Below are 57671 nucleotides of genomic sequence, written 5' to 3'. Positions count from 1 at the left end.
CCTGCGTACCCTTCGGGCGCGGGAAAGCATCTACTACAGCGCCCCCTTCCAGGCCCGGCACGAGGCGGACGCCCGCGCCAATATCGACCATCTCATTCATCTTCTGGAACTGCGCCAACGGCGCTTAAGCGCCAGCGCCAACGGCTAGGCGAGCCTACTTACGCCGTCAGGCCAGATTCAGCGAGTAGACTTCGGTCGGGGTTATACGACCCTTGACCGTTACCTGTCCCCGCGGTTCGAAATGAAAGCGTTCAGGAGCGCAGGCATCCCGGGTGGCCCGGGAGACCAGCAGCCGGGTGCCCAGCTCCTTGTTGATCTGTTCGAGCCGGGCTGCGACATTCACCACGTCGCCATGTACGGTGTAGATAAGCCGGTGCTGTGAACCCATGTAGCCTCCCACCACAACCCCCGTGTTGATGCCGATACGGTTGCTCAGGCGGACGCCGCGGGCGAACGTGTGCTGTTGGAGCAGCTGCTGAATCTCCAGGGCCGCCTGCACGGCGCAGGTCGAGGGGCTGTCCTCGCCCTGGGGGTTATTGAAGCTGGCCAGAATGGCATCGCCCTGGAACTGGTTGATGGTGCCGCCGTACTTTTCCAGAATCTCTTCGTTAAGCGTGAAATATTCGTTGAGGGTGGCCACGGCCTGTTCGGGCTTGAGATGCTCGCTGACCGCGGTGAAGTCGGCGATATCGATAAACATGACCGCCGCATTGTAGGTCTTGGCCTTGCCGGCCTGGGGTTCATCCTCTGACAGGGCAAGGCTCGCGACGACCTCTTCGGGGACGAAGTGGGCCAGATCCTCCGCCACGTGGGTTTCCACCGCGGACTCCAGTAACAGCTTCCTCGCCCGGTAAACGGCGGCCGCGAGCACGGCTCCCACCAGCAGAATGGAGATGATTTTGTCGAATTCTCCTCCCAGCAACACGCTGTTTGAGGTCAGGTAGTGCACGTAGTCCTTGGTGATCACCGTGCCGGTGGGATCGGCACGCACCGCGTAGAGCACCATCAATAGCCATCCCAGGGCGGCCGTGGCGCTGGCGAAGAGAATAAATTTCACTTCAAAGCGCAGCGCGCGCATCGCGATGAAAATGAACACGTACAGCAGGGTCGGGGCTTTCAGGTAGAAGCTGGGGGGCTGCATGTACTGCAGGTGAAAGCTCCAGATCAGCAAGTAAACCAGGGCCATGTCCACCACAATGGACAGATAGGTGAAGCTGTCCGAGGGCAACCGTTGGTAGCTGATATAGAGGTGCAGCATCGCGAACAGGTAATAGATGCTGAGCACCCAGGGTACCGGTGCAAAAGGGGCTTCTGCGGGGAAGGTTTTGGGAGACAGGGCGTAGAGCATGGCAAATGTGAACACCACGGCCAGCTGCACCCAGGCCACCAGTCGTTCGCTCTGCTCCTGATGGCGGTTGATCGCCGCTCGCACACGTGCCGGCAGCAAGGCGCTGCGCTCGGTCGTGTGGGCCATTTCGTTGAGCAGGGTAGCGACGGTGCGTTTCATCAGTTCTCCTGGGCCGGCTGGTCCGTCAGCCGGGGGCCATGTTCCCCTTCAGAGTAGGAAAGGGGGGGGCGTGTTACAAAAGATTGCTCGTCTTCGGTGGCTTTGGGGGGCTCCAAGTGCTCAATTGTAAACCCTGAGGTGATAATCTAAGATGCGGTTTAACGCTCAGGAGGGATCCCGAATGATGGCTGACGGCGCGCCCGGCAAGCTCGAGAATGCTCGCGTGCTGATTTACAGTCACGATACCTTTGGTCTTGGGCACCTGCGTCGCTGCCGCACCATCGCTCACGCCCTGGTGGATCGCTTCAAGGGGCTTTCGGTACTGATCCTCACCGGTTCCCCTATTATCGGTCGCTTCGACTTCAAAGCCCGGGTTGATTTTGTCCGTATTCCGGGCGTCATCAAGCTGCATAACGGCGATTACACGTCCCTGGGGCTGCATATCAATCTGGATCACACGCTGGCCCTGCGCGAGTCCATCATCCTTCATACCGCCGACGTCTTCGAACCGGACCTTTTTATCGTGGACAAGGAGCCCCTGGGGCTCAAAGGGGAGGTGGCTTCAACCCTGGCGATGCTGAACGCCCGTGGCGTGCCCACGGTGCTCGGGCTGCGGGATGTGCTTGATGCGCCGCATCTGCTCAAGCCGGAGTGGGAAAACAAGGGCGTGCTACCCGCCCTGGGCGACCATTACGACGAGATCTGGGTTTACGGCGATCCGGCCATGGGAAGCCCGCTTGCCGGACTTGCGTTGCCCCCGGCGCTGGAGGAGAAAATTGTCTATACCGGCTATCTGCCGCGTGCCTTGCCGGAAAAACTCCACTCCAGACACCTGACGGATGTGCCGACTCCTTTTCTGTTGATAACCCCCGGCGGTGGCGGTGACGGTGTGGAGATGGTCGATTGGGTATTGCGGGCCTACGAGGCGAGCGCCGAGCTGCCCTGGCACGGCCTGTTTGTTCTTGGCCCCTTTATGAGCCTGGCGGAGCGCGAGCAGTTTCATGCCCGCGTCGAGCGCCTTCCTCATGCCAGTCTGATTACCTTTGACGATCAGCTGGAGTGCCTGATGGATGAGGCGGTCGGGGTGGTGGCCATGGGGGGCTACAACACCTTCTGTGAGTTGCTCTCGTTTAACAAACCCTCGTTGATCATCCCCCGCACACGACCCCGGCAGGAGCAGCTGATTCGTGCGCAAAAGGCCGCTGAACTGGGCTTGGTTTGTATGCTTGACCCCCGTGCCGGCACCAGCACCGGGCGCATGGTGGAGGCCCTTCATGCGTTAAACCGCTGTCCTTGTCCGCAAGCGCGTATGCCTGCCAACTTCCTCAGCGGGCTGGATTCCATCAGTGACCGCGTGTGCCGCTGGGTGGACGCAGGCTCCAAGGGCGGACACTAGGTGGCGTCTTCCCCGCGCGTGCTGTTTTACGTCCAGCACCTGCTGGGTGTCGGTCACCTAAAGCGCGCTTCGCTGCTGGTTCGGGCCTGGGCCAAAGCCGGTCTGGAGGTACAGGTGGTGAGCGGCGGTGAGCCCGTTCCCGGTTTCGCTTTTGAGGGGGCGGAGGTTGTGCAGCTGCCTCCGATCAAGGCTGCGGATGCGACCTTCTCCTCACTGGTTCGTGCCAATGGTGACCCCCTGGACGAGGCATTTCGCGCTCGTCGCAGCGCTCAATTGCTGGAAACCCTCGCTCAGTTCGAACCGCACCTGTTGGTCATCGAGAATTTTCCCTTTGGGCGGCGCCAGTTGCGCTGGGAGCTGCTGCCATTGCTGGAGGCGGCGGTCAGAGGGCCCTGCCGGCCCCGCATTCTGAGTTCGGTGCGGGATATTTTGCAGGCTCGAAAGCCTGAGCGCATCCGCGAGACCCTGGCGTTGCTGGGGCGCTACTTTGACGGGGTGCTGGTCCACGGTGACCCGGCCTTTTTACCCCTGGAGGCCAGCTTTCCCGCCGCCGGAGAGATTGCCGAAAAACTTCACTACACCGGCTATGTCATTGACGACCGGGCGCCCTCCCGGGGCTCCCCGCGGAACGAGGTGCTGGTATCGGCGGGCGGAGGCGCGGTGGGAGAGGCCCTGATGTGGGCGGCACTGGCGGCACGCCCCCACACCTCCCTGGCCCGGACTCCCTGGCGGTTTCTGGTCGGCCCCAACCTGCCCGCCTCGGTCGAGGCCGCGTTACGCCGGCAGGCGCCCGAAGGGGTCATGGTCGAGCCCGCCCGGAGCGATTTTTCCGAACGCCTGGCCCGTTGCCGGCTTTCCATCTCCCAGGCCGGCTACAACACCGTCATGGACCTGCTGCGGGCCGGCTGTCCCGCGCTGCTGGTGCCCTTCGAGGGTAATGGTGAAACCGAGCAGCGGATGCGCAGCGAGCGGCTGCAATTGGCGGCGGGGTATCCGCTGCTGGCCGAAGCGGAGCTTGATGGAGCGAGTTTGGCGCGCGCCGTGGAGCAGGCGCTTTCTCATGGGCCGGGAGAGGTCGCCATCGACACGGACGGTGCGGCCCAGAGCGCCCGGATCCTGAAGCGGCTGGCGGCGGAGTGAGCGATGGTGAGTAGCTGGGAGGCACTGCGCGATGAGCTGAGTCGTTGGCGGGATGATGGTCGAGAGGTGACCCTCTGGTGGCGGGATGATGATGCGGAGCGGGCGAGCCCGGCGCTGGCCCGGCTCAACCGCCTGAGTCTCGAGCACCGGGTGCCCCTGGCGTTGGCGGTTATTCCCGATGGGGCTGATCCATCCCTTGCACCGCTGTTTGCCGACAACCCCCGGCTGTGGGCGTTGCAGCACGGCTTCAGCCACTGCAGTCACGCGCGGCCAGGTGAGCGTAAGTGTGAGCTGGGGGATGCGCGTCCAGTGGGGGTTGTGCTCGACGAGCTGCAACGGGGGCGCCGCGCCCTGGCCGGGTTGCTGGGAAAGCGTTTTCTGCCGGTGATGGTGCCGCCCTGGAACCGGCTCAGCGATGGGGTTGCCGAAGGGCTTACAGGTGCAGGTTTTTCCGGCCTTTCCACTCTCGGGGCACGCAACAGCGCCGAGACCTTCGGGCTCAAGCGGGTCAATGTTCACGTTGACCTGATCGACTGGCGCGGCGGGCGCTGCTTTGCCGGGGAGGAGACGGTGCTGGCCCAGTTGCTGGATCATCTGCGGGCGCGGCGTCTGGGAAGTGCGGATGCCGCTGAACCAACGGGTATCATGACCCACCACCTGGCTCATGACGCGGGCTGTTGGAGGTTTATGGAAACCTTGCTGTCGGTCCTCGACGGGTCCGCCGCACGCTGGCTGGGTGCCGACGAGGTTTTTCCTAGGAACGCTCCTCGCCAACCAGAGGGATGTTGTAGTCCCTGAGCCGCCAGTTGCCGCCGCGCCGCTGTAGCCAGATACCCTGTTGCCAGTCCGGTTTTACCGGGCAGTCCCGGCGCATATCCCATTGCAGTGCGACGCTGAGCAGCGCCCGGATCACCCCCTTGTGGGTGACGGCACCGAGCTGTCCCGACTGCTTTTCCAGCCATGCCAGTACGCGTGCCTGCACCGCGCGCGGCGATTCGCCGCCGGGCGGCTGCAGGTCGAGGCCGCGGGCTTCGGCCCGGGCCATCGCCGCTCCCAGGCGCTGGCGCAATTCGGGCAGGCGCTCTCCCTCCCATTCTCCCCAGTCCATCTCACCCAGCGCAGGCGCCAGCCGGGGGGCCTCGATCCCCAGCAGGGCGGCGGTCTGACGGGCCCGTTGCAAGGGGCTGGTAAACCAGCGCCAGGTATTGAACGGTTCAGGAATCGCTCGACCGGCGAGGCTTTCGCGCCCTTGCGGGCTCAGCGGAATGTCCCGGCGCCCCTGCAACCGTTTCTCCCGGTTCCACTCCGTGGCGGCATGGCGGAGCAGCAGCAGGTCAAGGTCGTTACTCACAGTCGCGGTCACAGTAGCGGCGTCAACAGGGCTTGCAGGCGCCCGGCGGTGGCGGGCAGCCCATGGTGGGTTTCGACGTACGCCTGCGCTTTCTTGCCAAGGCGCGCCAGCTCCTCGGGGCTCGCCAACAGCCGGGCGAGGGCGGCGGCAAAGGCGACCGGGTCGCGGGGCGGGGTGAGCCAGCCCTGGCACTCAGGGGCGAGAACGGTTTTTACACCACCTTCGTCACCGGCGAGTACCGCTGTGCCTTGGGCCTGGGCCTCGAGCAGCGCCATCCCGAAGGCCTCGTTAACCGCCGGCCAGACGCAGAGGTCGGCGGCGGCCAGCAGCGGCTGCAGCGCCTCGGGAGGCTGAAGGCCGAGAAAGCGCACGCGATCTTCCAGCGCTGCGAAATCGGCCCGAACCTGGGCGGCGGCGCGGCCGTCCCCGGCTATCAGCAGCTGCCAGGGTAGATCACCGGGAAGTAACTTGAGGGCTTCGGCCAGCAATCGGTACGAGTGGGCCTTGTCCCCGGGGCGCATCATGGCGACGGCGATCAGCCAGGGCGGCCGGGGATCGATGCCCCAGCGTTCGGCCAGTTGGGCTCTGGACGGGTGAGGAGATGGCGGTGGCGCAAGGTCGAGAAAGGGGGGCAGGGCGTGAAGCCGCCGTGGCGGCAGCCGCTCGGCGAGGCAGGCGCGGTCCACAGGGTTGAAACACAACACCGCATCGGCCTGGTGCAGGGCCCCCAGGCTGGCTTCTAGCCCAAGCCGCCAGGGGCCTGTCTGTTGTTTGGGGGCGTAGGAGGCCTCCACCACCACGTAGGGAATCCCCAAGGTTCGGCAGACGGTCGGGCCCAGCCAGTCCGGCGCCTTGTGGTAGAGGTGGTAGGTGAGCCACAGGCGTGGCCGGTGCTCGGCGGGCAGGGCGTCTAAGCGGCGGATCAGACGCTGAGCCAGCCGTTCACCGAGCCGCCGCAGGCGCTGTTGGCGGTGGGGGTTGCCGCTGCCGTCACGGCTGCGAAAGCGTGAGGCCAGCATCACCTCGAAACCGGCCAGCGCCAGGGCCTGCATCAGCAGCTGCGCCAGTGTCCGGTCTCCCGAGGGATTGGGGTGGGTGGGTGGCTTGAGGGGGGCGTAGAAGGCCAGCGGGATCGGGCTCATGGCGAAGCTGCCGGGAACTTTTCCATCAGTATATCAATGCCCCGGTCGGCGTCGAACTGCTCGGTCACCCGGTGATAGCCTGCTTCCCCAAGTCGGTGGCGGAGAGCGGGATCGGCGATCAGTCGGGTCAGCGCAGCGGCGAGGGCGTCCTCGTCCCGCTCCTCCACCAGCAGCCCGGTTTCGCCATCGTGGATCAGCTCCGGAATGCCTGAAATGCGGGTCGAGATACAGCACAGACGCTGGCTCTGGGCTTCCATCAGTACATTGGGGAGGCCGTCACGGTCGCCGTCATCCACCACCGTGCTGGCGAGGACAAAAATATCCGCCTGCCGGTAATAGTCCAGGACCTCCTCCTGGGGTAGCGCCCCCAGCCAGCGCACGCGCTCATCGACGCCAAGTGCCTGGGCTTGTCGTTGCAGGCGGGGAAGCTCGGTGCCGCCGCCAATATGGGTGAGTCGCCAGTGCAGGTGTCCGGGTAATTGCGCCAGGGCGTTGAGCAGGTGCCGGTAACCTTTCTTGGGAACCGCGCGGCCCACGGAGATCAGCTCCACCGGGGCCTTCAAGCCGTTCCGATGTGAATGCTCGTCCCTGAGGGCCGGGCTGAAACGCTGAAAGTCGAGGCCATGATAGACCAGGGAAACCCGGCCGGGGACGGGGCTTAACCGTTGCAGGTAATCACAGTTGGCCTGGGTGCAGGTGACGAGCCACTGCAGTTCTGCGAGCTTTTCGCGCAGCTCCCAGGCGGGCAGGGTCCAGATATCCTTGGCGTGGGCCGAGGCGCTCCAGGGAAGCCCCGTGAGTCGGGCGCAGTAGCGGGTCACCGAGCCGGGCGTATGGATAAAGTGGGCGTACAGCCAGTCGGTTCCGGGGGGCAGTTCAGCGGCGAGCACCAGGGCCTGACCGAAGCGGCGCAGGCGGTTGCGGCTGGGGTCGCGCACCAGGTCCCGCAGCCAGGGGGCCAGTGCCCGAAGCAATGCCGAGGGGCGGCGCAAGCTCGCCAGCAAGCCGGCCAGCACCCGCAATGGCTCCTGGTGAAGGTATTCGGGCAGGTAGAGCACGGGGGCTTCGATTTCCCGGTGGATCGGGTGCACCGCCTTGTCCGTGGGGTGGCGCAGGGAAACGAGGGTCAGCTGCAGGCCGCGCTGCTCAAGTTTGCGGATCTCCTGGGCGATAAAGGTCTCGGACAGACGAGGATAGCCTTTGAGAATCAGGGCAACACGCAGCGCCACGCGGGGCTCCTTTTTAAAAAGGGCAAAGAGACCATCATATCATAGTGTTAGGCAGGGCTCGGCGGGCGGCTTTGGACTATGCTTGCTGCGATGGTCGGCCGTATTACTGCGCATGTGTGTGACAGCGGTCGTTCCAGGAGCGGATTGAAACCGTCGCGGCTGTTAGCTGGCGGCGGCCTCGCCGGGCAGCTGAATTCAGGATCGCAGGGTATGGATTCTTCCATTTTTAAGTACATTCTGCGGCATACCCTGAAAGACCAGGTGCTGCTCCTGCTGCTGACCGTCCTTTCCCTGCCTTTTCTTTACGCCACCCTGGAAGTCCCCAAGCTGATCATCAACGACGCCATCGGCGGCGCTAACGTGCCCGATGAGCTGTTCGGCTATCCCATGGATCAGATCCGCTACCTGTTTGTGCTCAGTCTCCTGTTTTTGGCGCTGGTGCTGATCAATGGCGGCCTCAAGTACGTGTTGAACGTCTACCGTGGGGTGGTGGGCGAGCGCATGTTGCGGCGGTTTCGTTTTGAGCTTTTTACCCGGATTCTGCGTTTTCCGCTGCCCCACTTTAAGAAGGTCTCCCAGGGGGAGATGATCCCCATTATTACCGCCGAGACCGAACCCCTGGGCGGGTTTATCGGCGAGGCCTTTGCGCTCCCGGCCTTTCAGGGCGGGGTTCTGTTCACCTACCTGTTTTTTATCTTCAACCAGGACCCGATGCTGGGGCTGGTCGCGACCGCGCTCTACCCGTTTCAGATGTACATTATTCCCAAGCTGCAGCGGCGGGTGAACCAGCTGGGTAAGCAGCGGGTGATCGCCGCACGTCGCTTGGGGGACCGGATCGGTGACACCATCGCCGGCATTCGCGAGGTTCATGCCCACGACACCTCCCACTTCGAGCGCTCGGTGGTCAGCGAGCGTTTGGGGTCGATCTTCGAGCTCCGCTACGAGATCTATAAAAAGAAGTTCTTCATCAAGTTTCTCAATAATTTTCTGGCCCAGGTCACCCCTTTCTTTTTCTACTTTTTCGGTGGTTACTACGTCATCCAGGGGGAGCTCTCGCTGGGGGCGCTGGTGGCGGTGCTGGCTGCCTACAAGGACCTGAGCGCCCCCTGGAAGGAGCTGCTGAAGTACTACCAGACCAAGGAGGACGTGCGGATCAAGTACGAGCAGATCGTGGACCAGTTCCAGCCGGCGACCCTCATGGATGTGCCTTTGCAGGACGCGCCTCCCACCCCGTTGGATACGGCCAAGGCCTGCTGGGAGGCGAATAAAGTGGCCTACGCCGAGCACGAGGGTATCAACCTGATTGACCAGCTCAGTTTCAGGATCGCCCTGCGCGAGCATACCGCCATTGTCGGCATGGGGGGCAGCGGCAAGGAGGAGCTGGGCTTGTTGCTGGCGCGTCTGCTGGTTCCAACCGGGGGGCGACTTTACCTCGCCGGAACCGACATCACCGCCCTGTCAGAGGCCACCCTGGGGCGGCACCTGGCTCACGTGGGCGCCAATGCCCACCTGTTTGGGGGCAGTCTCCGCGACAACCTGCTCTACGGCTTGCGCCACCGCCCCCAGGATGAGCCGGAAGAGGAAGCGGCCGCATACCGCGCGCAGCAGTTGGCGGCGCGCCAGTCTGGCAACAGCGAGGCGCGCCCGGACGGTCGCTGGTACGACCTCGAGGAGTTGGGGCTTGAGAGCGAAGCGGCGTTGCACGAGCGGATTCACCGGGTGTTGGCGCTGGTTGATCTCAACGATGACGTTTTCGCCATGGGGCTGCTGGGGTATCTGGAGCCACACCATCCGCAAACCCTGGAAGGCCAGCTGCTCGAAGCCCGAAGGCGGATTCACAACCGCTTGCAGCAGGCTGAGTACAAAGGCCTGGTGGAGCTGTTCGACTGGCCGCATTACAACACCAACCTGAGTGTTCTGGGCAACATCCTCTTCGGCGCCAGCGACAACAAGAGCCTCAACATCGAGCGAGCGGCGGGCAACCCCCAGGTGCAGCGGTTTCTCGAGGAGCAGGGGCTGCTGGAAGACCTGTTGCTGATCGGATACCGTCTGACGGAGATCATGGTGGACCTGTTTTCCGACGTGGAGGAGGACAGTGATCTATTCGAGCGCTTCAGCTTTATCCGTGCAGAAGACCTGCCCGACTACCGGGCACTGTTGGGGCGCACCGGCAAAGAGCACCTGGCCCGGGCGCCGGCCGAGGTGCGCCAGAAACTGCTGGCGTTGACCTTTCAGCTCAGCCCCGCCCGTCACCGCCTGGGGCTGATCGACGAGGCCATGCAGCAGCGCATCCTGCAGGCGCGGTTCAGTTTTGCAGAGAAGCTCGAGGCGCGGCAGTTTGATTTCGCCATCGAGTTTTTCGACCAGGAGCGTTTCAGTGCCAGCCTCAACCTGCAGGACAACATGCTGTTCGGCCGGCTGGTGTACGGCCAGGCCAAGGCCCAGGCCCGGATTACCGCGTTGATTCATGACGTGGTGAACGAGGTGGGGCTGGAGGAGGCGATTATCGACGTTGGGATGGACTTCCAGGTGGGCTCGGCGGGCGGGCGGCTCTCCCTGGCACAACGGCAGAAGCTGGCGATCGCCCGGGGGCTGCTCAAGGACCCCGACGCGCTGATTCTCAATGAGGCCACCTCGGGCATGGACCCGGGCGCCGAGACGCGGGTGCTGGGCAACCTGCGCGAGGCGCTTCAAGGTTGCGGTCTGGTCTTTATCACCAGCCGCGTCGAGCTCGCCCGGGGCTTTGACCGCCAACTGCTGCTGGAGCGCGGTAAGCTGGTGGAAGAAGGGGACGGTGAGACGATCAGGCAGGAGGTGGTGGCCGAGTCGCCGGGGGACCCCGGCGATGCGTCAGGGGGACAGTGAGTGGGAAGCGGGAAACGGGAAGCAGGAAACGGGAAGCGGGAAACGGGAAGCGGGAAACGGGAAACAATAAAACGGAAAAAGGCCTTTGCAGGGTTTTCTCAACTCAGATTCCCCAACACCGATTCCCCAACACCGATTCCCCAACACCGATTCCCCAACGCTGATTCCCCAACTAGGCCCCTCTAAATCTGATTAAGCACTCCGCCTTTCACCATGCCCGGTTAATGCTTGTAGGGGTCGGCGGCGTCGCGCAGGCCGTCGCCGAAGAAGTTGAAGGCCAGAATGATAATAATGACCGGGACCACCGGCAGCATCAGCCAGGGGTAGACGGCCACCACGTTGATGTTCTGTGCTTCGTTGAGCAGCACGCCCCAGCTGGTGATCGGGGGGCGTAGCCCCAGGCCCAGGAAGCTCAGGGCGGTTTCGCCCAGAATCATCGCCGGGATCGACAGGGTCGCCGAGGCGATCAGGTGGCTGAAAAAGCCCGGCAGCAGGTGGCGGCCAATGATCCGCCCGGGGCGCGCACCCATCAGTTGGGCCGCGGTGCAGTAGTCTTCCTCGCGCAGGGCCAGCAGTTTTGAGCGCACCGCCCGCGCCAGCCCCGTCCAGTCCAGCAGGGCCAGGATCAGGGTGATACCGAAGAAGATCCAGATCGGGCTCCAGGTCACCGGCAGAATCGCGGAGAGTGCCATCCACAGCGGCAGTTCGGGGAAGGAGCGGATTACCTCCGTCAGGCGCTGCACCGAGGCGTCCACCCAGCCGCCGTAATAGCCGGCCAGCCCCCCCAGCAGTATGCCCAGCACGAAGCTGAGGCTGATGCCCACCAGGCCGATGGTAATGGAGATACGTGCCCCGTAGATAATCCGTGAGAACATGTCCCGGCCCAGCCGGTCGGTGCCGAACAAAAACACTTTGGCCCCCTCGGGCGCGCAGAACAGGTGCAGATCGGCCTCCCACAGCCCCCAGAACCGGTAGGGATCGCCTGCGCAGAAAAATTGCAGGGGATAGACCCGGCTGGTGTCCTCGCTGTATTCGCGCAGCAGTTTGTCCATGTTCAGGGTGTGGTCCCAGCCGTAGACGAAGGGGCCGACGAAGCGTCCCTCGTGCATGAAATGCACCGGCTGCGGGGGCGAATAGATGTAATCGGTGTGCCGCGTGCTCAGGGCGTAGGGGGCCAGGAATTCGCAGATCAGGATGGAGGCGTACATGAACAGCAGCAGCACGCCGCAGAACAACGCCAGGCGGTGCTGCTTGAAACGCCACCACATCAACCGCCACTGGGAGGCCATGTAGTACTTTTCCTGCTCGGGGCTCATCCGCTCGATGCGGTGCGGATCGAAAGGGGCGGGATTGACGTAATGCTCGCTCATCGGCTGGCCCCCCCCTGCAGGCGGATGCGCGGGTCCAGCAGCGCCAGGGCGATATCCGATACCAGCACCCCGACCACCGTCAGAATGGCCAGAAACATCAGGAAAGAGCCGGCCAGGTACATATCCTGGCTCTGCAGGGCGGCGATTAGAATCGGGCCGGTGGTGGGCAGCGAGAGCACCACGGCGACGATCTCCGCGCCGGAGATGATGCTGGGCAGCATATTGCCGATATCGGCGATAAAGAAGTTGAGGGCCACCCGCAGCGGGTACTTGCAGAGCAGTTTGAACGGCGGTACGCCCTTGGCCCGGGCGGTGACCACGTAGGGCTTGTGCAGCTCATCGAGCAGGTTGGCGCGCAGGCGGCGGATCATGGCGGCGGTGCCCGAGGTGCCGATCACCACCACCGGAATCCACAGGTGCTCCAGCACCGACTTGAACTTCGCCCAGCTCCAGTCGGCCTCCAGGTACTGCGGATCCATCAGGCCGCCGATGGAGGTGCCGAAGGTGACGTTGGCGAAGTAGAGCATCACCAGGGCCAGCAGGAAATTGGGTGTCGCCAGACCCAGGAAGCCGATTAAGGTGAGGCCGTAGTCGCCCCAGCTGTACTGGTGGGTGGCGGAGTACATGCCGATGGGAAAGGCCACCATCCAGGTAAAGAGGATGGTGCAGATGGAGATCAGGGTGGTGAGAAAGACCCGGTCCCCCACCACTTCGGTGACCGGCAGGCCGTACTCGAAGGAGTAACCGAAGTCTCCGTGCAGCATGCCGGTGGCCCAGGTCCAGTACTGCTGAAGGAAGGGCTCGTCCAGGCCGTACTGCTCGCGCAGCATGCGTATCTGCTGGGGATCGACCCACTCTCCCTGGCTCTCCAGCTCGGCGATGTAGGTTTCCAGGTAGTCGCCGGGGGGCAGTTGAATGATCACGAAGATGATGAAACTGATCACCACCAGGGTGGGAATCATGATCAGCAGGCGGCGGAGGATATAGGGGCCCATCAGCGCACCTCCCCGGACTTGCGCTCATCGGCGTCGGGGCTCAGCCACAACCGGTCCATGCGGTAAACGCCGAAGTAGGCATTGGGCTCCCAGTTCCAGAGCCCCTCCTCGGGTACGTTGTTAAGGTCGCGATCCACCACCACCGGCTGCAGCACCTTGGCCACGGTGCCGATGGTGTAGACCTGCTGGGACCAGATCTCCAGCATCCCGTGCCAGGCCGCCAGCCGGGTTTCGCGGTCGGTGGCGCTGCGCCACTGCAGGTAAAGCGCCAGCAGCTGCTGGGCCTCGGGCAGGTCCGGCGGCTGCTCCTGCCCGGTTTCGTAATGTTTGCCCCACTTGGGCCACTGCAGCTGGTCCTGCTGGGTGGGCGCCAGCTGGCGGGGGTCCATGTCGGCGGAGGCGATGGCGTTGGGCAGGCCGGTCCAGACCGCCATCAGGGTTTCGCCGGCGTAGATGCGGTTGCGGAACACCTCGCGCTCGGAGGGCTTGGTGTGGAGTTTGATGCCGATGTCGGCCCAGGTATCGCGGATCAGCTCCAGTACATCCGTCTCCTCGGTGCTCTCACCGGCGGTCTGGACGATGATCTCCATGGGACGCCCGTCGGGCAGCAGGCGCAGCCCCCGGTGGTCGCGCTCAGTCAGTCCCAGCTCGTCGAGCAGGGCGTTGGCCCGCTGCGGGTCGTACTCGGCCCAGCGCTCGCGCAGCTCGGGCTTGTAGAGAGGGGACTCGGGGATCAGGTTGTCGGCGCCTTCCAGGGCCAGCCCGAAGTAGATCACCTCGTTGATCTCGTGGCGGTTAACCGCCAGCGAGAGGGCGCGACGAAAGCGTACGTCCCGCACCAGCTTGCGCCAGGTCTCATCGAGCACGTTCAGGTTGGGGTAGAGGGCCACTCGCGATCCCCGGGAGGTGCGCCAGAGCAGGGTGCGAAAGTCGTTGCGCTTCTCCCCCTCACGCAGGAAAGTGTAGTTGTCCAGACGCAGGTATCGGCCCTGCAGGTCGGACTCGCCGGCCCCGGTCTTGGCCGGCACCAGCTTGCTGCTGGCGACGTCCATGATGACCTGATCGATATAGGGCAGCTGCACGCCGTTGGCATCCACCCGGTGATAGTAGGGATTGCGCTTGAAGACAAAACGCTCGGCGGGGTACTCGGTGACGGCCATCCACGGCTGCAGGGTGGGCATCTCCGGGTTGTCGTTCTTGTACTGGTGATCCTTGCGCATGTGCAGTGCCGCCCAGCTGCGCCCGCGGGTTTTGGCGTTGCGCACCAGTTCCTCAAGCGTGTCCGGATCCTGGTAAGCGACGTGAAACTGCTTCAGGAAGTGGGCGGGACGGTAGATATAAAGCGGGCTGGGGCCGGCCAGGGCGAGCAGGAACACCGGGTTGGGGGCCTTCCATGTGTAGCGCACGGTGTACTTGTCCAGCACCTCAAACCGGGGCGGCTCGCCATCCACCGTCATTCGGGTTGGCGGGCCGAAGGCGGAGAGCTCCTTGTTGTTGGCCACGTCCTCCCAGTAATAGCGAAAGTCCTCGGCGGTGAAGGGGTGACCGTCGGACCAGCGGTGGCCGGGGCGCAGGTGCAGGGTGAAGATGCGTCCTTCCTCCACCTCGTAGGCGGCGAGGATGTCCGGCTGCAGTTCCAGGCGCTGGTTGAAGCCCACCAGGCGCGCATAGCCGTAGACCACCATCTGCCGCACATCCCGGGCCTTGCCCATCAACAGGTGGATGCTTCCCCCCGGCTGACCCGGGGTAAAGCCGGACATGGCGTCGACATAGGGGGTCTCGGGTAACCGTTCCGCGACCGGCGGTAGCTCGCCTGCATCAACCGCCGCCTGTAATGCCGGCGATTCCTTCACCCTCAGCGATTCCTTCAACCCCGGCGTTGCTTGCGACACCGACGACTCGCGCGGCATCGACGGTTCCGGCAACGGCTGCGCGGCAACCCTGTCGCCGGCGACGGCCAGCAGCAGGGGCAGGGCGAGGGCCTGCAGGCGCGGCCAGCGCGTCATGAGGTCAGGCTCCGGAGGGGATCGCCCTGCGGGGTGATGCGGACCAGGTGCCGGGGCTCGATCTCCATGAACTCGCTGGGTTGGTCCGGGTGGCGGCGAAAGGGCGGCTCCCAGCGGCTGGGTTCGTTGTGACGCCCCTCTTCCAGCAGCGCGAAGTCCAGGGGGCGGTCGAGGTCCGGGTAGGGGACAGCCGCCAGCAGCGCCCGGGTATAGGGGTGACGGGGGTTGCGAAAGATCTGCTCACGCTGCCCCACCTCCACCAGCTCTCCCCGGCACATGACGCCAATACGTTCGGCGACGTAATCGACCACCGCCAAATTGTGGGAGATGAACAGGTAGGTCAGCCCCAGCTCTTTTTGCAGGTCTTTCAGAAGGTTGAGAATCTGCGCCTGGACCGAGACATCTAGGGCCGATACCGGCTCGTCAAAGATCACCAGCTCCGGCTCCAGGGCCAGGGCGCGGGCGATACTGATGCGCTGGCGCTGGCCGCCGGAGAAACTGTGGGGGTAACGGTTGAGAAAACGGGGATCGAGGCCCACCAGGGCCATCAGCTCCTTGGCCCGCTCCTGCTGTTCGGCCTGGCTTCCCAGGCCATGGATGGCCAGGGGCTCGCAGAGGATGTTCAGCACGGTCATGCGGGGGTTGAGGGCGCTGTAGGGGTCCTGGAACACCACCTGCATCTTGGGTCGAAAAGCCCTTAGCTGCTCGGGGTTGAGGCCGAGCAGATCCACCATGCGCCCGTGGTCGTTGTAGGTGATCGTCCCGTTGTCGGGGGTGACCGCCCGCATCAGCATCTTGCTGAGGGTGGTCTTACCGCAGCCGCTTTCGCCCACCAGGCCGAAACATTCCCCACAGGCGATGTCCAGATCCACGTTCTCCACTGCAGGATTGGCCGCCTGCGGGCGGGTGCCGAACCAGCTGCCATCCCGCTGGGTGAAGCGCTTGCTCAGGCCGCGGATGCGCAGGTGCGGGCCGGCGGCCTTTTGCTCCTCGGTCCAGGGGGCGCGCAGGCGGCTGAAATGCTCGAAGTCGTGGCTGATCTCCCGGATCGGGCGCAGCCGCTCGCCTGCCTGCATATCGAAGTGGGGGACCGCACTGAAAAGGGCCTTGAGGTAGGGGTGCTGGGGGGCGCGGAACAGCGCTGTTGCCGAACCCCGTTCGGTGACCTCCCCGTGATACATCACCACCACGGAGTCGGCCATGTTGGCGACCACCCCCAGGTCGTGGGTGATCAGCAGCACCGCCATGCCCAGCTCCTTCTGCAGGGATTTGATCAGCTGCAGAATTTGGGCCTGCACGGTAACGTCGAGCGCGGTGGTGGGCTCATCGGCGATCAGCAGTGAAGGGTGACAGATCAGGGCCATGGCGATCATCGCCCGCTGTCGCAACCCCCCCGACAACTCAAAGGGGTAGGCGTTGATCGCCTCCCCCGGATTGGGAAAACCTACCAGGCGCAGCATTTCGATGGTGGCGCGGGTCGCCTCTCTGCGGTCGACATCCCGGTGCAGGAGCATGGCTTCGCGGATCTGGTTGCCGATGCTGTGCATGGGCGAGAGCGATACCATTGGCTCCTGGAAAATCAGGGATATGCGGTTGCCACGAATATGGAACATCTCGTCGCTGTCGGGGTCCAGCTGAGCGATATCCACCGTCTTGCCCCCCTCGGGGGTAAACAGTATTTCGCCGGCGGAGATCTGTGCGGCCTTGGGAAGGATGCCCATGATGGCCTGGGAGCTGACGGTTTTTCCAGAGCCAGACTCGCCCACCAGCGCCAGGGTCTCTCCTGGCATCAGGCGAAAGGAGAGATCCCGGATCGCAGGTACCCGGGTGCCGTGGACATGAAAATCCACCGCCAGGCGGTTGACCTCCAGTAAGGGTTTGATCGCCTCACCTCCTGCGGCAACAGATGGCACGGCAGGCCCCTGAATTCAAGCCCGCCTATAAACCATAATTCAAGGTCACCATTATGCAAGGATGGATAGGTGGAACATTTTGAAAATATTGGGCTTTCTGTTGCCTTGCAGCATTCTGTGAGGGCCACCTACAATAAGAGTTAAACGCTGGAGGGGTAGGCATGATCTATCGCCCGTTGCTGCTGGCCGTGTTGCTGATCCCGATGCTGGTGCGAGCGGACGAGCTTCCCGTGGCGGCATTTTTTGGTGACTACATCGGCCATCTCACCATGGAGGACGGCATCGAGCGGGACCTGAGCGTCTCCATCGCGCCCGCGGACGGGGATGACCGCTTTTCGGTGAAGTGGACGACGGTCACCCACAAGGCTGATGGCAGGCTGAAGCGCGCGGTTTACCGAATAAAGTTCGTGCCCACCGACCGCGAGCACATCTACGCCTCGGCGATGAAAACCAACGTTTTTGGTCGCCAGGTGCCGCTTGATCCCATGCAGGGAGACCCCTTCGTTTGGGCCCGCATTAAGGGGGCGACCCTGACGGTACACGCCTTGCTGATCACCGATGACGGTGGCTACGAAATGCAGACCTACCACCGTACCCTCAATGACAAAGGGTTGGTGCTGGAGTTTATCCGCAAGGACAGCCACGAGGACATTCGTCACCTTCAAGCCCAGTTGACCCGCATCGCCGGTTAGCCCGCGTCGATGACGTCCAGAAAAATCGCCTTTAGCCGACTTTTGATGGCCGGGTTTGGTCTGACCCTGTTGCTTGGCCTGGGAATCTCGCTCTATTTGGGTGTTTCCGGTGCGGAAAAGAACACCCGCAGCCTGCTGTCGAGGCTGGTCCAGAACACCATGGACACTCTGGTGGGCGAACTCCGGGGCCAGTTGGAGCCGGTTGAAGGGCAGCTGCGCTACCTGGCCGACTACCTGGCAGAGCAGCCGCATATTCAGCACGATACCAAGGCGCTGAAGTACCTGCTGGCGGGGGCCCTGGCGCCGACACCGCAGGTGCTGGGTATTGGCTTTTTCGACCTGGACCGGCGTATGACGTACGTTGAACGGGGCGGGGAGGTGGGGTTTGCGGCGCTGTGGCAAGAGCGACCGGGACGTCGCCTCGACCCCTACCTCAAGTCGCTGCCCACGGGGCTGATTTGGCTGCAGCCGACCTGGAGTGCGCGGCTGGGGCATCAGGTCGTGCCAGTGTTGATGCCGGTCGGGGGGGAGGCACGGCCAGCGGGTTTGCTGGTGGCGGCGATCACGATTGAGGCGTTATCAGCGTTTCTTCAGCAGCTGGCGACCCGGGAGGGACTCGAGCTGTTTCTCCTGTACGGCAGGGACGCAGTGCTTTCACAGACCGGGCCGGTGGATGATGGCGCGCGAACGGCCAGCTTCGGCGACGCCCTTCCGCAATTGACGGAGGTGGGCAACCCGGCGCTGAGTCACCTCTGGAGCGCCCAGAGCCGCCCCGTCGACTGGTTGTCGTTGCAGGATGTGAAGGGCCACCGGCTCCGTATCGAGGGCATCACCCACTTCTATTTTTACCGGGAACTGGCGGGTTACGCAGATGTGCCCTGGTTGCTTGGAGGCTACCTGAAGCAGGTTGCGATGCCCGATGAGATCCGACGTCTGCTGATGATGGCCGGGGCGGGCCTTGTGCTGATCCTGGCGGGCCTGGGGGGCGTGGCCTGGCTTAGCCGCCGGATCGGCGCCAGCGTCACGCGCATACAGGCCGGCTTCGAGGCTATCGGCAACGGGAAGCTGGCACAGGCCAGACCGTTGGCTGCAAGCCGAATACGAGAGCTGGACAGGCTGGCCCGGGCGTTCAACCAGATGTTGAAGGGGTTGCGGGAAAACGAGCGGGTGAGGCGACTCCTGGGGCAATATGTTCCGGCTCAAGTGGCGCGAGAGCTGATGCAGCACGAAGGGACGCTGGCGGCGAAGCAGACCCGGGCCACCATCCTCTTCTGTGATCTGGAGGGCTTTACGGCGTTGTCCGAGCAGCTGGAACCGGCCGCCATTGTCACCCTGCTGAATGGGTATTTCTCCGCGGCGGTGGCGGCGATTGAGGCCGAGGGCGGTTTAGTGACGCAGTTTCAGGGGGACGCCATCCTGGCGATTTTCAATGTCCCGCAGCCGCTGCCGGACCATGCTCAACGCGCTCTGGCGGCAGCGTTGGCGATTCAGCGGCTCACGGACGAGCGGCTCTTTGAAGGCCACCGGTTGCGCTGCCGGGTCGGCATCAATACCGGCGAGGTGGTGGCCGGAAGTGTTGGCGCCGAGGATCGTCTCAGCTATACGGTGCACGGCGATGCCGTCAACCTGGCGGCCCGCCTGGAGGCGCTGAACAAGGAGTGGAGAACGCGGATCCTGCTTTCCGAGGCCAGTGCGCAGGCCATCGGTGGCAGCGTGTTGCGGGTTGTCGGCGAAGTGGCTGTGCGGGGGCGCCGTCAACGGGAGCGGCTCTATACCCCGGTTGCGTTGCAACCGGGGTAAGGGGCGGTGGGGCGCTTAGAGCTGCTGCAGCAGGCTCTCGAGCCGGCGTTGGTCGGCGGTGAAGTTGCGTATGCCCTCGGCCAGCTTCTCGGTGGCCATGGCGTCCTCGTTCATTGCCCAGCGGAAGGCGGTTTCGTCGAGGCTCAGGCGTTCCTGGGCGGGGCCGGTATCGGCTGCGGACAGCTTGCGCACCAGCAGCCCCTCGGTGGCGGCCAGTTCGTCCAGCAGGGCGGGGCTGATGGTCAGGCGGTCGCAGCCGGCCAGCTCCAGGATCTCTCCGCTGTTACGGAAGCTCGCGCCCATGACCACGGTGTCGTAGCCGTGCTGCTTGTAGTAGTTGTAGATGCGGGTGACGGAGAGAACGCCCGGATCCTCCGGGGCACGGAACCCTTCCTTACCGGTCTTCTGCTTGTGCCAGTCCAGGATGCGGCCGACAAAGGGCGAGATCAGAAACACCCCGGCTTCGGCGCAGGCCACCGCCTGGGCAAAGCCGAACAGGAGGGTCAGGTTGCAGCGGATGCCTTCCTGCTCAAGAACGCGGGCGGCCTGAATGCCCTCCCAGGTGGAGGCGATCTTGATCAGCACCCGCTCGCTGCCGATTCCGGCCTCTTTGTACAGGCTGATCAGGCGTCGCGCGCGGTGGATGGTGCCCTGGGTGTCAAAAGAGAGGCGCGCGTCCACCTCGGTGGAGATCTTGCCGGGGATTACCTTGAGAATCTCCTTGCCGAAGTTGACCGCCAACCGATCGGCCATGAGGCCAAGGCGCTCCGCCTCGTCGACCTGCTGGGCACCGGCCCACTCCCGTGCATCCTGGATCAGGTGCGCGTACTCGGGCAATTGGGCCGCCTTGAGCAGCAGGGACGGGTTGGTGGTGGCGTCCTCCGGGGCGAACTGGCGAATGGACTCGAACTCGCCGGTGTCGGCGACCACGGTGGTCATCTCTTTCAATTGTTGCAGCAGGTTGGCCATAAACGGGTGCTCTCGGTCAGGCGGCGTCGGTGACGCGGGGGTTAATCAGGGCGGCGGCTTCTTTCAGCACGTTGAGACCGGCCCCATCCTTGAAGGCGTTTTCACTGATATGCCGGCGGAAACGACGGGCGCCGGGCTGGCCCTGAAACAGACAGAGAATGTGGCGGGCGATCCAGCTCAGGCGGGCTCCCTCGGCCAGCTGGGCCTCAATGTAGGGGTACAGATCTTCCAGCACCTGCTGGCGGCTCGGGGGCTCGTGGGTAGCGCCGTAAATATCGCGATCTACCTCAGCCAGCAGGTAGGGGTTCTGGTAGGCTTCGCGCCCGATCATTACGCCGTCCACCTGTTCCAGATGGACACGGGCCTCATTCAGGGTCTTGATCCCGCCGTTGATCACGATCTCCAGCTCGGGGAAGTCCTCCTTGAGCCGGTAGACGGTGTCATAGCGCAAGGGGGGAACGTCGCGGTTCTCCTTCGGACTCAGACCCTGCAGAAAGGCCTTGCGAGCGTGGACGATAAAGGTGGTGCAGCCACTGTTGGCAACGGTAGCGACGAAGCGGTGCAGCAGTTCGTAACTGTCCAGGTTGTCGATGCCGATACGGTGCTTGACGGTCACCGGAATCGTGGTCGCTTCCTTCATGGCGGCGACACAATCAGCGACCAGCTGGGGTTCGGCCATCAGGCAGGCGCCGAAGCGGCCGTTCTGTACCCGGTCGCTGGGACAGCCGACGTTGAGGTTGACTTCACTGTAGCCCCAGCGCTCGGCCATGGTGGCGCACTGAGCTAGTGCGGCGGGATCGCTGCCCCCCAGCTGCAGGGCTACCGGCTGCTCGAACGGGTCAAAGCGCAGAAAACGGTCCGGCTCGGCGTGCAGGAGGGCGCCGGTGGTCACCATCTCGGTGTAGAGCACGGCGCGGCGGCTCAGCAGGCGGTGGAAGTAACGGCAGTGGCGGTCTGTCCAGTCCAGCATCGGTGCCACGCACAGGCGGCGGTCGAGGTCGTATGGCTGAGGGTGGTTCGTGTCCGGGGTCATAAAGTCGACAGCGGGCTCCAAGGCGGCGCGGGTGAAAGTATCGAGCGGCTAGTTTAGCCCAGATGGACTGCGATTATACACTAACGCCTGCCCGCCGGCGTGGGCGCATCGCATGGGGTGTGGCCAGCGGTATGTTAGAGTGGTGCTCTTGCACCGGTCGTTGCGGAGGTTATGCATGTCAAAGCGCGTGTTCTTCACGGTATGGGTTTTATCTGCGGCGTTAGCTCAGGCCGCGCCGCCGCCCGGCCATCCCTCCACCGATCAGGCCGCCAAGGCCCTGGGGGTGCCCACCGATCAACCGTTGTTGTTTGAAGGCCGGGTGCTCGAGGCCATCGACAGCAACAGCTACACCTATATCCAGGTTCAGGTGAGTGCGGACGAGCAGCTGTGGCTGGCGGCGCCGAGGCTCGCGCTGGCCCCGGGGGCTGTGATCCGCTTCGGCCGGGGCACCCTGATGCAGAACTTTTACAGCAAAAAGCTCAAGCGCCAATTTTCGCAGGTCCTCTTTGTTGACCGGGTGGCAATCAAAAGGCCGGGGCCCTGAGGCGCCGACCTTTTGGGTGGGCATTTAGCTGCCCAGGTAGGCTTCAAGCTCGTCGGCGCCGCCAATGTGCTTGCCGTCGAAGTAGATCTGCGGCACGGTCTGGCGGCCGGTCACCGCTTTCAGCCCGCGATGATTGACGTCGCGACCCAGCTGGATCTCCTCGTAGGTGATTCCGTGCGCCTCCAGCAGATTCTTGGCCCGGGCGCAGTGACCGCAGCCGGGACGGGCGAACAGGGTTACCGGCGCGGTCTCCTTGGCCTCGGGGTTAAGGTATTTCAGCATGGTGTCGGCATCGGAGACCTGGAAGGGGTCGCCGGACTGCTCGTTCTCGATGAACATTTTCTCCACCACGCCATCGCGCACCAGCATCGAGTAGCGCCGGGAGCGCATGCCGAACCCCAGTTCACGCTTGTCCATCAGCATCCCCATGCCCTCGCTGAACTCACCGTTACCGTCGGCCAGGAAGGTGATGTGGTCCACCTTCTGATCGGCTTTCCAGGCATTCATTACGAAGGCATCGTTAACCGACAGGCAGTAAATCTCGTCTACACCGTTCTGTTTAAACTGCTCAGCCAGTTCGCTATAGCGGGGCAGGTGGCTGGAGGAACAGGTGGGTGTGAAAGCGCCGGGCAGGGCGAAAAGCACCACGGTTTTACCTTTGAAAAGCGCGTCGCTGCTGCGGTCAACCCACTGGTCGGCTTCGCGGAAGCGGAAGGTGACCTGGGGGACAGGCTGCTGCTCTTTGGTCTGGGTCATGGTTGTCTCCGGTTAGTGAGTTGGCGTTAAGCGTTGGTAACAGTGTAAGTAGCGAATCGCGCGTGTGGAAATTAATAGTTGCAAAGCTATCGATACATTTTAACTATCAACTACCAAGGGCTTCATTGATTCCACCTCTCGCGGTCCCTATAGTGACCCGGCGCAAGCTGGCATATGCTTGCCGGGAGCACGATCGAAAAAGGCGAGGTAGAAATGGCTGATCCGCGGGACTTGAAGGCATTGCGCCGGGAATACATTGCCGAGGGGCTGACCTGGGAGCACCTGGACCCTGACCCTTTTATCCAGTTCCAGCGCTGGATGGAGGAAGCGCTGACCGTTGATCCCGGTGACGCTTCCTCCATGGTGCTGGCCACGTCGACCAAAGACGGCTGCCCCTCGGCCCGGGTGGTATTGCTCAAGCACTACGATGAAAAGGGGTTTTGCTGGTACACCGATTATCGCAGCCAGAAGGGGCAAGAGCTGAGCGAAAACCCCCAGGCCGAGCTGCTGTTCTACTGGCGGGCGCTGGAGAGGCAGGTGCGTATCTGGGGGCGGGTCGAGCGGCTGGAGCGGGAGGCCGCCGAGGCCTATTTTGCCAGCCGCCCCCTGGGCAGCCAACTCAGCGCCGCGGCCTCCCAGCAGAGCGCGGTGGTCCAGAGCCGTGAGGCGCTGGAAGCGCAGGTGGCCCGGCTGGCCGAGGCCTGCGACGGCCAAGCGGTTCCCTGTCCTGCCCAGTGGGGCGGCTACCGGCTGGTTCCCGAGCGCTTTGAGTTCTGGCAGGGGCGGAAAAACCGCCTCCACGACCGCATGGTCTACGGCCTGGAGTTTGACGGCTGGCGCATTGTACGGCTGGCCCCCTGAGGAGAACGGCATGTTGGATAAGGTGGAGCTCAACCCGGAAAACAAGGCCGAGTGGGCGGTGGTGTGGCTGCACGGTCTGGGAGCGGACGGAAATGATTTCGTCCCTGCGGTACCGGAGCTGCGGTTGCCGGCGGATGCGTCGGTAAAATTTGTTTTCCCCCATGCGCCGGTGCGTCCGGTGACCGTCAATGGCGGCATGCCCATGCGGGCCTGGTACGACATCCTGGCGATGGGGGAGATCCGCGAGGTGAATGAAGCCCACCTGGGTGAGGCCCGCACGCAGCTTTTTGACCTGCTGGACGGCTTGAACGAAGAAGGCATACCCGACCCGCGCATCGTGCTGATCGGATTCTCCCAAGGTGGCGCTTTGGGCTACCACGGCGTGATTGACGGCCAGCGCGCGGTAGCCGGGCTCGCCTGTCTCTCCACGTATCGTATCGGCGACACTGCATCCGCCACCGCCGACACCAACCTGCCCATTTTTGTCGCCCACGGTGACTGGGATCCGGTGGTGCCGCAGGCTCTGGGACGGGCTGGATTTGAGTCACTCTGCCGGGAAGGCTATCGGCCCTCGTGGCACAGTTACCCCATGGAGCATCAGGTCTGCATCGAGGAGTTACGGGATCTGGGGCAGTGGCTCAAGAGCCGGGTGGGTATCGGGGAGGAAGACCAGGCGTTCGGGAAATAGAGGTAGTTAGAGAGCGGGCTGCGGCGGCTGCCGCAGCCCGTGGGTCCGCTCAGACAGCGGAAACGTCTTCGGCCTGAAGCCCCTTGGGCGTCTGGATCACGCCGTATTCGACTTGTTGGCCCTCGACCAGGCTGCGGTGTCCCTCGCCGCGGATCTGGCGGTAGTGAACGAACACGTCCTCCCCTCCCGTCCGCTTGATGAACCCAAACCCTTTGGCGTCATTGAACCATTTGACCGTGCCGGTTTCCCTTTCAGACATCGCTTTACACCTTTTTGTTATTAGAAAAAGCCATCAAATAATAGAGGGAATTTTCAACCATTCCCAGCTTTTTTCTTCCTGTCAACTGAAAAATACGCTTATAAGTTGTTGATAATAATCAACGCGTGCAATTTCACAGGCGGGTGAGTGCGAGCTTGAAGCCAAAAAATACCAGGGTGGCGCCGGTGATCCCTTCGAAGCTGCGGCGAATTTTTTCGCGCTGGAACCAGTGTCCAAGCCGGCCCAACATCACTGCCAGCAGCCCCAGCCACAGGAAACTCATCCCGAAGTGAACGCCGGCCAGGTAGAAGCTCTGGGAGAGCGGCGGGCGGGCAGGATCGACAAACTGGGGCAGAAACGCCAGGTAAAAAACGGCTGTTTTGGGGTTCAGCAAATTGGACAGGAGTCCTTCGATCAGGGCGCGACCGGCGCCGGTGCTTGCGGGGGAGGGGGATCGTTCCGACGCGGGGTCCCGGTGGCGGGCGCTGCGCAGGCTGGAGACGCCCAGCCAGACCAGGTAGCAGGCACCGAGCAGTTTCAGGGTGGTGAAGGCCCAGGCTGATTGCAGCAGCAGGCTGATGCCCAAGGCCGAGAGGGTAGCGTGGCCGAACAGGCCCGAGCAGATGCCCAGGCTGGTCAACAGGCCATCCCGCCAGCCCCCCCGTTGCGTGTTGCGGATCACCAGCAGGGTGTCGACCCCGGGACTCAGCGTCAGCAGGATGAGGGGGACCAGAAAGGCCCAGGGGACGGCCGTTTCCACCGCCGGTTCAGCTGAGCAGGTAGCCGAGAATTTCCACCACCTGCTCCGGGGTTCGCGCCGTGGCCTGGGCGGCGGCGTCGACTTCCTTGAGCGCGTGGTCATGCTCGCTATCGTGCAGGGTGATCAGGGGCTTGCCCAGGGCTGCGGCGTAACCGGCGTCAAAGGCCGCGTTCCACTGCTTGTACTTGGGGCCAAAGCGAACCACCACCAGGTCGGCATCGCGGATCAGCTTGCCGGTGCGAATGGCGTTGATGCCGGCGCCCTTGCGGTCGCGCCAGTAAGGATCGCTTTCCTCACCGAGAATTCTGACGCCGCAGAGATCGCTGCTTTCATGATCGGTGACCGGTGCGGTGAAGCGGACCTGCAAGCCCAGGTTACGGGCGCCTTCGACAATACGTTGGCGCCAGTCACTGTGAATTTCTCCGCTCAGGTAGAGGGTCCAGGTCGTTGTGCTCATGGGCGGCTCCGTCGAAATTGTCAGGGGCGACTAGGATAGGTCGGGATTCAGGCGAATGCCATCGGATTCCAGACTGATCCGGCGTTGCCGGTACAGGACACCGAGCGCGGACTTGAACTGTTTCTTGCTGGTGTCGAAGCGCTGGCGGATTTCGGCGGGATCGCTGCGGTCGTTGCAGGGCAGGTAACCGCCGGCCTCCTCCAGGGCCTCGATAATGGTCTCGGTAAGCTGCTTCACCTCGGCGAACCCGGGTTGTCGCAGAACCAGATCCAGCTTGCCGTCCGGTCGCTGCCGCTTGATGTAACCGCTTAAAGACTGCCCCGTGTGCAGGGGGCGCTGCACGTCGGAATGGTGGATCAGCCCCCAGTGGCGGTGATTGACGATGGCTTTGTAACCCAGTTCCGTGCGCTGGGCGATGATCAGGTCAACCGGCTGGTGGGCGTGGTAACGGGGCGGGGTTTGATCGAGATAACGGTTCCAGCGCATCGATGCCGCGAGGCGGTTGCTGTTGTCCAGGTAGATGCGCACCAGGCAGTGCCCGCCCGCCTCGACGCGGCCTTTCTGTTCGGCGAAGGGCAGCAGCAGGTCCTTGGACAGGCCCCAGCCGAGAAAAGCCCCCACCGGTCCTTTGGAAACCACCGGCAGGTAGGCGAACTCGCCCACCTGGGCCGCCGGCCGTTCGGTGGTGGCGATGGGACAGTCCTCGGAGTCCAGGTAGATGAACACCTCGAGCTGGTCGCCGACCTGGGTGCCGGCCGGTACGTAGCGCTGGGGCAGCAGTACTTCGCCAAGTGGGCCTGCATCCAGGTAGAGGCCGAAAGCCCGCTCCTTGACCACGGGCAGGGTGTTGAAAGTGCCGATGGACGTCATGGCCGGGAATCTCCGTCGCGTGAAGGAAAAGCGGCGAGTTTAGCGGTTGCTGGCGTTGAGGGATAGGGCTGAGTGTATCCGCTTCAGCCGTTGCGAGCGAACTCGGCGATTTTCATGTCCTCTTCCAGGATGTGGTGCTTGATCCAGCCAAAGAGAAACTGGCGAAAGCCTGCGTAATCGACCCGGCCGTCGACGTAGTCCCGAAAGAAGTCGTGAAAGCGCTCTCCGAGCTGCGTATGGCGGCTCAGGTGTTCGCGGTAGTCGGGGTAGCCGAGGGTACGCATCCAGTGCTCTTCGGCCTCAAAATGCGCGAAGCAGTACTCGAGCAGGTGCTCAATAAGGTCGTGAAACTCGGGCGCGTCGATGGAGGGAAGGTGGTTGATGCGCTTGATCAACTCCTGGTGCTGCTGGTCGATCTCGCGGTTGCCCACCGATAATGCCGGGGACCAAGCAAATACTGACATCTTTATACTCGTCCGTGGGTAAGATAAGGCCTTGATTATGCTGGTGCAGCAATTTCAGTCTAGGTAAAAGCCGGGGCCTAATCCACTTTTTAGTGGGCTTTTGGCCCCGGACTAGGTGCCGTAGTCGCTCTGGCACAGCTCCAGCCAGCGCAGAATACCCTCGCTGCGGTACTTTTTGCGGTGAAGAATCAGGTAAAGCTGGCGAGTGAAGTCCCGGTGCGGCACCGCCAGGGCGACCAGCTCGCCGCGCGCCAACTCGTCGGCGACGCAGATCCGCGACAGGCAGGAAAGGCCAAAGCCCGACTCCACCGCGTGCTTGATTGCTTCGGTGTGTTGCAGCTCCATCCGCACTTCGAGCTTTGGCAGCAACCCTTGCATGGCGCGCTCGAACGCCTGGCGGGTGCCGGAGCCGGGCTCGCGCAACAGCCACCGGCACGTGGTCAGTTGCTCGTCGGTGACCTTTTGGCAGGCGGCGAGGGGGTGCCCGGGTGGGGCCACCACCACCAGCTCGTCGGCCCGCCAGGGCAACACTTCCAGTTGTGGGTGGGTCACCTCGCCCTCGATCAGCCCCACATCCAGTTCAAAGCCGACGACGCCGGCAACGATATCCCGGGTATTGGCCACCGCGAGGTCCACCTCGGCGTCGGGGTTCTCCTCCATAAAGCGGGCCATGATATCCACCGCCAGGTAGTTGCCGATGCTCAGGGTGGCGCCGAGGTTGAGGTGCCCGATGTCAGCGTGGCGACGCAACGCCCGTTCCAGCTCCTGCGCCTGCGCCAGCAGGGCTTCGGCCCGGGGGCGAATCAGGCGGCCGAGCTCGTTGAGCTGCAAGCGCTTGCCGACACGGTCGAACAGCTGGACCTCGAACTGGCTCTCCAGCTCCCGCAGGGCTCCGCTGGCCGCCGACTGGGACATGGCCAGCTTCTCGGCAGCGCGGGTGATGTTCTCCTGCTGGGCGGCTTCCACAAAAACCTCCAGCTGGCGCAGGCTGTACTTCATAATCGGTAAAACCGTTAACGATAATTAAAATTACCTGTTTTGCTCGTAGTTTAAGTGGGAGCTAAAGTTGTCACAAGGCATAAGGCTGATGCGCGCTATAGCGCACAGGCATAAGCTCAGAAAATTCAGTTCGTCACACCACCGTAATTCGAGGGCCGTCATGACCGCATTGATCAAAGAGCAGGTATTAAGGGTTCACCACTGGACGGACGACCTGTTCAGCTTCTCCACCACCCGCTCTCCCTCCTTTCGCTTTAAGAACGGCCACTTCACCATGATCGGCCTCGAGTCGGATGGGCGTCCGCTGCTGCGCGCCTACAGCATCGCCAGCGCCAATTACGAGGATGAACTGGAGTTTTTCAGCATCAAGGTGGCCGACGGCCCCCTGACCTCGAAGCTGCAGAACATCAAACCCGGTGACCAGATTCTGGTCAGCCGCAAGCCTACCGGAACGCTGGTGCAGGACCACCTGCTGCCCGGTCGCAACCTTTACCTGATCAGCACCGGCACGGGGCTGGCGCCTTTTATCAGCATTATCAAGGACCCCGAGGTGTACGAGCAGTTCGACCGGGTGATCCTGACCCACGGTTGCCGCTATGTTTCTGAGTTGGCTTACCAAGACCTGATCACGCGGGAACTGCCGGAGAATGAGTTTTTTGGCGATCTCGTGCGCGACAAACTGCTCTACTACCCCACCGTCACTCGCGAACCCTACATCAACCAGGGGCGGCTCACCGACCTGATGCGCAGCGGCAAGCTGGCGGCGGATCTCGGCCTGCCCCCGCTGAACACCGAACACGATCGTTTTATGATCTGCGGCAGCCCCAGCATGCTCAAGGAGAGTTGTGACATCCTCGACGGGATGGGGTTTGAGGAGGCCCGCCACAGCGACCTCGGGCACTACGTGATCGAGCGGGCGTTCGTCGAGCGCTAGCGGGGCAGAAGGTGTCGCAAGCAGCCGGTGCCCGACACCTTCTGGGCAATCATTACCCGGGCGTGATGTTCTGATTGACCCGGAAAAAGTTATCGGGATCGTAGGTGGCCTTGACCCGGGAGAGGCGATCGTAATTGACCCCGTAGGCGCCCGCTACCCGGTCTTCCCCTTCACTGATGAAATTCACGTAGACCCCCCCGGTGGCGAAGGGCTGGGTCGCGGCGAAAAACTCACGGGCCCAGCTGACGCAGCCGTCGTCATCGGTGGCATCCTCCCAGCGTGTATGCACGTTCATCACAAACTCCACGTCCCGGTGTGGATACGCCGTTGCATCCGTCGCGACACGGTTGATCGCGCCGCCCACCTGAGCCACGAATATTTCCGACTGAGGGCTGGGGAGGCGGGCACCATAATCGACCAGGCAATCGATCAGTTCATCGCTGAGCTGGGTAAAGTTGTGCGACTTCCAGTAATTGCGGGCACCGGGGGTTAGGAGTGGATCAAAGGCCTGTTGAAAGCCGACAAAGGGGTGGGGTGCAAAGCCGTCTGCAATGGGCTGACCCAGGTTGCGTAACTCCGCCAGCGCTTTTTTTCCGGCCGCCATGTCGCCGTTGTAGAGGGCGACCAAAATCAGCACCCGCTGGCCGTGCACCTCTTCGGCGAGAAAAGGCAGGGGCGGCGCGTCGCGAATAACCGCCCACACCGTCAGCTCGTCCGGGCAGCCGGCGCAGAATGCGCGGTAGGCGCCGAGAATGTGTTTGGCCTGATCAAAGGGGAAGACGATGGGGCCTGACATCACCTCGGGGCCAACGGGGTGCAGCTGGTACTCAAAGGCGGTGACGATGCCAAAGTTGCCGCCGCCGCCGCGGATTGCCCAGAACAGGTCGTCATGATGGCTGGCATCACACTTGATGCGCTCACCGGCGGCGGTAACGACCTCCGCGCCGACCAGGTTATCAATGGTCAGGCCACAGCTGCGGCTGAGCCAGCCGAACCCGCCGCCCAGGGTCAGACCACCGATACCGGTGGTTGAGTTGATCCCCACCGGCACCGCCAGGCCGTACGCCTGGGTTTCATGATCGACATCTCCCAGCGTTGCCCCGGGACCCGCCACCGCGGTGCGCCCTTCGGGATCGACCCGAACCGAAGTCATCGCGCTCAAATCGATCAGTATCGCCCCGTCTTGCAGCGACATACCACCGATATTGTGACCGGCTCCGCGGACGGAGGCGAGCAACCGATGCTGGCGGGCAAACTTGACCGCTCCCATGACATCCGCGGTCCCGCTGCAACGCACGATGATCGAGGGCTTGCGGCTGATCATCGCGTTCCAGATCTGGCGGGTGTCGTCGTAGTTTGGATCACCGGGAAAAATGAGTTCGCCTCGGACCCTGCCGCGTAAATCGTCGAGTGCCGCTTCATCCAGTTGTCGGGTTTCGCCGTCAAGCGTCAGCGCTTTAACGTCAGACATGATCTGTCCCTCAGGTGGGGCGCACGCCCTTGGCCGGTACTAAGCTTGCCGGTGATAGATCGACCCAGAAAAGGCGACGGATAGGGATGCTGCAAACACGTGCTTCAGGGCGATATATCGAAATGGCTCATTGAATCTGGCATCTAAGCAATGCGCGGGTGGGTGATATTTGGCATTTTTCTGCGTTGTCAGTGGGCCTGAGTATAGACCAGCCGGGAACAAGACCCGGCCCGATGTGTTTTGAGGCCTGAGGTGCAGCGGTGCCCGGTTCAGCCGCTCCAAGCGGCGTATCAATGAAGCAAAGCCCAGCATAGTAAGACTGGTTAGGACGATAAGGGAAACGGTGGATCTGCCTCACGCGCTCCCTTCGAAGCTGGCGCAGACGTCGGCTCCGGTGAGCGGCGATATTGGCCACTGACTCTGCGGGTTGACGGGAGTCATGCGGCTGACTATCCGTGGTGGGTTCATTGCGCCTGGTTTAGAAGGGGGGGCTAATTGAGAAAACCGGCTTTTCATCGGCTGCTCACCGTGGTGGGCACAGCGATTCTGCTGGGTGCGTGGATTCTGGAGCATTACTGGGTCGCCCACTGGATGAGCTTGCAAGACAAGTTCGAGCGTGCCCGGGAAACGGTGCTTCAAATCGAGATACACGAAGGTGTCGCTGCCGCGATGCATCAGTATACCGCCAACCTCGAGCCCTTTAATCAGCTGATTCTGACCACGCGGGAGCTGTCTTATTTCGTTGAGTCGTTTGACCAGCTTGCGGCCGGGCTGGAGGCAAGCCGGGATATGATGGGCGTGGAAGTGGCGCTCCCGAGGGCCGAGGATGTCAAGCAGGTGATTGGGCTTACCTTGGTCGAGGCGTTTCCCGGGCAAGCCGACGCGATTCTGGACGGAACCAGCGATATTGATTTGACGGCATCGCAAATTCGGGTCGCGGGAGAGCTCGTCAATCTCGTCAACAATTGGTCAAAAGCACAGCAAATGTACCAGGCGGTAGCTTCCCTTTTTGAAACAACCCTCAGCCGACTGCGGCGAAATGTCTCCAATGCAGAGGAGGTCCCCGGCGGCGAGCCTTTCGCGGAGCGATTCAAGCAGCTGAGTGAAGAGGTGGCCGCCAGTCGGGAGCGATTCTTCCAAACCGGGGTTCTTCTGGAATCAGGCGCTCGTTTTACCGAGGAAGCGAACAGGCTGCGGCTGGAGTACGCCACCTTTTTGCGGTCGAGAAGTAAGGAGCTTGTGGCCAGGAAAACCCGATATAAAAGCTGGCACCGCATGCTGTACCTGCTGGGCTCAGTCTTACTGCTTGCCGGAATGGTACTGCCAAAGGAAAGCAGGGGCCCTTAACGGTAACGGCCTGATCTGATTGTTTAATATTTTTGCTGCTTGCGGGTGGTAGGGCCAGGAACAAGCGTTGCTGTGCTTTGAGTGTTGATGGGCTGCGCTCACCCGCCAGGGTCCGACTCTTTCCTGCTACGGCGAGCGGGCAAAAAAAAGCCCGCCAGGCGGCGGGCAAAAAGATGATGAGGATAAAACAACGTCCCGAAGGGAACTTCGCTGTCACCGAGCGGCGGGCTGGTCGGCGCTCAAAGAGTTTTGCTTACCAACCCGCTGTGTAACAGGAGTGAGGCAATATTAGACGTTGGTCGTATGTCCTGCAAACGACCCTTTTTCAGCATAATGATGAAAAAAACTCACCAAAATTGGCCTTGGGTTATTGAGGCGGCTGGCCGGTCAGGGCCGGGCTTTCCACCGGAATAGGCAGCTGGACGGCCGGCTCGCTGGCGGGCGAGGTCGCCTGGGGTGGCTCCCAGGGGCTTAGCTTTACCATCAGCCCAAACATCGGATGATCAAGATAATGCAACTGACCGCTGCGCATGCGGCGTTCCTGCTTTAGGTTGACGCTTAGCAGGCGTGGCGCGGGATCCACGGTGGCAAGCCCCAGGGTTGAGACTTCCGGTGCCGGTGTGCTCGGACTGGGGGTGGCCGCGGAGGCTGGCGGCATCAAGGGTGATTGCCAGTCGGCGGGCACGGCCTGGGTAAAATAAAGGTCGGTGCGCAAATGCAGGTAGCGGGCGATGTCCAAGCGGATTTCGCCTTCGAGCTCATAAAGTCCCTCGGCCAGTGCCTGCCCCCCCCGGATTCGAATGGGACGGCTCTCTTCACGCGGGAGCAGGGGCTGGCGCCAGCTGCCGCGGAACAGGGGGCGATAGCCGCCGCGTCTGAACTGGCTGGGGTCCAGCGGCAGGTCGTGGCTGGCTGCGTCCAGGAGTCGAAAGGCGCCCTGCGCGTAGAGCCGGGCGTCCTGTTCGCTGTCGCTGGCAACCAGGTTGATCGCATCCTGGCTGTGGCGCGGGAGAACGGTTTCGCTCCAGAACTCGCTGTCCAAGGCGCTCGTTGGCTGGGTGAAGATGAACAGCTCCACCTGGTACCAGGGGGGCGGGTCTGTCTGCTCCTGGGCGTTAACGGAGGCGGCCAAACCCAGGGTGAGCAACAGGCAGAGGAGGCGGATGGGGCGCATTGGGGGTTATTCTCCTGCGGGGGCCAATTGGGAGAGCAGGCGTTCCACCGCCTGGAAGCGCTGCTCGCTGCTGCTCATCTCCAGGGTGAATTTAAGCCGGTTGCCCCCTTCCAGTCCATAGCGTTGCGGTTGTGTCTGCACCAGCTTGACCAGGGTCAGGGGGTCGACCCGCGTGTTGGTCTCGAAGTCGATGCGCCCGCGCTCGGCCCCGGCGTCCAGCTTGGCGATGCCCAACGCCTGGGCCTTGAGCTTGAGCTGGGTGAGGCGGAACAGGTTCTTCAGGGGTTCGGGGAGCAAGCCGAAACGGTCGATCATCTCCACCTGCAGCTCCTTGAGCGCATCGCCGGTCTTGGCGCTGGCAATCCGCTTGTAGAGGATCAGCCGGTTGTGTACGTCGGGCAGGTAATCGTCGGGTATCAAGGCCGGCACCCGCAGGTTGATTTCGGCGCCCTGGTGCAGGGGTTTGTCCATGGCCGGGGCCTTGCCTTCGCGAATGGACTCCACGGCCTCTTCCAGCAATTCCATGTAGAGGCTGAAACCGATGCTCTGCATCTGCCCACTCTGCTCGTCGCCCAGCAGCTCGCCGGCGCCGCGAATTTCCAGGTCATGGGTGGCCAGGGTAAAGCCGGCACCCAGTTCGGCTGCCGCTTCGATCGCCTCCAGGCGCTTGCGGGCGTCGCTGGTGAGGGACTTGGCGGGGGGCGTCAGCAGGTAGGCGTAGGCCTGGTGGTGGGAGCGCCCCACGCGGCCGCGCAACTGGTGCAGTTGGGCCAGGCCGAACTTGTCGGCCCGCTCCATGATGATGGTGTTGGCGTTGGGCACGTCGATCCCGGTCTCGATAATGGTGGTGCAGACCAGCACGTTGAAGCGCTTGTGGTAGAAGTCGGACATCACCTGCTCCAGCTCCCGCTCGCGCATCTGCCCGTGACCGATGGCGATGCGCGCCTCGGGCACCAGGGTGGCGAGCTCCCGGGCCAGGTTGTCGATGGTCTTGACCTCGTTGTGCAGGTAATAGACCTGGCCGCCGCGCAGCAACTCACGCAGGATGGCCTCCTTGACCAGGGCCTTGTCTTTCTGCCGGACAAAGGTCTTGACCGACAGGCGTCGTGCCGGCGGAGTGGCGATGATGGAGAGGTCGCGCATTCCCGACATCGACATGTTGAGGGTGCGCGGAATGGGGGTGGCGGTGAGGGTGAGAATATCGACGTTGGCGCGCAGGGTCTTGATCTTCTCCTTCTGCTGGACGCCGAAGCGGTGCTCCTCGTCGATGATCAGCAGCCCCAGCTGGGAAAAGTCTACGTCGGCGGTGAGTAGCTTGTGGGTGCCGACCACGATATCCACCTCTCCGGACTCAAGGCCTGCCAGGGTGGCCTTCTGCTCCTTGGCGCCGCGAAAGCGCGACAGCACCTCCACGTTCACCGGCCAATCGGCGAAACGGTCCTGGAAGGTCTGGAAGTGCTGCTGGGCCAGCAGGGTGGTGGGAGCGAGAATCGCCACCTGGCCGCCGTTCTGGACGGCGATAAAGGCGGCACGCAGCGCAACCTCGGTCTTGCCGAAGCCGACGTCACCGCACACCAGCCGGTCCATGGGGGTGGGGGCGGTCATGTCGCGGATCACCGCGGCGATGGCCAGGGCCTGGTCCGGGGTCTCTTCAAAGGGAAAACCCTCGGCGAAGGCGGCGTAGTCGGTTTCGTCCAGGGTGAACTGGCGCCCCTGGCGGGCAGCGCGGCGGGCGTAAATATCCAGCAGCTCGGCGGCGGTATCGCGAATCTTCTCCTGGGCCTTGCGCTTGGCCTTGGACCACTGGTCGGTGCCCAGCTTGTGCAGCGGCGCCAGATTGTCGCTGGCCCCTGAGTAGCGGGAGATCAGATGCAGGCTCGCCACCGGCACGTAGAGCTTGGCGCCGTCAGCGTACTCCAGGGTCAGGAACTCGTTGGCCTGACCGTCGAGGTCCAGGGTCTGCAAGCCCAGGTAGCGTCCCACGCCGTGCTGGTCGTGCACCACCGGGGCGCCCACCTGCAGTTCGGTCAGGTTGCGGAAGATCAGATCGCTGTTGTCCTGCACCGCCTCCCGCCGCCGGCGCTGCATGACCCGCTGGCCGAAGAGCTGGTTTTCGGTGATCAGCTCGATGCCTGCCTTGGGCAGGCTCAGGCCCGCATCCACCGGCCCCGTGAGAATGGCGCAGAGGTCGTCGCCGGCGGCAAAGCTCGGCCAGTCGGGGACGTTGACCGGGTGCAGGTCGATGCGTGCAAGCAGCTCCAGCAGGCTTTCGCGACGCCCGGCCGATTCCGCGCAGAACAGCAGCCGCCCGCCGTGCTCCTCAATCAGTTGCTCAAGCGCTCCCAGGGGACGTTCACTCTTGGCCTCCACCGGCAGCTCGGGCGGTTCGGCGGCGGCCAGGTCGATGCGGCTGGGTTCGCGGCTCAGCTCGGTGCGCGGCAGGGCTTTAAAGGCGGCAAAGAGCTTGTTGACCTCGAGAAAACTCTCGTGGGGCGCCAGGATGGGGCGCTCGATATCGTGGCTACGGCTCTCGTAACGGCTGCGGATCTCTTCCCAGAACTCCTGGCAGGCCGCCTCCAGGCCCGCCTCGGTGAAGAGTTCGCAGTTGCCGGGCAGGTAGTCGAGCAGGCTTGCGGTCTCTTCAAAAAAGAGCGGCAGGTAGTATTCGATCCCGGGCGGCGCGATGCCGCTGCTGACGTCCTGGTAGACCGGGCAGTGGCGGGGGTCGACGTCAAAGCGCTCGCGCCAGGCCTGGCGGAAACGGGCGATGGCGGCCTGGCTGAGGGGGAACTCCCGGGCCGGCAGCAGCCGTACCTGCTCCACCTGCTCCACCGAGCGCTGGGTCTCGGGGTCAAAGGTCCTCAGGCTGTCGATTTCGTCATCAAACAGGTCGATGCGGTAGGGGAGCGGCGACCCCATGGGATAAAGATCCAGAATCGACCCGCGCACCGCGAATTCACCGTGCTCGTAAACGGTGTCGACGGCGCGGTAACCGGCGTCGGTGAGGCTGGTGCGCATCAGCTCCAGATCCAGAGTCTGCCCCTTGTCCAGCACCAGACTGTGGCCGGCCAGGTAGCTGCGCGGGGGCAGCCGCTGCATCAGGGAGGTGGCCGGGACGATCAGGATCCCGCGACTGGTCTGCTGCATGCGGTGCAGGCAGAGCAGACGATCGGAAATAATATCCTGGTGGGGGGAGAAGCTGTCGTAGGGCAGGGTCTCCCAGTCCGGAAAACTGAGCAGGGTCTGCTGCGGGTCGAAAAACTGTGCCTCGGCCACCAGCTCAGCCGCTGATTCCGAATTTTTGGCCACCACCAGAATCATGCCGTTGGTTGCGCGCGCGGCTTCGGTGATCAGCAGGCCCCGGGCGCTGCCCTTCAGGTTGCCCAGGTAACGTATGGAGCCGGGGCGGGCGGCGGGCAGGTCGGAAGGCAGCAGCAGGCTCATGGATAAAGCAGTCTCTTGGTGGTCGGGAAAGCGGGTTGGCAGAAGTTGGGGCATTGTAGCGGCTTGCGCTGCGAGCGCAATTGGCCCACGCCGACCCGCTTTATCAAAAGCAAAACTGCATTAAATGTAGGCAAATGTCGCCAAACAGGAGCCGTCGACGCTAAATTGTTGAGGCTAAAGTATAGAAGTCCGGGTTTGCCCGCATTGGCGGAAAAGCGCATAATACGGCTCCCATTTTTCTATTCTCTGACGACATTGGAGTAGCCCCCGTGAGTCAAGAAACTGTCTTTGCCGATTGGAAAGAGCGTGAGGCCTCAGCTGAGGCGATGATCCCTGTGATTGGCCGCCTCTCCCGTGAGCGCGGCGTCGAAACCTCTGTATTCGGCAAGATCGTGGTTAACCGCTCGGTCATCAATATTCTCAAAGCCCACCGCTTTGCCCGTCAGATCGAGGGTGAGGAGCTGTCGCCCCAGGACACCTACCCGATTCTTGAGATCATGGACAAGCTGGACCTGGGCCGCGCGCACATCGATGTCGGCAAAATGGCGGTTAAGTATAAGAAGGAAGGGGGCGGCGCTTCCTTGGAGGAGTTCGTCAAGGCTGAGCTGGCGGACGCGATCCGCCAGGGCGAAGAGCCTGCGCCCACTGACGTGGTGCTTTACGGTTTCGGGCGCATCGGCCGCCTGCTGGCACGCCTGCTGATCGAAAAAACCGGTGGCGGTCAGAACCTGCGCCTGCGGGCCATCGTGGTGCGTGGCCAGGGCGGCGACCTGGAGAAGCGTGCCAGTCTGCTGCGTCGTGACTCCGTGCACGGGTCCTTCCTGGGCACCATCACCGTCGACGAGGAAGACAACACCATCACCGCCAACGGCAACGTGATCAAGGTGATCTACGCCGACGCCCCCGACACCATCGACTACACCGCCTACGGCATCAGCAACGCCGTAGTGATCGACAACACCGGCAAGTGGCGCGATGCCGACGGCCTGGCGCTGCATCTGCGGGCCAACGGGGTTGCCCGTGTGCTGCTGACCGCCCCGGGTAAAGGGGTGAAGAACATCGTCATGGGTGTCAACAACGGTGACGTCACCGACGAGGATACTATTCTCTCCGCGGCTTCCTGCACCACCAACGCCATTACCCCGGTGCTGAAGGCCGTTAACGACCAGTTCGGGGTCAAGAACGGTCACGTGGAGACTGTGCACGCCTACACCAACGACCAGAATCTGATCGACAACTACCACAAGGGGGATCGGCGCGGACGTTCCGCCGCCCTCAACATGGTGCTGACCGAGACCGGTGCTGCCAAGGCGGTGGCCAAGGCGCTGCCCGAGATGGAAGGCAAGCTGACCGGCAACGCAATCCGCGTACCCACGCCCAACGTCTCCATGGCAATCCTGAACCTGAACCTGGAGAAGGAAACCACCAAGGAGGAACTCAACACCTTCCTGCGTGACACGGCGCTGCACTCCAATCTGCAAAAGCAGATCGACTACAGCAACAGCCCCGAGGCGGTTTCCACCGATTTCGTCGGGTCTCGCGCCGCCGGTGTGGTGGACGGTCTGGCTACGATCGTCAACGGCGACTCCTGCGTGCTATACGTCTGGTACGACAACGAGTTCGGTTACAGCTGTCAGGTGGTTCGCCTGCTGCAGCAGATTACCGGCTCAACCCTCAAGGCGTTCCCCATCGAGGGGTGATAGCCGCGCGTTGATTGTCTTAAAAAAGCCGCTGAAAAGCGGCTTTTTTTGTATTTGGCGTAATGGTTGGGTGTTATTTATCAATTGCAGTCCCGGTGCCGAAATAACCCCATATAGCCCATTGGTTGAGTGGAAAATAAAACCCTGCGTCTTTATAATACGGCGGTTTTTTTGGTTGGGGCATTGTTGACAATTACTACGCTTGATCCGCAAGTCGGGCCGGGTGGTCAGCGAAGCCCTGAAAGCAAGAATTTTACGTGATTGGGTGAGGCGTATGATCAAGATCAACAAAGGTCTGGATCTACCTATTGCCGGAGCGCCGCGTCAGACCATCGTTGATGGTCCCGCCGCGGGCTCGGTTGCTGTGATCGGTTCCGACTACGTGGGTATGAAACCCACGATGGCCGTTCGCGAGGGTGACCGGGTTAAGCTCGGCCAGGTGATTTTTACCGACAAGAAAACACCCGGAGTCAAGTACACGGCCCCTGCCAGTGGCGTCGTGTCCGCGATTAACCGTGGTGAAAAGCGTGCTTTGCAGTCTGTTGTCATCGATGTTGAAGGTGACGAAGCGGTCGAGTTCGCCAAGTACGAGGCGAGCCAGCTGGGACAGCTGAGCCGTGAACAGGTCGTCGAGAACCTGGTCGAGTCCGGTCTCTGGACCGCGCTGCGCACCCGCCCCTTCAGCAAAGTGCCCGCGCCTGAATCTACACCCAACTCCATCTTTGTCACCGCGATGGACTCCAACCCGCTGAGCGCCGACCCGCAGGTGATCATCGCCGAGCAGGCCGAGTCCTTTAAGCAGGGGCTGGAGGTGCTGGCGCACCTGGTGCAGGGCAAGCTCTTCCTGTGCAAGGCGGCCGGGGCCGATATCCCCAGCGTCAGCGCTGCCACGGTGGAAGAGTTCGCAGGCCCCCACCCGGCTGGCAACGCCGGCACCCACATCCACTTCCTGGACCCGGTCAGCGAGAAGAAGACCGTCTGGTACATTGGCTACCAGGACGTGATTGCCGTGGGCAAACTGTTCACCACCGGGCGTCTCTACGTTGAGCGCGTTGTCGCGCTGGCCGGCCCCCAGGTTTCCGAGCCGCAGCTGGTCCGCACCCGCGTGGGTGCCAACACCGACGAACTGGTTGCCGGCAAGGTCAAGAACGCAGACAACCGGGTGATCTCCGGCTCCGTGTTCGGTGGCCGCACCGCAGAAGGCCCCTTCGCCTTCCTGTCTCGCTACACCAACCAGGTGAGCGTACTGCTGGAAGGGCGTTCCCGTGACTTCATGGGCTGGATCGCCCCGGGCAAGGAGAAGTTCTCCCTGCTGAACGTGGTCACCGGCAAGCTGGGTGGCAAGAAGATCGGCTTCACCACCACCACCAACGGTTCCGAGCGGGCCATGGTGCCGGTGGGGCAGTTTGAAGAGGTCATGCCCCTGGATATCCTGCCCACCCAGCTGCTGCGCGCACTGGTGGTCAAGGACATGGACAGCGCCATTGCCCTGGGCGCGCTGGAGCTGGACGAGGAAGACCTCGCCCTGTGCACCTACGCCTGTACCGGCAAGTACGAGTACGGCCCCATCCTCCGTGACAACCTCACCACCATCGAGAAGGAGGGCTGATTGTGAGCATTCGTTCCTACTTGGACAAACTCGAGCCGCACTTCCACAAGGGTGGCAAGTACGAAAACTGGTACGCCCTCTATGAAGCGGTCGATACCATTTTCTACACCCCCGGCCAGATCACCAAGACCACCGCTCACGTGCGCGACGCCGTGGACCTGAAGCGGATGATGATCCTGGTGTGGATGTGCACCTTCCCGGCGATGTTCGCCGGCATGTGGAATGTGGGCTTCCAGGCCAACACCGCCATGGAGGCCATGGGCCTGACCGAGGCGGTCGGCTGGCGTGGCGCGATCATCGACGCCCTGGCCGGTCACAACCCCGACAGCATCTGGGATAACTTCATTTACGGCGCGGCTTACTTCCTGCCGATCTACCTGGTGACCTTCATCGTTGGTGGTTTCTGGGAAGTGCTGTTTGCCATGAAGCGCGGCCACGAAGTCAACGAAGGCTTCTTCGTTACTTCCGTGCTGTTCGCCCTGATCCTGCCGCCCACCATTCCGCTGTGGCAGGTAGCCCTGGGCATCAGCTTCGGCGTGGTGATCGGCAAGGAAGTTTTCGGCGGTACCGGCAAGAACTTCCTCAACCCGGCCCTGGCCGGCCGTGCCTTCCTGTTCTTCGCCTACCCGGCGCAGCTCTCCGGTGACGCGGTCTGGACCGCGGTGGACGGTTTCTCCGGCGCCACCATCCTGAGCCTGGCTCAGACCGGTGGGGTGGAAGAGATCCTGGCCAACAACATCACCTGGATGGACGCCTTCATGGGTAACATTCAGGGCTCCGTGGGCGAGACCAGCACCCTGGCGCTGCTGATCGGCGGCGGCCTGCTGATGTTCTTCAAGATCGCGGCCTGGCGCATCGTCGCCGGCGTGATGGTGGGCATGATCGGCATGACCCTGCTGTTCAACCTGATCGGCTCCGATACCAACCCGCTGTTCGCCGTGCCCTGGCACTGGCACCTGGTAATGGGTGGTTTCGCCTTCGGTATGCTGTTTATGGCGACCGACCCGGTCTCCGCGTCCATGACCAACACCGGCAAGTGGTGGTTCGGCGCGCTGATCGGCGTCATGGTGGTGCTGATCCGTGTGGTCAACCCCGCCTTCCCCGAAGGCATGATGCTGGCGATCCTGTTCGCCAACCTCTTTGCGCCGCTGATCGACTACTTCGTGGTGCAGGCCAACATCAAGCGGAGGAAGCTGCGCAATGTCCACTAACAACGATACCATCTCCAAAACGCTGATCGTCACCATCTCGCTCTGCGTAGTCTGCGCGGTGCTTGTATCGGCCGCCGCCGTGGGCCTCAAGCCCATGCAGGAGGCGAACAAGGCGTTGGACATGAAGAGCAATATCCTGGCCGCGGCTCAGATCGAGATCCAGGGGCAGGATATCAACCAGGTCTTTGACAACCAGATCACCGCACGGGTACTGGACCTGGAGACCAACACCTGGGCCGATGACGTCGATCCGCTCAAACTCGACGAGCGCAAGGCCGCCAAGGACCCTGCCGCGGCGATCACCCTGAGCGGTGACGCTGACCAGGCTGGGATCAAGCGCCACTCGCGCTACAAGACCCTCTACATGGTCAAGGACGGCGATAAGCTCCAGAAGCTGATTCTGCCGATCCACGGCAAGGGGCTCTGGTCTACCCTCTACGGTTTCATGGCCCTGGAAGGCGACCTGAACACCATCGTCGGTCTCGGCTTCTATGAGCACGCCGAAACCCCCGGCCTTGGCGGCGAGGTGGACAACCCCAGCTGGAAAGCGCTCTGGCCGGGTAAGGAAGTCTACGCCGACAATCCCCTGGATCCGGCCATCGGTCTGATCAAGGGCAAGGTTGAGCAGGGCACCGCCAACGCCGAGCACAAGATCGACGGCCTGGCCGGCGCCACCCTGACCTCCAACGGCGTCACCAATCTGGTTCAGTTCTGGTTGGGTGAGAACGGCTACGCGCCCTTCCTGGCCAAACTGCGTTCAGGAGAGGTTTAATCATGTCTCAAGTTAAAGAAGTCGTCACAAAACCGGTCTTTGAGAACAACCCCATCGCCCTGCAGATCCTCGGGATCTGCTCGGCCCTGGCGGTTACCAGCTCCCTCAAGGTGGCGCTGGTCATGTCGCTGGCGGTTATCGCCGTCACCGGGTTCTCCAACCTGTTCGTGTCCCTGATCCGGCACCATATTCCGAACAACATTCGGATCATCGTGCAGATGACCATCATTGCCTCCCTGGTAATCGTAGTTGACCAGGTGCTCAAGGCCTTCGTCTACGACCTGTCCAAGCAGTTGTCGGTATTCGTCGGTCTGATCATCACCAACTGCATCGTGATGGGGCGGGCCGAAGCCTTCGCCATGAAGAACGCCCCCGGCATCAGCTTCATGGACGGTATCGGTAACGGCCTGGGCTACGGTGCGGTGCTGATGTTCGTCGGCTTTATCCGCGAACTGTTCGGCTCCGGCTCCCTGTTCGGTGTCGAGATCTTCTCGCTGGTGAACAACGGCGGCTGGTACGTGGCCAACGGCCTGATGCTGCTGCCGCCCTCGGCTTTCTTTGTCATCGGCCTGATGATCTGGGGGCTGCGCGCCTGGAAGAAGAACCAGGTGGAACAGCCCGAGTTCACCATCGCGCCCAACACCAAGTAAGAGGAGAGAGTCGTGGAACATTATATTAGCCTGTTCATTAAATCGATTTTCATCGAGAACATGGCCCTCGCCTTCTTCCTGGGGATGTGTACCTTTATCGCCATCTCCAAGAAGGTGCAGACCGCCATCGGTCTGGGCGTTGCGGTTATCGTGGTGCTGGGCATCACCGTGCCGATCAACAACCTGATCTACACCTACCTGCTGGCTGACGGCGCCCTCTCCTGGGCCGGCCTGCCTGAGCTGGACCTGAGCTTTTTGGGATACATCTCCTACATCGGGGTTATCGCGGCCATGGTACAGATCCTGGAGATGATCCTGGATAAGTACTTCCCGCCGCTTTACAACGCCCTGGGGGTGTTCCTGCCGCTGATCACCGTAAACTGCGCCATCATGGCCGGTGCACTGTTCATGGTGGAGCGGGATTACAACTTCGGCGAGTCCGTGGTGTACGGCCTGGGTGCCGGTCTGGGCTGGGCCCTGGCCATCACCGCCCTGGCGGGAATCCGCGAGAAGCTCAAGTACAGCGACGTGCCCCACGGCCTGCGCGGCCTCGGCATCACCTTCATCACCGTCGGTCTGATGTCGCTGGGCTTTATGTCCTTCTCTGGGGTGCAGCTCTAAGGCTGCGCGGTACGGATCAATAAAAGGTTAAACGAACATGGAAATTATACTCGGTGTAATCATGTTCACAGCCGTGGTACTGGCGCTGGTAGCGGTGATTCTTTTCGCCCGCTCCAAGCTGGTCAACAGCGGTGATGTGACGATCGAGATCAATGGCGATCCCGAAAAAACCATCAAGGTCCCGGCCGGCGACAAGCTGCTGGGCACCCTCGCCGGCCAGGGGATTTTTCTCTCCTCGGCCTGCGGCGGCGGCGGTACCTGCGCGCAGTGCAAGTGTATCGTCGAGGACGGGGGCGGCGACATGCTGCCCACTGAAGAGAGCCACTTTACCAAGGGCCAGAAGCGCGAAGGCTGGCGTCTTTCCTGCCAGGTGGCTGTTAAGCAGGACATGAAGATCGAAGTGGAAGACGACGTCTTCGGCGTGAAGAAGTGGGAGTGTACCGTTGAGTCCAACCCCAACGTCGCCACCTTCATCAAGGAGCTGACCCTGCGTCTGCCCGAGGGCGAGGACGTAAACTTCCGCGCCGGTGGCTACGTGCAGCTTGAATGCCCGCCCCACGTTGCGGCTTACAAGGACTTCGACATCGATCCGGAGTACCACCCCGACTGGGACAAGTTCAACATCTGGCGTTACGTCTCCAAGGTCGACGAGACCGTGATTCGCGCCTACTCCATGGCGAACTACCCGGAAGAGAAGGGCGTGGTCAAGTTCAACATCCGTGTGGCCACACCGCCCCCCGGACGTGACGACGTGCCCCCCGGCAAGATGTCCTCTTACGTCTTCAGCCTCAAGCCCGGCGACAAGGTTACCGTGTACGGTCCCTTCGGTGAGTTCTTTGCCAAGGACACCGACGCCGAGATGGTCTTCGTGGGCGGCGGTGCCGGTATGGCCCCCATGCGCTCGCACATCTTTGACCAGCTCAAGCGCCTGAAGTCCACCCGCAAGATCTCCTACTGGTACGGCGCCCGCTCCATGCGCGAAGCCTTCTACCAGGAAGAGTTCGACCAGCTGGCCGAGGAAAACCCCAACTTCGAGTGGCACCTGGCCCTGTCCGATCCGCTGCCCGAGGATAACTGGGACGGCTACACCGGCTTTATCCATAACGTGCTGTACGAAAACTACCTGAAGGACCACGAGGCGCCTGAGGATTGCGAGTACTACATGTGTGGACCGCCGATGATGACCTCGGCCGTGATCAAGATGCTGGAAGACCTGGGCGTCGAGCCCGAGAACATTCTCCTCGACGACTTCGGTGGCTAACGGCAGTTAATGGTCACGCTTTGTAATGCAGCCGTTCTCGTCCGCTGGGCAGCCCTCGGGCTGACCCTGCTGGCGCTGAGCGGTTGCTCTAACGGCGGCCGCGAGGCCGTCGTTCACGTTTTGCAGGGTGCCACCATGGGCACCAGCTACAGCGTGAAGCTGGTTGGCCCGGCCAACCTTGATCTCGACCCTCTGCAGGCACGCTTGCAAGGCATCCTGGACCGCATCGAGGGACGCATGTCCACGTACCGGGACGATTCGGAACTAAGCCGTTTCAACCGCGAGGCCAGCGGGCAGTGGCAGGCCGTGTCCGAAGAGACCGGGCGGGTGGTGGCGCTGGGAATTGAGATCAGCGAATTGTCGCAAGGCGCGTTTGATATGACTGTCGGTCCGTTGGTGAACCTCTGGGGGTTCGGACCGGGGGCGGCCATATCCAAGGCTCCTTCCCAAGAAATCATTGACCGTACCCGCGAGGAGATCGGTTATCGAAACATCGAGGTGCGAGAGGCGCCGCCGGCGTTGCGTAAACATAACAACGCCTACCTCGACCTCTCCGCCATCGCCAAGGGCTACGCGGTCGATCAGCTGGCAGAAGCGCTAGCGACGGAAACCGACGCATTTTTGGTGGAGGTAGGCGGCGAGCTTCGAGCCCAGGGGACCAAGCCCGGTGGCGAAGCCTGGAAAATCGCCATTGAAAGTCCTCGCAGCGAGACCCGGGCGGTACAGCGGATCATTCGGGTGCAGGATACGGCCATCGCCACCTCCGGCGACTACCGCAACTACTTTGAGGAAAACGGGGTGCGCTATTCGCACACCATCGACCCCACCAGCGGGCGCCCCATTGCGCACAAGCTCGCCTCGGTGACTGTGCTGGATTCCTCCTGTGCCCGGGCCGATGCTTTGGCCACGGCCCTGATGGTGTTGGGAGATGAGCGGGGGCGGGCTCTTGCCGAACGGATGGAACTGGCGGCGTTTTTTATTATCAAGGGTGACGAGGGGTTTGTGGAATATGCCACGCCTCAGTTCGACCCGTATCTGATTCAGTGAGGTAATCCAATGGAAACCTTCATCTTTACCTTTGCTATTTTGCTGCTGGTTATCGTTGGCGCCTCCGTGGGCGTGGTCATGGGGCGCAAACCCATCAAGGGCTCCTGCGGGGGCGTCGGTGCCGCACTGGGGGAGAAGGATTACATCTGCCCGGTCTGCGGGGACGATCCCAACAAGTGCGAAAACGAAGAGAAAAAGGGCAAGACTGCCTCCGAGCAGGGGGGCGATCTCGCCTACGAACTGCCCAAGCGCTGAAGGCAGTGGCTACGGGTGAAAGCCCGGCGAATTAACGCTGCGAAGCAATAGGCAACGCCGTAACAGCGAATGCCGGCGCGTGAAGAGGCAGGCCGGGGGCCGCATGCGGCTGCTCCAAAGGATTCTTAGACAGTAATAGGGGAAACGAATGGCGGTTTATGACTATGACGTGGTTGTGATTGGTTCAGGGCCGGCCGGAGAGGGAGCGGCGATGAACTCGGCCAAAAAGGGCCGGCGCGTCGCAGTGGTTGAGATTCGTGACCAGGTCGGCGGCAACTGCACCCATGTCGGCACCATCCCGTCCAAGGCGCTGCGTCACTCGGTCAAGCAGATCATCGAGTTCAACACCAACCCCATGTTCCGGGATATCGGCGAGCCGCGCTGGTTCTCCTTTCCCAAGGTACTGAAAAGCGCCGAGAAGGTCATTGCCAACCAGGTGATGCTGCGCACCGGCTTCTATGCTCGCAACCGCATCGACGTCTACTTCGGCCGCGCCAAGTTCGAGGACGCCAACACCGTGCGGATCCAGCACGCGCAACGGGCTGACGATATCCTGAAAGCCAAGAACGTGGTGATCGCTACCGGTTCCCGGCCCTATACCCCCACCGATATCGATTTCACCCACCCGCGGATCTACAACTCCGACACCATTCTCAAGCTCGAGCACACCCCGCGTACCCTGATCGTTTACGGCGCCGGGGTTATCGGCAGCGAGTACGCCTCGATCTTCGCCGGGCTCGGGGTCAAGGTTGACCTGATCGACAACCGTGACCGGCTGCTTTCGTTCATGGACGACGAGATTTCCGACGCCCTCAGCTATCACCTGCGTAACAACGGCTGCACCATTCGCCACAACGAGGAGTACGAAGTGGTGGAAGGGGACGACCACGGCGTGCTGCTGACCCTGAAATCCGGCAAGAAGATCCGCGCCGACGCCTTCCTGTGGTGTAACGGCCGCACCGGCAATACCGACGACCTGGGGCTGGAGAACATCGGTCTTGAGGCTGACAGCCGCGGCCAGCTGAACGTCGATGATCACTACCGCACCGGGGTCGAGGGCGTTTACGCCGCCGGCGACGTGGTGGGTTGGCCGAGCCTCGCTTCGGCGGCCATCGACCAGGGCCGGGCGGCGAGTTCCGATATGCTCAAATCCGACGACTTCCGCTACGTCGACTCGGTGCCGACCGGGATCTACACCATTCCCGAGATCAGCTCCGTGGGTAAGACAGAAATGGAGCTGACGGCCGCCAAGGTGCCTTACGAAGTCGGCCAGGCCTTCTTCAAGGATATTGCCCGGGCGCAGATTATCGGCGAGCCGGTCGGCATGCTGAAGATCCTCTTCCACCGCGAAACCCTGGAAATTCTGGGTATCCACTGCTTCGGTGACCGCGCCTCCGAGATCGTCCACATCGGTCAGGCCATCATGCAGCAGGAAGGCGAGGCAAATACCCTCAAGTATTTCGTCAACACCACCTTCAACTACCCCACCATGGCCGAGGCCTACCGGGTGGCGGCGATCGCCGGCCTCAACCGCATCGCCAATATCTGAACCGGGCCCGAAAGGGGGCGGCTTGCACGCCCCCGAGCCCCCATCGCCGACCACTCCCGCCCGGTTTTGACTAGGCTAACAGCCAAACCATAATGGGAGCGGGCGGCGGCATGCTGATCGATTTTCAGAACCCCGAAGAGGCCTGCCGTTGGCAGCCTATCAGCGATGCCGTTATGGGAGGATGTTCCGTGGCTCGCCTGCGATACGAAGAGGGTCGGGGTGTCTTTGAGGGAGAGGTCTCCCTGGCCAACAACGGCGGCTTTGCTTCCGTACGCCGTGCCCCTGAGGCTTTTGATTCGGGTTCGTCAAGCGGCCTTGCGCTGCGTGTCCGCGGGGATGGGCGCCGTTACCAGCTGCGGCTTAAAACCGACGACGCCTTTGACGGCATCCTCTACCGGGCTTGCTTTCAGCCCCGGGCCAACCACTGGCAGGAGCTGACCCTGCCCTGGAGCGCTTTCGAGGCGGCATTTCGCGGGCGGGTGCTGAGGGAGGCCCCTGCTCTGTCGCCAGCGAGGGTGCGGCAGTTCGGTTTGATGACCGGGGACAAGCGCGCGGGGCCCTTCCGCCTGGAGCTGGTCTGGATCCGGCTCTGTCACTGAGGGCTCTGGCTTGCTCCTGTTAGCGGAGCCGGTTTAGCGGAAAGCCGGTCAAGCCCGCAGCTCCGGTCAGTTATCCGGCTCGATGCCCATAACTATCGATGAGCTCGCCCAACGCCCGGGGGTGATCTGTAGCCGTCGCCGGCGCGTAACCAGAGAAGCCGAGAATGGAGGAGACCATGGACAAAGCCCGTTCCCTGCCCAGGGGCCGCTTGGCGCGACTTGCTCATCTGGGTTGGCTGGTCGGTTCAGTGGGACTGAACACCGTGGCGGCCGGTGCGAGGGAGATCGGGCGGGGACGCCGCCAGGGCTTGTCGCAGCTGCTGGCCAGTGCCGATAACCTGAATCAGGTTGCGGGACGCCTGGCTCAGATGCGCGGCGCGGCGATGAAGCTTGGGCAGTTGCTCTCCATGGACGCCGGAGACCTGTTGCCGGCAGAGCTCGCCGAAATTCTCGCCCAGCTGCGCGAGAAGGCTGATGCCCTGCCGGCGGACCAGCTGGAGCCGGTGCTCAAAGAGGCCTGGGGAGAGGGCTGGCGGCGCCGTTTCCGTTACTTTTCGCCTAGGCCGCTGGCCGCTGCCTCCATCGGCCAGGTTCACGAGGCCGAGACGCTGGATGGACGCCGGCTGGCGGTGAAGGTCCAGTACCCCGGGATTCGCGAAAGCATCGACAGTGACCTGGATAACGTGGCGGCGTTGCTGCGACTGATCCGGCTGGTGCCGGATGAAGTGGAACTGGCGCCGTTGCTGGAGGTGGCCCGTCGGCAGCTGCATGAAGAAGCCGACTATTCGGCCGAGTCAGGCCACCTCGCTGCCATGGCTCAGCTGCTCGAGGGCGATGGGCGTTTTCAGGTTCCCAGCGTAGACCCAGCGCTTTCCACCGACAGGGTGCTGGCGATGTCTTACCTGGACGGTGTGCCCATCGAGCGGCTCGTCGGACGTACGTCGGGTGAACGGGAAGCCGTGGCCGTTGCGCTGGTTGAGCTGGCCCTGCGGGAAGTGCTCGCCTGGGGCGTAGTGCAAACCGACCCCAACTTCGCCAATTATCGCTACTGCCCGCAGTCAGGGCGGCTGCAGCTGCTCGATTTCGGGGCGGTAAGGCGCTTTCCGGCGGAGCGGCGTCATGCTTTGCGCCGACTGTTGCAGGCGGGAATGGACAATGACGGCGCGCGGTTGTACCAGGCGGCGCTTGCGATCGGTTATTTGGGGGAAAGTGATCCGGCGTTTTACCAAGAGACCATTTGCGGGCTGTTGCACGATGCGTTTCAACCCTTCCGGGTCCCGTCTTATGATTTTGGGGCTTCGGCGCTTGCCCGACGGATGAGTGAGCGGGTACTCGCTTTGCGCCTGGAACGGCGCTATACCCGCATGCCGCCGCCGGATGTGCTTTTTCTGCATCGTAAAGTCGGTGGGTTGTACATGCTTTTGCGAAGGCTTCGAGTATCCGTCGCGGTGCGGGATATCTGTCAGCGGTTTCTGGCCACCCTGCAGCCTTAGCGTCCTCCCGCCGCCTCCAGCAGGGCGGCCATGCCCTCAAATCCTCGCCGGCGTGCGTGCTGCAGCGCGGTGATTCCCGACCGGTCTTCGATATTGGGGTCGGCTCCGGCTTCCAGTACCATTCTTACCACGGTCAAGTGATCTTCGTCGTCGCGGCCCAGGATCGCCGCCTCCAGCAGGCAGGTCCAGCCCAGGTTATTGACCAGGTCCAGGTTGATGTCGGCTTCGATCAACTGGCGCACCACGTCCACGTGGGCGTGCTCGCAGGCGGGAATCAGGGCGTTGCCGCCGTAGCGGTTGAGCAGGTTGAGATCGGCATCGTTGGTCAGGGTCAGGGCCATGATCTCGGCTCGTCCCTCGGCACCGGCCACCAGGTGGGGGCTGTCCTGAATCACATCCTGGGCATTGACGTCAGCGCCCTCGGCGATCAGCACCCGGGCCACCTCCGGGTGGTTGTTCCAGGTGGCGAGGAGCAGGGCGGTCATTCCCCGCTGGTCCGGTTCGTCCACGGGCACTCCCTGGGCTAGCAGCGCCTCGACGGTCGCAAGATCTCCCCGGGTCGCAGCCTGGCGCAGCGCCGCCCCTGAATCGGCAAAGGCCTGGGGGACCAGCGCCAGCCAGACAATAATCGCCGGAATGATGCGGTGCTTGCTGGGCATGGAATCTCCTTGGCTAGAGGTACGGTTCGTGGGCGTTTGGGGTGTTGCAACTGTAGCTTGCAACGCGTTGCCGCGCCTCTGGGGGAGAGCTGTCGAATTATTTAACAGGGAACAGGGAACAGGGAACAGGGAACAGGGATTGGGACGGGGTAAGGGGTAAGGGGGGAATTGAAAGGCCGGGTTCAGTCAGGCCGCGTTAATTCCGAGGGGACGGAGTTTGCTCTCCGTCCCCTGGGCGCAGCGGGCGCGCGTTAGTCGCGATCGGCGAGGTCGAAGCGATCGAGGGTCATGACCTTGGACCACGCCTTGACGAAGTCCTCGACGAACAGCTCCGCACCGTCGTTGGCGGCATAGACCTCGGCCACAGCGCGCAGCTCTGCGTTGGAGCCGAACACCAGGTCGACCGGGGTTGCGGTCCATTTCACCTTGCCACTGTTGCGGTCGACGCCTTCGTACAGGCCTTCGGTGCCCTCAGCCTTGCGCCACTCGGTGGAGAGGTCCAGCAGGTTGACGAAAAAGTCGTTGCTCAGGGTGCCGGCGCGGTCGGTGAAGATACCGTGCTCACTGCCGTCTGCGTTGGCGCCAAGGGCACGCATTCCGCCCAGCAGTGCGGTCATCTCCGGCACGGTCAGATCGAGCAGGGCGGCACGCTCCACCAGCATCGCGGTGGGTGAGCGGCGATTGCTGCTGTCAAAGTAGTTGCGGAATGCATCCGCCTTGGGTTCGAGCAGTGCGAACGCCTCTACGTCGGTCTGCTCCTGGGTGGCGTCGGTGCGGCCCGGGTGGAAGGGCACTTCAATCTCGTGGCCTGCCTTGGCGGCGGCGGCCTCGATGGCGGCGGCGCCGCCCAGGACCACCAGGTCGGCGAGGGACACCTGCTTATCGGCCTGGCCGGCGTTGAAGTTCTGCTGAATCTGGGTCAGCTTGTCCAACACCTTGGCCAGCTCATCCGGGTTGTTGACCGGCCAGTCCCGTTGCGGCGCCAGGGCGATGCGGCCCCCGTTGGCGCCGCCGCGCATATCGGTGTTGCGGTAGGAGGCGGCAGCGGCCCAGGCGGTGCGGACCAGCGCGGCGCGCTTGAGCTCCGAGTTGATGATCTGCTTCTTGAGATTGGCAATATCGCCGTCATCGATCAGGGCGTGTTCGACTGGCGGCACCGGGTCCTGCCACAGCAGCATGGCATCGGGCACTTCGTTGCCCACGTAACGGGCCCGGGGCCCCATGTCACGGTGGGTCAGCTTGAACCAGGCCTTGGCGAACGCTTGCTCGAAGGCGTCCGGGTTCTTCTGGAAGCGCTGGGCGATTTCCCGGTAGGCGGGGTCGAACTTCAGCGCCAGGTCGGTGGTGAACATGATAGGGGGGTGCTTCTTGTCCGGGTCGTGAGCGTCCGGGACGGTGTTGGCCGCCTGACCGTCAGCGGGGATCCACTGGGTGGCGCCGGCCGGGCTCTTGGTCTTGACCCATTCGTAGGCGAACAGGTTATCCAGGTACTGGGTGGTCCAGGCCACGGGGTTGGCCGACCAGGCACCTTCCAGACCACTGGTGATGGTGTCGGCGCCCTTGCCGCTGCCGCAGCGGTTCTCCCAGCCAAAGCCCTGCTGTTCGATGCGCGCGGCGCCCGGTTCCGGCCCCACGCAGTCGCTGGGATCGCGTGCGCCGTGGGCTTTACCAAAGGTATGGCCACCGGCGATGAGGGCCACAGTCTCCTCGTCGTTCATGGCCATACGGCCAAAGGTGTCGCGAATGTCCTTCGCGGCCAGCAGCGGGTCGGGATTACCGTTGGGGCCTTCCGGGTTCACGTAGATCAGCCCCATCTGCACCGCAGCGAGAGGCTGTTCGAGCTCGCGGTCACCGCTGTAGCGTTTGTCCGCCAGCCACTCGCCCTCGGGCCCCCAGTAGACCAGGTCCGGCTCCCAGTCGTCCTCGCGACCGCCGGCAAAGCCAAAGGTCTTGAAGCCCATGGACTCCAGCGCCACGTTACCGGTGAGTACCATCAGGTCCGCCCAGGAGAGGGCGCTACCGTACTTCTGCTTGACTGGCCACAGCAGACGCCGTGCCTTGTCCAGGTTGGCGTTGTCGGGCCAGCTGTTGAGGGGTTCGAAGCGCTGCTGGCCGCCGCCGGCGCCACCGTGGCCATCGGCCTCGCGGTAGGTACCTGCACTGTGCCACGCCATGCGGATGAAGAAGGGGCCGTAGTGGCCATAGTCCGCCGGCCACCAGGGTTGCGAGGTGGTCATGACTGTTTCGATGTCTTTTTTCACCGCCTCGAGATCGAGGGCTGCGAAGGCCGCGGCGTAATCGAAATCATCGCCCAGCGGGTTTGATTCCGGGCTGTGAGCGCGCAGCGGCGTCAGGTCGACTTGGTTGGGCCACCAGTAACTGTTGGGTTTGGGGTCTCCCTGGGCCAGTGCCGGACCGGCAGAGACCAGGGCGGCGGTCGCCAGCGCAATCGCCATTTTGCTGATGAGGGGTTTGTGATGGGTGTTCATGGAGTGGTGCCTCCCTCGAGTGGGGTTCATCATTCTCTCCGTCAGACCCAGGCAAAGGGTTAGACGGGTGCCCTCGAGTGGCCGGTCGTACCGCTTATCTCGACTCTGCCACCGGGGGGCAGACTCGGTATTTTTCAGTTTTTATCAAGTCGACCGATAGCGGAAATTCAATTTTGCTATGGTGGCGATAGGCGCGCTGTATGGTCGGTAGGCGTGCTTTATAAATGATTTTATATCAGCGTATTAGCTGCTCAGTTGAGGCTGTTCCTGGGTGCAGGAGCAAGCGCTTCTGGCACGTCTTGGGGGGTAGCCGACAGAGGCGAGGTTCGCCCCTGTCGGACTGTTGGTTACGGCGGGTTAAGGCTCCCTGAGCGAGCGCCTGAGAGTGTCGTGAATCGGCGCCAGGAGGTATTCCAGCACGGTGCGGCTCTCCACGAGCACGTAAACCTCGGCGGCCATTCCCGGCTTGAGGGTGGCGATGCCGGCGTTTTCCAACGCCTCCTGCCGCGGCTCGACCTGAATGGTGTAGCGGGGTATCCCATCCCGGTCGGCCAGCGCATCGGCGGAGATGTAGGTCAGGTCACCCCGGGTCAGCGGAGTGGTGCGGGCGTTGAAGGTCGTAAAGCGCAGTTCCGTGGGCTGTCCAAGGTGCAGGTGCTTGATGGCATCGACCCCCACCCGGGCTTCGATCAGCAGGGGGGCGTCGTCGGGCACCAGCTCCATGAGCGGTTCGCGGGGCGCGGCTACTTCGCCCGGTGAGTTGATTCTGAGGTTGACCACCTTGCCGGAAACCGGCGCCAGCACCGCCTTACGCCGGGCCGCGTCCTCGGCCGGTCTCAGGCGCTCGCGCAGCTCCACCAGGCGCTGGTGGCCCGCCTTGTACTCCTCCGCCGCGATCCGCTGGTACTCGTTGCGTGTTGCGGCGATGCGCAGCTGGAGGTCGTTTTTCCGCTGGACTGACTTGGCCAGCATGGCTTCGTGCTCGCCCTGGCGCGCACTGAGTTCGGCGACCATGCGCTCCAGGGAAAGCAGGCGGGCGCGGGGAATGTACTGGCTGTCGACCAGTTTGGCGTTCAGGTCCAGTTCGTCGCGGGCCAGGCGCACCGCGTTTAACGTCGCCTCTTTCTGACGGTCAAGGGCCTGTTGCTCGTCGATTACCGCCTGCAGCTGTTGCTGGTAACTTGCGAGCTGTTCATCGAGCAGGTGACGCCGAGTGCGAAAGATTTTCAGTTCCCTAAGGTAGGCCCTGTCGAAAGCGCCCGTGTCATGATGACGGTGGTACGCTTTGTCCAGCTCGGCTTCACCCAGGGCAAAGTTCGGTTCGAGTTGTTGTTCTGCGTCCAGCCGCGCCAGTTTGATCGACTCCAAAAACACCAGCTCGCGCAGCAGCTCCTGGTTGGCATCGATGCTGACGTTCTCAAGCTCCAGCAGCACCTGTCCCGCCTTGACGCTGTCGCCGTTGCGCACCCGGATATCCTTCACCACGCCACCGTCGGTGTGCTGCACGAAGGTGCGGTTGGTCGCGGTTTTCACCTGGCCTGCGGTGACCACGGCGCTGTGCAGGGGAGCAAGCCACATCCAGCCGGCAAAGGCCAGGATGAATAGGATGATGGCCAGGACGCCGAGGCGCTGGCCGGAGAATGGGGTGGAGTTGGTTTGCCGGCTCATGCGCTGACCTCCTGTGCCGACCGGAGCGGTTGAGGCGCGCCCGCTTCGCCAAGGCGTGCCAGCACCGGCTCACGGGGGCCCATCATCTCCACCCTGCCTTCGCGCATCACCAGCAAGTAGTCGAGGGTGGCGACCAGGGCGGGTTTATGGGTCACCATCACCAGGGTCGTCCCTTGGCGCTGCATCTGCTGAAGGGCGTGCACCAGGGCCTGCTCCCCCTCGGTATCCAGGTTGGCATTGGGCTCGTCAAGGACAATGATCTTGGGGCTTCGGAACAGCGCCCGGGCGAGCCCGATGCGCTGGGCCTGGCCGGCCGAAAGGCGAATGCCGCCTTCGCCGACACGGGTGTCGAACCCCTGGGGAAGCTTGAGAATCATGGCGTAGGCGTGGGCGAGCCGGGCGGCCTCGACCACCTCCTCCCCTGCGCCGGGCTGAAAACGGGCGATATTGTCCGCCACCGTACCCGGGAACAGTTCGACATCCTGCGGCAGGTAGCCCAGGTGCGGGCCAAGCAGGTCCGGGTCCCAGTGGTGGAGCTCAGCGCCGTCGATGCGAACCTTACCGGCTCCGGGGCGCCAGATGCCGACCAGAATTTTTCCCAGGCTGGACTTGCCGGCGCCGCTGGGCCCCAGGATGCCGAGTGATTTACCGGCGGCCAGGGTGAAGTCGACCTGGCGTAGAATCGGCGCGTCGGCATGGATTCCTGGCAGGGCGACCTGCTCCACCTGCAGGCGTCCCTGCGGCGTGGGCAGCGGCGTGCGCTCCGGCTCATCCGCGCCTTCGGCCAGCAGGGTGTCGAGCCGGCTCCAGGCGTCGCGGGCGCCGACCAGACCGTTCCAGTTGCCGATCAGGGCTTCCACGGGCGCCATGGCGCGCCCAAACAAAATGGTCCCGGCAATCATGACCCCCGGGGTGACGCTGGCGTCGATGACCAGCCAGGCCCCCGTTCCCATCATCGCGACCTGGGTGCTTTGGCGCAGGAACTTGGTGATGGCGAGGAAGGTGCTGCCCCGGTTGCCGCTCTGCTGCATCAGGGTGAGGGCTTTTGCGTTTTCGCCGTGCCAGCGCTCAGCAAAGGTGGATGCCATGCCCATGCCGTTAATGACATCGGCGTTTCGGATCCCCTGGTCGATCAGCCGACTTGCCTGTGCGCTGGTGTTGGCAAGCTCCGTCAGGGTGCGCCGGTTGGTGCGCTCGCTGGCCCAGGCCAGTAGCATCAACAGCACGGCGCCACCCAACGCGATGGCGCCCAGCGCCGGATGAAACAGGTAGATGACTGCGACGAAGGCGATCATCCAGGGCGCGTCGAACAGGGCCAGGATGCTGGGACCGGCGAGGAAGGTGCGCAGGGTGGCGACATCTCGCAAGCCGCTGGAAGGGGCTTCTGGCGCCGGGGAGCTGGAGCGACGGATGATCCGCCGCAGCACCGGCTCGGCCAGACGCTCGTCGATTTTCTTGGCAACGTCGATTAGCAGGCGCGCGCGGGCGGCATCGACCAGGCTCATGGCCAGCAGGGGCAGGGCCACGCCGAGCGTCAGCATCGCCAGTGTGGCTTCGCTGCGACTGCTCAGCACCCGGTCGAACACCTGCAACATGTAGAGGGCAGGGCCGAGCAGCATCAGGTTGACGAAAACGCTGAAACTAAGGGCATAGCCCAGTGGGCGGCGCAGGTGGCTGAGCAGCGGTGAAAGGGAAGGGCGATCGTGAGAAACCATGGAAACCTTACATCAAGTCAGGATGGGATGAGGGGCCAGCAGGTCCAGTATGCGCGGCAGGCAGATACCTTGGAGGTCGTAGGTGGTGCACGCTGTCTCCCGGGCGGCGGCCCGAATCGGCGTGAGCGCCTGGCGATTGGCCAGCAGGCTAGCGGCTCTGGACGCCAGGGCCTGGGCATCGAAGAAGTCGGTCAGAAAGCCGTTGTCGCCGTCCCGGATGACCTCCCGCACCGGCTTGGTGTCGGACCCCAGCACCAGGCAGCCGGCGCTCATGGCCTCGAGCATCGACCAGGAGAGGACGAAGGGGTAGGTCAGGTAGACGTGCAGGGCCGATATTTGCAGCACTCGCAGGTAATCGGCGTAGGGCAGGTGTCCCAGAAAGTGAACCCGGCTGTGGTCTACCGAATTGCCCCAGGCGGCAACGTACTGCTCCCGATAGCTGGCGGCATCCGCCGGGGGCTTGCCGTAGCTCACGCCGTCGCCACCGACGATCAGGATATGCGCCTGAGGGCGTTGCTCCAGAATCAGCGGAACGGCCTGCATGAAGGTGTGGAATCCGCGGTAGGGTTCCAAATTACGGGCGACGAAGGTCACCACTTCCTGCTCACGGGTTAGTGTTTGTCCGCCAACCTGAACCTGAGCCTTTTCATCGGGCCGGATCCGCGCGGTATCGATGCCGTCGTGGCAAAGGTGAATTTTGTGCTGCCAGCTAGGCGGAAACCGGGACTTTTGCCACGCGGTGGGCGAGATGGCGGCATCGGCGGCTTCGAAACTGAGTTGCTGAGTGGCGTTCTTGATGCGCACTCGACAACGGTCATCCAGACTGTCTGGGAACGCTGGATCAAATCCAACGTCCGCGCCCTGAGTCTGGTAATAGAATTCGAGGTAGTGGATATGCCTAGCCTGGGGCCAGGCTTCCTTGAGAAAGAGGGCTTCCCCCCAGCCGGGGTGTGCGATCACCACGTCGGGCTGAAAGCCTTGTCGCTTGAGTGAAAGACATGCCCGGAGAACCGTTTGGCCCCGCCGGACGTGCGCTTCGAGTCCACGAAGGTACTGGTGGGTATGGGATCCCGCCCCTTCAGGGGCGGGATAGCCAACGGTCTTGATCCGCGGGTGGGGAGAGGGCCGCCGGCTGACGTTGCCCGTCTCCCCGAGCGCCATCACCTCATCGCCTCGCTCGGCCAGCGCCCGCGCAATGTGCGGAAACTGGCCGGGGAAGTTCTGGTGGACGAAGAGGTAGCGTGTCCTCCTGGATCGGGTGCTCGGCATATTACGAGACGGTGAAGTCTCCGGCTGAGAGCGCCAGCCCTGCCGACAGCGAGGCAAACTGCACCGCGCCTTCTGCGCCCGATCCGTCCGGATCGTAGTAGAGGGCGCCGCTGGTGCTGTCGTAGATCAGGTAGTCGTTCGCATCCGCCGCCTCGGTCACCCCGGCGCCGCTGACGAATAGATCCGCCGCCAGGCCGCCGGTACTGGTCAGCGCCGTGAATATGCTGTTTTCCAGCTGGATCTTGTCACTGCCGACGGTGAAGTCGGTGAGCATATCCAGGTTGGTGGCAGCATCCAGCGCCTGATCAAAGCGGAAGGTGTCGTTACCGGCCCCTCCCGTGAGGACGTTGCTGCCGGCGTTACCGGTGAGCACGTTGTTGAGGGCGTTGCCGGTGGCGTTGAGGTCGGCGCTGCCGCTGAGGGTCAGGTTCTCGACGTAGTCTGCCAGCGTATGGTTGACGCTGGCGATGACGGTGTCGGTGCCCTGGTTGGCATTTTCCACCACTTGGTCGCCGGCGTTGTCGACGTAGTAGGTATCGTCGCCGTTACCGCCTGTCATGGTGTCGGCGCCCAAGCCACCATCCAGGATATCGTTGGCACGGTAGTAGTTGTAGGTGGAGGTGATGGAGTTATCCAACTCGTTACCGGTGGCGGCAACGGTGTATCCG

Annotated in this window: 50 protein-coding genes (1 of these 50 running past the window's edge); 24 read left to right on the top strand and 26 right to left on the bottom strand. The window is 62.9% G+C overall.

Features of this window, described 5'->3' with window-relative positions:
* Positions 1–148, top strand: the 3' end of a protein-coding gene (locus tag JGZ97_RS11465; protein WP_207062764.1) for a hypothetical protein. Its footprint begins 509 nt before the window's first position; the window shows 148 of its 657 coding nt (coding positions 510–657); its start codon lies beyond the left edge, outside the window; it ends in the stop codon at positions 146–148.
* Positions 149–166: 18 nt separating this feature from the next.
* On the opposite strand, the gene JGZ97_RS11460 is transcribed toward JGZ97_RS11465, so the two are convergent.
* A complete protein-coding gene (locus JGZ97_RS11460) occupies positions 167–1507 on the bottom strand; it encodes an adenylate/guanylate cyclase domain-containing protein (RefSeq protein ID WP_207062763.1) in 1341 nt (446 codons plus the stop codon).
* 181 nt (positions 1508–1688) lie between these two features.
* Here JGZ97_RS11460 and JGZ97_RS11455 point away from each other — a divergent pair, with 181 nt between their 5' ends.
* Genes JGZ97_RS11455 through JGZ97_RS11445 form a run of 3 tightly spaced genes read left to right on the top strand, consistent with a single transcriptional unit; the run spans position 1689 to position 4841 of the window.
* Positions 1689–2903, top strand: coding sequence for a glycosyltransferase family protein (locus JGZ97_RS11455; RefSeq protein WP_242521705.1), 1215 nt, complete (start codon positions 1689–1691; stop codon positions 2901–2903).
* A complete protein-coding gene (locus tag JGZ97_RS18500; RefSeq protein ID WP_207062762.1) occupies positions 2904–4043 on the top strand; it encodes a glycosyltransferase in 1140 nt (379 codons plus the stop codon).
* A gap of 3 nt (positions 4044–4046) precedes the next feature.
* Complete coding sequence (locus JGZ97_RS11445) at positions 4047–4841, top strand: polysaccharide deacetylase family protein (RefSeq protein ID WP_207062761.1); 795 nt, start codon at positions 4047–4049, stop codon at positions 4839–4841.
* Here the strand turns inward: JGZ97_RS11445 and JGZ97_RS11440 are convergent.
* From JGZ97_RS11440 to JGZ97_RS11430, 3 genes are read right to left on the bottom strand one after another with little or no spacing between them, the layout of a single operon-like run.
* On the bottom strand, positions 4798–5394 hold the full coding sequence (locus JGZ97_RS11440; protein ID WP_207062760.1) for a histidine phosphatase family protein: 597 nt from the start codon (positions 5392–5394) through the stop codon (positions 4798–4800). The genes JGZ97_RS11445 and JGZ97_RS11440 overlap by 44 nt on opposite strands.
* An 8-nt stretch (positions 5395–5402) precedes the next feature.
* Positions 5403–6536, bottom strand: a complete 1134-nt coding sequence (locus JGZ97_RS11435; protein WP_207062759.1) for a glycosyltransferase family 4 protein — start codon at positions 6534–6536, stop codon at positions 5403–5405.
* Entirely contained in the window at positions 6533–7765 is a 1233-nt protein-coding gene (locus JGZ97_RS11430; protein ID WP_207062758.1) for a glycosyltransferase family 4 protein, read from the bottom strand. Before JGZ97_RS11430 ends, JGZ97_RS11435 begins: the two co-directional genes overlap by 4 nt.
* A gap of 210 nt (positions 7766–7975) precedes the next feature.
* Here JGZ97_RS11430 and JGZ97_RS11425 point away from each other — a divergent pair, with 210 nt between their 5' ends.
* The gene (locus JGZ97_RS11425; RefSeq protein ID WP_207062757.1) at positions 7976–10630 is read left to right on the top strand and encodes an ABC transporter ATP-binding protein; all 2655 of its coding nucleotides are present in this window, start codon (positions 7976–7978) and stop codon (positions 10628–10630) included.
* Positions 10631–10851: 221 nt separating this feature from the next.
* Here the strand turns inward: JGZ97_RS11425 and JGZ97_RS11420 are convergent, their stop codons facing one another.
* Genes JGZ97_RS11420 through JGZ97_RS11405 form a run of 4 tightly spaced genes read right to left on the bottom strand, consistent with a single transcriptional unit; the run spans position 10852 to position 16914 of the window.
* Positions 10852–12000, bottom strand: coding sequence for an ABC transporter permease (locus JGZ97_RS11420; RefSeq protein ID WP_207062756.1), 1149 nt, complete (start codon positions 11998–12000; stop codon positions 10852–10854).
* Complete coding sequence (locus JGZ97_RS11415) at positions 11997–12995, bottom strand: ABC transporter permease (RefSeq protein ID WP_207062755.1); 999 nt, start codon at positions 12993–12995, stop codon at positions 11997–11999. The genes JGZ97_RS11420 and JGZ97_RS11415 overlap by 4 nt, the downstream gene beginning before the upstream one ends.
* Entirely contained in the window at positions 12995–15001 is a 2007-nt protein-coding gene (locus tag JGZ97_RS11410; RefSeq protein ID WP_207062754.1) for an ABC transporter substrate-binding protein, read from the bottom strand. Before JGZ97_RS11410 ends, JGZ97_RS11415 begins: the two co-directional genes overlap by 1 nt.
* Positions 14998–16914: an ABC transporter ATP-binding protein gene (locus tag JGZ97_RS11405; protein WP_370584047.1), complete on the bottom strand. Its 1917-nt coding sequence runs from the start codon at positions 16912–16914 to the stop codon at positions 14998–15000. The genes JGZ97_RS11410 and JGZ97_RS11405 overlap by 4 nt, the downstream gene beginning before the upstream one ends.
* Before the next feature lie 161 nt (positions 16915–17075).
* On the opposite strand from JGZ97_RS11405, the gene JGZ97_RS11400 reads away from it, so the two are divergent.
* Positions 17076–17606: a hypothetical protein gene (locus JGZ97_RS11400; RefSeq protein ID WP_207062753.1), complete on the top strand. Its 531-nt coding sequence runs from the start codon at positions 17076–17078 to the stop codon at positions 17604–17606.
* A 9-nt stretch (positions 17607–17615) separates the two neighbouring features.
* Entirely contained in the window at positions 17616–19406 is a 1791-nt protein-coding gene (locus JGZ97_RS11395) for an adenylate/guanylate cyclase domain-containing protein (protein WP_207062752.1), read from the top strand.
* Between the two features lie 15 nt (positions 19407–19421).
* Here the strand turns inward: JGZ97_RS11395 and tal are convergent, their stop codons facing one another.
* Entirely contained in the window at positions 19422–20375 is a 954-nt protein-coding gene (gene tal, locus JGZ97_RS11390; protein ID WP_207062751.1) for a transaldolase, read from the bottom strand.
* Positions 20376–20391: 16 nt separating this feature from the next.
* The gene (gene dusA / locus JGZ97_RS11385; protein WP_207062750.1) at positions 20392–21408 is read right to left on the bottom strand and encodes a tRNA dihydrouridine(20/20a) synthase DusA; all 1017 of its coding nucleotides are present in this window, start codon (positions 21406–21408) and stop codon (positions 20392–20394) included.
* Positions 21409–21583: 175 nt separating this feature from the next.
* On the opposite strand from dusA, the gene JGZ97_RS11380 reads away from it, so the two are divergent.
* Entirely contained in the window at positions 21584–21952 is a 369-nt protein-coding gene (locus JGZ97_RS11380; protein ID WP_207062749.1) for a hypothetical protein, read from the top strand.
* Between the two features lie 24 nt (positions 21953–21976).
* Here JGZ97_RS11380 and JGZ97_RS11375 read toward each other — a convergent pair whose 3' ends face one another.
* A complete protein-coding gene (locus tag JGZ97_RS11375) occupies positions 21977–22708 on the bottom strand; it encodes a glutathione peroxidase (protein ID WP_207062748.1) in 732 nt (243 codons plus the stop codon).
* Between the two features lie 213 nt (positions 22709–22921).
* On the opposite strand from JGZ97_RS11375, the gene pdxH reads away from it, so the two are divergent.
* Both pdxH and JGZ97_RS11365 read left to right on the top strand, forming a co-directional pair.
* Positions 22922–23569, top strand: coding sequence for a pyridoxamine 5'-phosphate oxidase (gene pdxH, locus JGZ97_RS11370; RefSeq protein ID WP_207062747.1), 648 nt, complete (start codon positions 22922–22924; stop codon positions 23567–23569).
* 10 nt (positions 23570–23579) lie between these two features.
* Complete coding sequence (locus JGZ97_RS11365) at positions 23580–24257, top strand: alpha/beta hydrolase (RefSeq protein ID WP_207062746.1); 678 nt, start codon at positions 23580–23582, stop codon at positions 24255–24257.
* 49 nt (positions 24258–24306) lie between these two features.
* Here JGZ97_RS11365 and JGZ97_RS11360 read toward each other — a convergent pair whose 3' ends face one another.
* The 6 genes from JGZ97_RS11360 to JGZ97_RS11335 all read right to left on the bottom strand — a co-directional run bounded on the left by JGZ97_RS11360 (position 24307) and on the right by JGZ97_RS11335 (position 28066).
* A complete protein-coding gene (locus JGZ97_RS11360) occupies positions 24307–24516 on the bottom strand; it encodes a cold-shock protein (RefSeq protein ID WP_207062745.1) in 210 nt (69 codons plus the stop codon).
* A 133-nt stretch (positions 24517–24649) separates the two neighbouring features.
* Positions 24650–25276, bottom strand: coding sequence for a LysE family translocator (locus JGZ97_RS11355; protein ID WP_370584046.1), 627 nt, complete (start codon positions 25274–25276; stop codon positions 24650–24652).
* A gap of 7 nt (positions 25277–25283) precedes the next feature.
* Positions 25284–25733, bottom strand: a complete 450-nt coding sequence (locus tag JGZ97_RS11350; protein WP_207062743.1) for a YtoQ family protein — start codon at positions 25731–25733, stop codon at positions 25284–25286.
* Between the two features lie 30 nt (positions 25734–25763).
* The gene (locus tag JGZ97_RS11345; RefSeq protein WP_207062742.1) at positions 25764–26603 is read right to left on the bottom strand and encodes a S1 RNA-binding domain-containing protein; all 840 of its coding nucleotides are present in this window, start codon (positions 26601–26603) and stop codon (positions 25764–25766) included.
* An 83-nt stretch (positions 26604–26686) separates the two neighbouring features.
* Positions 26687–27067, bottom strand: coding sequence for a bacteriohemerythrin (locus JGZ97_RS11340; RefSeq protein WP_207062741.1), 381 nt, complete (start codon positions 27065–27067; stop codon positions 26687–26689).
* A gap of 111 nt (positions 27068–27178) precedes the next feature.
* Positions 27179–28066, bottom strand: a complete 888-nt coding sequence (locus tag JGZ97_RS11335) for a LysR family transcriptional regulator (RefSeq protein ID WP_207062740.1) — start codon at positions 28064–28066, stop codon at positions 27179–27181.
* A 160-nt stretch (positions 28067–28226) separates the two neighbouring features.
* Here JGZ97_RS11335 and JGZ97_RS11330 point away from each other — a divergent pair, with 160 nt between their 5' ends.
* Positions 28227–29000, top strand: a complete 774-nt coding sequence (locus JGZ97_RS11330; protein ID WP_207062739.1) for a ferredoxin--NADP reductase — start codon at positions 28227–28229, stop codon at positions 28998–29000.
* Positions 29001–29052: 52 nt separating this feature from the next.
* Here the strand turns inward: JGZ97_RS11330 and JGZ97_RS11325 are convergent, their stop codons facing one another.
* A complete protein-coding gene (locus tag JGZ97_RS11325) occupies positions 29053–30471 on the bottom strand; it encodes an FAD-binding oxidoreductase (protein ID WP_207062738.1) in 1419 nt (472 codons plus the stop codon).
* Positions 30472–30966: 495 nt separating this feature from the next.
* On the opposite strand from JGZ97_RS11325, the gene JGZ97_RS11320 reads away from it, so the two are divergent.
* Positions 30967–31818: a hypothetical protein gene (locus tag JGZ97_RS11320; protein ID WP_207062737.1), complete on the top strand. Its 852-nt coding sequence runs from the start codon at positions 30967–30969 to the stop codon at positions 31816–31818.
* A 367-nt stretch (positions 31819–32185) separates the two neighbouring features.
* On the opposite strand, the gene JGZ97_RS11315 is transcribed toward JGZ97_RS11320, so the two are convergent.
* Both JGZ97_RS11315 and mfd read right to left on the bottom strand, forming a co-directional pair.
* Positions 32186–32992, bottom strand: a complete 807-nt coding sequence (locus JGZ97_RS11315) for a CsiV family protein (protein WP_207062736.1) — start codon at positions 32990–32992, stop codon at positions 32186–32188.
* Positions 32993–32998: 6 nt separating this feature from the next.
* Positions 32999–36436: a transcription-repair coupling factor gene (gene mfd / locus JGZ97_RS11310; RefSeq protein WP_207062735.1), complete on the bottom strand. Its 3438-nt coding sequence runs from the start codon at positions 36434–36436 to the stop codon at positions 32999–33001.
* Between the two features lie 269 nt (positions 36437–36705).
* Here mfd and JGZ97_RS11305 point away from each other — a divergent pair, with 269 nt between their 5' ends.
* The 12 genes from JGZ97_RS11305 to JGZ97_RS11250 all read left to right on the top strand — a co-directional run bounded on the left by JGZ97_RS11305 (position 36706) and on the right by JGZ97_RS11250 (position 49203).
* Entirely contained in the window at positions 36706–38136 is a 1431-nt protein-coding gene (locus JGZ97_RS11305) for a glyceraldehyde-3-phosphate dehydrogenase (protein WP_207062734.1), read from the top strand.
* Positions 38137–38410: 274 nt separating this feature from the next.
* Positions 38411–39745: a Na(+)-translocating NADH-quinone reductase subunit A gene (locus JGZ97_RS11300; RefSeq protein WP_207062733.1), complete on the top strand. Its 1335-nt coding sequence runs from the start codon at positions 38411–38413 to the stop codon at positions 39743–39745.
* A 2-nt stretch (positions 39746–39747) separates the two neighbouring features.
* Entirely contained in the window at positions 39748–40956 is a 1209-nt protein-coding gene (locus JGZ97_RS11295) for an NADH:ubiquinone reductase (Na(+)-transporting) subunit B (protein WP_207062732.1), read from the top strand.
* Positions 40946–41728: a Na(+)-translocating NADH-quinone reductase subunit C gene (locus tag JGZ97_RS11290; RefSeq protein WP_207062731.1), complete on the top strand. Its 783-nt coding sequence runs from the start codon at positions 40946–40948 to the stop codon at positions 41726–41728. Before JGZ97_RS11295 ends, JGZ97_RS11290 begins: the two co-directional genes overlap by 11 nt.
* A gap of 2 nt (positions 41729–41730) precedes the next feature.
* Positions 41731–42378 (top strand): NADH:ubiquinone reductase (Na(+)-transporting) subunit D, encoded by a 648-nt coding sequence (locus tag JGZ97_RS11285; RefSeq protein ID WP_207062730.1) that lies wholly within the window; start codon positions 41731–41733, stop codon positions 42376–42378.
* 12 nt (positions 42379–42390) lie between these two features.
* The gene (gene nqrE, locus JGZ97_RS11280) at positions 42391–42999 is read left to right on the top strand and encodes an NADH:ubiquinone reductase (Na(+)-transporting) subunit E (RefSeq protein WP_207062729.1); all 609 of its coding nucleotides are present in this window, start codon (positions 42391–42393) and stop codon (positions 42997–42999) included.
* Between the two features lie 37 nt (positions 43000–43036).
* On the top strand, positions 43037–44260 hold the full coding sequence (nqrF, locus tag JGZ97_RS11275) for an NADH:ubiquinone reductase (Na(+)-transporting) subunit F (RefSeq protein WP_207062728.1): 1224 nt from the start codon (positions 43037–43039) through the stop codon (positions 44258–44260).
* A gap of 9 nt (positions 44261–44269) precedes the next feature.
* Entirely contained in the window at positions 44270–45307 is a 1038-nt protein-coding gene (locus JGZ97_RS11270; RefSeq protein WP_207062727.1) for an FAD:protein FMN transferase, read from the top strand.
* 9 nt (positions 45308–45316) lie between these two features.
* Positions 45317–45562 carry a (Na+)-NQR maturation NqrM gene (gene nqrM, locus JGZ97_RS11265; RefSeq protein WP_207062726.1) on the top strand — a complete coding sequence of 82 codons (246 nt, stop codon included), beginning with the start codon at positions 45317–45319 and terminating at the stop codon, positions 45560–45562.
* A gap of 148 nt (positions 45563–45710) precedes the next feature.
* Positions 45711–47111, top strand: a complete 1401-nt coding sequence (sthA, locus tag JGZ97_RS11260) for a Si-specific NAD(P)(+) transhydrogenase (RefSeq protein WP_207062725.1) — start codon at positions 45711–45713, stop codon at positions 47109–47111.
* Between the two features lie 110 nt (positions 47112–47221).
* Positions 47222–47710 carry a CIA30 family protein gene (locus JGZ97_RS11255; protein WP_207062724.1) on the top strand — a complete coding sequence of 163 codons (489 nt, stop codon included), beginning with the start codon at positions 47222–47224 and terminating at the stop codon, positions 47708–47710.
* A 176-nt stretch (positions 47711–47886) separates the two neighbouring features.
* Positions 47887–49203 (top strand): AarF/ABC1/UbiB kinase family protein, encoded by a 1317-nt coding sequence (locus JGZ97_RS11250; protein WP_207062723.1) that lies wholly within the window; start codon positions 47887–47889, stop codon positions 49201–49203.
* Here JGZ97_RS11250 and JGZ97_RS11245 read toward each other — a convergent pair.
* The 6 genes from JGZ97_RS11245 to JGZ97_RS11220 all read right to left on the bottom strand — a co-directional run.
* The gene (locus JGZ97_RS11245) at positions 49200–49862 is read right to left on the bottom strand and encodes an ankyrin repeat domain-containing protein (RefSeq protein WP_207062722.1); all 663 of its coding nucleotides are present in this window, start codon (positions 49860–49862) and stop codon (positions 49200–49202) included. The two genes, JGZ97_RS11250 and JGZ97_RS11245, sit on opposite strands and share 4 nt — an antisense overlap.
* Positions 49863–50113: 251 nt before the next feature.
* Positions 50114–52318 carry a catalase/peroxidase HPI gene (katG, locus tag JGZ97_RS11240; protein WP_207062875.1) on the bottom strand — a complete coding sequence of 735 codons (2205 nt, stop codon included), beginning with the start codon at positions 52316–52318 and terminating at the stop codon, positions 50114–50116.
* Positions 52319–52708: 390 nt separating this feature from the next.
* Entirely contained in the window at positions 52709–54019 is a 1311-nt protein-coding gene (locus JGZ97_RS11235; protein ID WP_207062721.1) for an HlyD family type I secretion periplasmic adaptor subunit, read from the bottom strand.
* Positions 54016–55734: a type I secretion system permease/ATPase gene (locus JGZ97_RS11230; protein ID WP_207062720.1), complete on the bottom strand. Its 1719-nt coding sequence runs from the start codon at positions 55732–55734 to the stop codon at positions 54016–54018. The genes JGZ97_RS11235 and JGZ97_RS11230 overlap by 4 nt, the downstream gene beginning before the upstream one ends.
* A gap of 12 nt (positions 55735–55746) precedes the next feature.
* Complete coding sequence (locus tag JGZ97_RS11225; RefSeq protein WP_207062719.1) at positions 55747–57003, bottom strand: glycosyltransferase family 4 protein; 1257 nt, start codon at positions 57001–57003, stop codon at positions 55747–55749.
* A gap of 1 nt (position 57004) precedes the next feature.
* A partial coding sequence (locus tag JGZ97_RS11220) for a calcium-binding protein (protein ID WP_207062718.1) occupies positions 57005–57671 on the bottom strand: 667 nt, incomplete at its 5' end.

The organism is Motiliproteus sp. SC1-56, from assembly GCF_017309075.1.
Classification (GTDB): domain Bacteria; phylum Pseudomonadota; class Gammaproteobacteria; order Pseudomonadales; family Balneatricaceae; genus Motiliproteus.
This window is presented reverse-complemented; position numbering and strand designations above follow the sequence as displayed.

Bases quoted from the DNA above. Each gene is read 5' to 3' on its own strand.
- JGZ97_RS11395 (WP_207062752.1), top strand. From the start codon at position 17,616: ATGACGTCCAGAAAAATCGCCTTTAGCCGACTTTTGATGGCCGGGTTT.
- JGZ97_RS11455 (WP_242521705.1), top strand. From the start codon at position 1,689: ATGATGGCTGACGGCGCGCCCGGCAAGCTCGAGAATGCTCGCGTGCTG.
- JGZ97_RS11230 (WP_207062720.1), bottom strand. From the start codon at position 55,734: ATGGTTTCTCACGATCGCCCTTCCCTTTCACCGCTGCTCAGCCACCTG.
- JGZ97_RS11300 (WP_207062733.1), top strand. From the start codon at position 38,411: ATGATCAAGATCAACAAAGGTCTGGATCTACCTATTGCCGGAGCGCCG.
- JGZ97_RS11365 (WP_207062746.1), top strand. From the start codon at position 23,580: ATGTTGGATAAGGTGGAGCTCAACCCGGAAAACAAGGCCGAGTGGGCG.
- nqrF (WP_207062728.1), top strand. From the start codon at position 43,037: ATGGAAATTATACTCGGTGTAATCATGTTCACAGCCGTGGTACTGGCG.
- katG (WP_207062875.1), bottom strand. From the start codon at position 52,318: ATGGCGATTGCGCTGGCGACCGCCGCCCTGGTCTCTGCCGGTCCGGCA.
- JGZ97_RS11345 (WP_207062742.1), bottom strand. From the start codon at position 26,603: ATGACGTCCATCGGCACTTTCAACACCCTGCCCGTGGTCAAGGAGCGG.
- pdxH (WP_207062747.1), top strand. From the start codon at position 22,922: ATGGCTGATCCGCGGGACTTGAAGGCATTGCGCCGGGAATACATTGCC.
- JGZ97_RS11435 (WP_207062759.1), bottom strand. From the start codon at position 6,536: ATGAGCCCGATCCCGCTGGCCTTCTACGCCCCCCTCAAGCCACCCACC.
- JGZ97_RS11250 (WP_207062723.1), top strand. From the start codon at position 47,887: ATGGACAAAGCCCGTTCCCTGCCCAGGGGCCGCTTGGCGCGACTTGCT.
- JGZ97_RS11255 (WP_207062724.1), top strand. From the start codon at position 47,222: ATGCTGATCGATTTTCAGAACCCCGAAGAGGCCTGCCGTTGGCAGCCT.
- JGZ97_RS11420 (WP_207062756.1), bottom strand. From the start codon at position 12,000: ATGAGCGAGCATTACGTCAATCCCGCCCCTTTCGATCCGCACCGCATC.
- JGZ97_RS11350 (WP_207062743.1), bottom strand. From the start codon at position 25,733: ATGAGCACAACGACCTGGACCCTCTACCTGAGCGGAGAAATTCACAGT.
- JGZ97_RS11315 (WP_207062736.1), bottom strand. From the start codon at position 32,992: ATGCGCCCCATCCGCCTCCTCTGCCTGTTGCTCACCCTGGGTTTGGCC.
- JGZ97_RS11245 (WP_207062722.1), bottom strand. From the start codon at position 49,862: ATGCCCAGCAAGCACCGCATCATTCCGGCGATTATTGTCTGGCTGGCG.
- JGZ97_RS11400 (WP_207062753.1), top strand. From the start codon at position 17,076: ATGATCTATCGCCCGTTGCTGCTGGCCGTGTTGCTGATCCCGATGCTG.
- mfd (WP_207062735.1), bottom strand. From the start codon at position 36,436: ATGAGCCTGCTGCTGCCTTCCGACCTGCCCGCCGCCCGCCCCGGCTCC.
- tal (WP_207062751.1), bottom strand. From the start codon at position 20,375: ATGGCCAACCTGCTGCAACAATTGAAAGAGATGACCACCGTGGTCGCC.
- JGZ97_RS11415 (WP_207062755.1), bottom strand. From the start codon at position 12,995: ATGGGCCCCTATATCCTCCGCCGCCTGCTGATCATGATTCCCACCCTG.
- JGZ97_RS11360 (WP_207062745.1), bottom strand. From the start codon at position 24,516: ATGTCTGAAAGGGAAACCGGCACGGTCAAATGGTTCAATGACGCCAAA.
- JGZ97_RS11270 (WP_207062727.1), top strand. From the start codon at position 44,270: ATGGTCACGCTTTGTAATGCAGCCGTTCTCGTCCGCTGGGCAGCCCTC.
- JGZ97_RS11285 (WP_207062730.1), top strand. From the start codon at position 41,731: ATGTCTCAAGTTAAAGAAGTCGTCACAAAACCGGTCTTTGAGAACAAC.
- JGZ97_RS11425 (WP_207062757.1), top strand. From the start codon at position 7,976: ATGGATTCTTCCATTTTTAAGTACATTCTGCGGCATACCCTGAAAGAC.
- JGZ97_RS11330 (WP_207062739.1), top strand. From the start codon at position 28,227: ATGACCGCATTGATCAAAGAGCAGGTATTAAGGGTTCACCACTGGACG.
- nqrM (WP_207062726.1), top strand. From the start codon at position 45,317: ATGGAAACCTTCATCTTTACCTTTGCTATTTTGCTGCTGGTTATCGTT.
- JGZ97_RS11460 (WP_207062763.1), bottom strand. From the start codon at position 1,507: ATGAAACGCACCGTCGCTACCCTGCTCAACGAAATGGCCCACACGACC.
- JGZ97_RS11335 (WP_207062740.1), bottom strand. From the start codon at position 28,066: ATGAAGTACAGCCTGCGCCAGCTGGAGGTTTTTGTGGAAGCCGCCCAG.
- JGZ97_RS11340 (WP_207062741.1), bottom strand. From the start codon at position 27,067: ATGTCAGTATTTGCTTGGTCCCCGGCATTATCGGTGGGCAACCGCGAG.
- JGZ97_RS11445 (WP_207062761.1), top strand. From the start codon at position 4,047: ATGGTGAGTAGCTGGGAGGCACTGCGCGATGAGCTGAGTCGTTGGCGG.
- sthA (WP_207062725.1), top strand. From the start codon at position 45,711: ATGGCGGTTTATGACTATGACGTGGTTGTGATTGGTTCAGGGCCGGCC.
- JGZ97_RS11290 (WP_207062731.1), top strand. From the start codon at position 40,946: ATGTCCACTAACAACGATACCATCTCCAAAACGCTGATCGTCACCATC.
- JGZ97_RS11410 (WP_207062754.1), bottom strand. From the start codon at position 15,001: ATGACGCGCTGGCCGCGCCTGCAGGCCCTCGCCCTGCCCCTGCTGCTG.
- JGZ97_RS11375 (WP_207062748.1), bottom strand. From the start codon at position 22,708: ATGACCCAGACCAAAGAGCAGCAGCCTGTCCCCCAGGTCACCTTCCGC.
- JGZ97_RS11380 (WP_207062749.1), top strand. From the start codon at position 21,584: ATGTCAAAGCGCGTGTTCTTCACGGTATGGGTTTTATCTGCGGCGTTA.
- JGZ97_RS11325 (WP_207062738.1), bottom strand. From the start codon at position 30,471: ATGTCTGACGTTAAAGCGCTGACGCTTGACGGCGAAACCCGACAACTG.
- JGZ97_RS11235 (WP_207062721.1), bottom strand. From the start codon at position 54,019: ATGAGCCGGCAAACCAACTCCACCCCATTCTCCGGCCAGCGCCTCGGC.
- JGZ97_RS11225 (WP_207062719.1), bottom strand. From the start codon at position 57,003: ATGCCGAGCACCCGATCCAGGAGGACACGCTACCTCTTCGTCCACCAG.
- dusA (WP_207062750.1), bottom strand. From the start codon at position 21,408: ATGACCCCGGACACGAACCACCCTCAGCCATACGACCTCGACCGCCGC.